This window comes from Shewanella abyssi (genome assembly GCF_023284025.1).
Lineage (GTDB): Bacteria > Pseudomonadota > Gammaproteobacteria > Enterobacterales > Shewanellaceae > Shewanella > Shewanella abyssi.
In genome coordinates this window covers 1-57,083 of the sequence record NZ_JAKIKR010000031.1, presented here as the reverse complement: position 1 = coordinate 57,083, position 57,083 = coordinate 1, and the positions used below count along the sequence as shown (strand labels likewise).

53 protein-coding genes are annotated in these 57,083 nt (G+C 46.3%); 50 read left to right on the top strand and 3 right to left on the bottom strand.

The window, feature by feature from the left end:
- Window positions 1–525 precede the first annotated feature (525 nt).
- The 3 genes from L2755_RS14000 to flgA all read right to left on the bottom strand — a co-directional run bounded on the left by L2755_RS14000 (window position 526) and on the right by flgA (window position 2,109).
- Entirely contained in the window at window positions 526–951 is a 426-nt protein-coding gene (locus L2755_RS14000) for a flagella synthesis protein FlgN (RefSeq protein WP_248981303.1), read from the bottom strand.
- A 50-nt stretch (window positions 952–1,001) separates the two neighbouring features.
- Window positions 1,002–1,319, bottom strand: a complete 318-nt coding sequence (gene flgM, locus L2755_RS13995; protein ID WP_248981302.1) for a flagellar biosynthesis anti-sigma factor FlgM — start codon at window positions 1,317–1,319, stop codon at window positions 1,002–1,004.
- 76 nt (window positions 1,320–1,395) lie between these two features.
- Window positions 1,396–2,109 (bottom strand): flagellar basal body P-ring formation chaperone FlgA, encoded by a 714-nt coding sequence (gene flgA / locus L2755_RS13990; RefSeq protein ID WP_248981301.1) that lies wholly within the window; start codon window positions 2,107–2,109, stop codon window positions 1,396–1,398.
- A gap of 285 nt (window positions 2,110–2,394) precedes the next feature.
- Between flgA and L2755_RS13985 the strand changes: the two genes are divergently transcribed.
- The 50 genes from L2755_RS13985 (at window position 2,395) to L2755_RS13740 (ending at window position 56,555) form a co-directional block, all read left to right on the top strand.
- Window positions 2,395–3,315, top strand: coding sequence for a chemotaxis protein CheV (locus L2755_RS13985; RefSeq protein WP_248981300.1), 921 nt, complete (start codon window positions 2,395–2,397; stop codon window positions 3,313–3,315).
- 142 nt (window positions 3,316–3,457) lie between these two features.
- Window positions 3,458–4,291, top strand: a complete 834-nt coding sequence (locus L2755_RS13980) for a CheR family methyltransferase (RefSeq protein WP_248981299.1) — start codon at window positions 3,458–3,460, stop codon at window positions 4,289–4,291.
- 176 nt (window positions 4,292–4,467) lie between these two features.
- Window positions 4,468–4,866: a flagellar basal body rod protein FlgB gene (gene flgB, locus L2755_RS13975; RefSeq protein ID WP_248981298.1), complete on the top strand. Its 399-nt coding sequence runs from the start codon at window positions 4,468–4,470 to the stop codon at window positions 4,864–4,866.
- A gap of 2 nt (window positions 4,867–4,868) precedes the next feature.
- A complete protein-coding gene (gene flgC / locus L2755_RS13970) occupies window positions 4,869–5,285 on the top strand; it encodes a flagellar basal body rod protein FlgC (protein WP_248981297.1) in 417 nt (138 codons plus the stop codon).
- A gap of 25 nt (window positions 5,286–5,310) precedes the next feature.
- Window positions 5,311–6,105 carry a flagellar hook assembly protein FlgD gene (gene flgD, locus L2755_RS13965; protein WP_248981296.1) on the top strand — a complete coding sequence of 265 codons (795 nt, stop codon included), beginning with the start codon at window positions 5,311–5,313 and terminating at the stop codon, window positions 6,103–6,105.
- 75 nt (window positions 6,106–6,180) lie between these two features.
- Window positions 6,181–7,545 (top strand): flagellar hook protein FlgE, encoded by a 1,365-nt coding sequence (flgE, locus tag L2755_RS13960; RefSeq protein WP_248981295.1) that lies wholly within the window; start codon window positions 6,181–6,183, stop codon window positions 7,543–7,545.
- A 741-nt stretch (window positions 7,546–8,286) separates the two neighbouring features.
- Window positions 8,287–9,030, top strand: a complete 744-nt coding sequence (gene flgF / locus L2755_RS13955) for a flagellar basal-body rod protein FlgF (RefSeq protein ID WP_248981294.1) — start codon at window positions 8,287–8,289, stop codon at window positions 9,028–9,030.
- Window positions 9,031–9,040: 10 nt separating this feature from the next.
- The gene (flgG, locus tag L2755_RS13950; protein ID WP_248981293.1) at window positions 9,041–9,829 is read left to right on the top strand and encodes a flagellar basal-body rod protein FlgG; all 789 of its coding nucleotides are present in this window, start codon (window positions 9,041–9,043) and stop codon (window positions 9,827–9,829) included.
- A 99-nt stretch (window positions 9,830–9,928) separates the two neighbouring features.
- Window positions 9,929–10,603 carry a flagellar basal body L-ring protein FlgH gene (gene flgH / locus L2755_RS13945; protein ID WP_248981292.1) on the top strand — a complete coding sequence of 225 codons (675 nt, stop codon included), beginning with the start codon at window positions 9,929–9,931 and terminating at the stop codon, window positions 10,601–10,603.
- A 140-nt stretch (window positions 10,604–10,743) separates the two neighbouring features.
- Window positions 10,744–11,835 (top strand): flagellar basal body P-ring protein FlgI, encoded by a 1,092-nt coding sequence (locus tag L2755_RS13940; protein WP_248981307.1) that lies wholly within the window; start codon window positions 10,744–10,746, stop codon window positions 11,833–11,835.
- Between the two features lie 28 nt (window positions 11,836–11,863).
- Complete coding sequence (flgJ, locus tag L2755_RS13935) at window positions 11,864–12,898, top strand: flagellar assembly peptidoglycan hydrolase FlgJ (RefSeq protein ID WP_248981291.1); 1,035 nt, start codon at window positions 11,864–11,866, stop codon at window positions 12,896–12,898.
- Between the two features lie 43 nt (window positions 12,899–12,941).
- Window positions 12,942–14,864, top strand: coding sequence for a flagellar hook-associated protein FlgK (gene flgK / locus L2755_RS13930; protein ID WP_248981290.1), 1,923 nt, complete (start codon window positions 12,942–12,944; stop codon window positions 14,862–14,864).
- A gap of 33 nt (window positions 14,865–14,897) precedes the next feature.
- Window positions 14,898–16,100 carry a flagellar hook-associated protein FlgL gene (gene flgL, locus L2755_RS13925; RefSeq protein WP_248981289.1) on the top strand — a complete coding sequence of 401 codons (1,203 nt, stop codon included), beginning with the start codon at window positions 14,898–14,900 and terminating at the stop codon, window positions 16,098–16,100.
- Window positions 16,101–16,434: 334 nt separating this feature from the next.
- Window positions 16,435–17,847 carry a flagellin gene (locus L2755_RS13920; RefSeq protein ID WP_248981288.1) on the top strand — a complete coding sequence of 471 codons (1,413 nt, stop codon included), beginning with the start codon at window positions 16,435–16,437 and terminating at the stop codon, window positions 17,845–17,847.
- A gap of 416 nt (window positions 17,848–18,263) precedes the next feature.
- The gene (locus tag L2755_RS13915; protein ID WP_248981287.1) at window positions 18,264–19,673 is read left to right on the top strand and encodes a flagellin; all 1,410 of its coding nucleotides are present in this window, start codon (window positions 18,264–18,266) and stop codon (window positions 19,671–19,673) included.
- Window positions 19,674–19,940: 267 nt separating this feature from the next.
- On the top strand, window positions 19,941–20,396 hold the full coding sequence (locus tag L2755_RS13910; protein ID WP_248981286.1) for a flagellar protein FlaG: 456 nt from the start codon (window positions 19,941–19,943) through the stop codon (window positions 20,394–20,396).
- Window positions 20,397–20,464: 68 nt separating this feature from the next.
- Window positions 20,465–21,826 (top strand): flagellar filament capping protein FliD, encoded by a 1,362-nt coding sequence (gene fliD, locus L2755_RS13905; protein ID WP_248981285.1) that lies wholly within the window; start codon window positions 20,465–20,467, stop codon window positions 21,824–21,826.
- A 141-nt stretch (window positions 21,827–21,967) separates the two neighbouring features.
- On the top strand, window positions 21,968–22,321 hold the full coding sequence (locus L2755_RS13900; protein WP_248981284.1) for a flagella biosynthesis chaperone for FliD, FliT: 354 nt from the start codon (window positions 21,968–21,970) through the stop codon (window positions 22,319–22,321).
- A gap of 6 nt (window positions 22,322–22,327) precedes the next feature.
- A complete protein-coding gene (gene fliS, locus L2755_RS13895) occupies window positions 22,328–22,729 on the top strand; it encodes a flagellar export chaperone FliS (protein WP_248981283.1) in 402 nt (133 codons plus the stop codon).
- A 293-nt stretch (window positions 22,730–23,022) separates the two neighbouring features.
- Window positions 23,023–24,456 carry a sigma-54 dependent transcriptional regulator gene (locus L2755_RS13890; protein ID WP_283102835.1) on the top strand — a complete coding sequence of 478 codons (1,434 nt, stop codon included), beginning with the start codon at window positions 23,023–23,025 and terminating at the stop codon, window positions 24,454–24,456.
- Between the two features lie 918 nt (window positions 24,457–25,374).
- Window positions 25,375–26,454, top strand: coding sequence for a sensor histidine kinase (locus L2755_RS13885; protein WP_248981282.1), 1,080 nt, complete (start codon window positions 25,375–25,377; stop codon window positions 26,452–26,454).
- A 4-nt stretch (window positions 26,455–26,458) separates the two neighbouring features.
- On the top strand, window positions 26,459–27,811 hold the full coding sequence (locus L2755_RS13880; RefSeq protein WP_248981281.1) for a sigma-54-dependent transcriptional regulator: 1,353 nt from the start codon (window positions 26,459–26,461) through the stop codon (window positions 27,809–27,811).
- A 1,437-nt stretch (window positions 27,812–29,248) separates the two neighbouring features.
- Entirely contained in the window at window positions 29,249–29,581 is a 333-nt protein-coding gene (gene fliE / locus L2755_RS13875) for a flagellar hook-basal body complex protein FliE (RefSeq protein ID WP_248981280.1), read from the top strand.
- 41 nt (window positions 29,582–29,622) lie between these two features.
- Window positions 29,623–31,320, top strand: a complete 1,698-nt coding sequence (gene fliF, locus L2755_RS13870; RefSeq protein WP_248981305.1) for a flagellar basal-body MS-ring/collar protein FliF — start codon at window positions 29,623–29,625, stop codon at window positions 31,318–31,320.
- Entirely contained in the window at window positions 31,310–32,365 is a 1,056-nt protein-coding gene (fliG, locus tag L2755_RS13865; protein ID WP_248981279.1) for a flagellar motor switch protein FliG, read from the top strand. The genes fliF and fliG overlap by 11 nt, the downstream gene beginning before the upstream one ends.
- Complete coding sequence (gene fliH / locus L2755_RS13860) at window positions 32,365–33,321, top strand: flagellar assembly protein FliH (protein ID WP_248981278.1); 957 nt, start codon at window positions 32,365–32,367, stop codon at window positions 33,319–33,321. Before fliG ends, fliH begins: the two co-directional genes overlap by 1 nt.
- Window positions 33,293–34,633 carry a flagellar protein export ATPase FliI gene (gene fliI / locus L2755_RS13855; RefSeq protein ID WP_248981277.1) on the top strand — a complete coding sequence of 447 codons (1,341 nt, stop codon included), beginning with the start codon at window positions 33,293–33,295 and terminating at the stop codon, window positions 34,631–34,633. Before fliH ends, fliI begins: the two co-directional genes overlap by 29 nt.
- A 21-nt stretch (window positions 34,634–34,654) precedes the next feature.
- The gene (fliJ, locus tag L2755_RS13850) at window positions 34,655–35,101 is read left to right on the top strand and encodes a flagellar export protein FliJ (protein WP_248981276.1); all 447 of its coding nucleotides are present in this window, start codon (window positions 34,655–34,657) and stop codon (window positions 35,099–35,101) included.
- 162 nt (window positions 35,102–35,263) lie between these two features.
- Window positions 35,264–36,835 carry a flagellar hook-length control protein FliK gene (locus L2755_RS13845; RefSeq protein WP_248981275.1) on the top strand — a complete coding sequence of 524 codons (1,572 nt, stop codon included), beginning with the start codon at window positions 35,264–35,266 and terminating at the stop codon, window positions 36,833–36,835.
- A 94-nt stretch (window positions 36,836–36,929) separates the two neighbouring features.
- A complete protein-coding gene (fliL, locus tag L2755_RS13840) occupies window positions 36,930–37,445 on the top strand; it encodes a flagellar basal body-associated protein FliL (RefSeq protein WP_248981274.1) in 516 nt (171 codons plus the stop codon).
- Between the two features lie 53 nt (window positions 37,446–37,498).
- On the top strand, window positions 37,499–38,527 hold the full coding sequence (fliM, locus tag L2755_RS13835) for a flagellar motor switch protein FliM (RefSeq protein ID WP_248981273.1): 1,029 nt from the start codon (window positions 37,499–37,501) through the stop codon (window positions 38,525–38,527).
- 12 nt (window positions 38,528–38,539) lie between these two features.
- Window positions 38,540–38,920, top strand: a complete 381-nt coding sequence (gene fliN, locus L2755_RS13830; protein ID WP_248981272.1) for a flagellar motor switch protein FliN — start codon at window positions 38,540–38,542, stop codon at window positions 38,918–38,920.
- An 11-nt stretch (window positions 38,921–38,931) separates the two neighbouring features.
- On the top strand, window positions 38,932–39,306 hold the full coding sequence (gene fliO, locus L2755_RS13825; RefSeq protein ID WP_248981271.1) for a flagellar biosynthetic protein FliO: 375 nt from the start codon (window positions 38,932–38,934) through the stop codon (window positions 39,304–39,306).
- Window positions 39,303–40,052, top strand: a complete 750-nt coding sequence (fliP, locus tag L2755_RS13820) for a flagellar type III secretion system pore protein FliP (protein ID WP_248981270.1) — start codon at window positions 39,303–39,305, stop codon at window positions 40,050–40,052. The genes fliO and fliP overlap by 4 nt, the downstream gene beginning before the upstream one ends.
- Before the next feature lie 63 nt (window positions 40,053–40,115).
- A complete protein-coding gene (gene fliQ / locus L2755_RS13815; RefSeq protein ID WP_248981269.1) occupies window positions 40,116–40,385 on the top strand; it encodes a flagellar biosynthesis protein FliQ in 270 nt (89 codons plus the stop codon).
- A gap of 67 nt (window positions 40,386–40,452) precedes the next feature.
- The gene (fliR, locus tag L2755_RS13810) at window positions 40,453–41,253 is read left to right on the top strand and encodes a flagellar biosynthetic protein FliR (RefSeq protein WP_248981268.1); all 801 of its coding nucleotides are present in this window, start codon (window positions 40,453–40,455) and stop codon (window positions 41,251–41,253) included.
- Entirely contained in the window at window positions 41,253–42,386 is a 1,134-nt protein-coding gene (gene flhB, locus L2755_RS13805) for a flagellar biosynthesis protein FlhB (RefSeq protein WP_248981267.1), read from the top strand. Before fliR ends, flhB begins: the two co-directional genes overlap by 1 nt.
- 271 nt (window positions 42,387–42,657) lie before the next feature.
- Window positions 42,658–44,757: a flagellar biosynthesis protein FlhA gene (flhA, locus tag L2755_RS13800; protein WP_248981266.1), complete on the top strand. Its 2,100-nt coding sequence runs from the start codon at window positions 42,658–42,660 to the stop codon at window positions 44,755–44,757.
- 11 nt (window positions 44,758–44,768) lie between these two features.
- Window positions 44,769–46,169, top strand: a complete 1,401-nt coding sequence (gene flhF / locus L2755_RS13795; RefSeq protein ID WP_248981265.1) for a flagellar biosynthesis GTPase FlhF — start codon at window positions 44,769–44,771, stop codon at window positions 46,167–46,169.
- A gap of 4 nt (window positions 46,170–46,173) precedes the next feature.
- A complete protein-coding gene (locus L2755_RS13790; protein ID WP_248981264.1) occupies window positions 46,174–47,055 on the top strand; it encodes a MinD/ParA family protein in 882 nt (293 codons plus the stop codon).
- The gene (locus L2755_RS13785) at window positions 47,048–47,767 is read left to right on the top strand and encodes an RNA polymerase sigma factor FliA (protein ID WP_248981263.1); all 720 of its coding nucleotides are present in this window, start codon (window positions 47,048–47,050) and stop codon (window positions 47,765–47,767) included. The genes L2755_RS13790 and L2755_RS13785 overlap by 8 nt, the downstream gene beginning before the upstream one ends.
- 41 nt (window positions 47,768–47,808) lie before the next feature.
- The gene (gene cheY / locus L2755_RS13780) at window positions 47,809–48,192 is read left to right on the top strand and encodes a chemotaxis response regulator CheY (RefSeq protein WP_248981262.1); all 384 of its coding nucleotides are present in this window, start codon (window positions 47,809–47,811) and stop codon (window positions 48,190–48,192) included.
- Window positions 48,193–48,205: 13 nt separating this feature from the next.
- The gene (locus L2755_RS13775; RefSeq protein WP_248981261.1) at window positions 48,206–48,943 is read left to right on the top strand and encodes a protein phosphatase CheZ; all 738 of its coding nucleotides are present in this window, start codon (window positions 48,206–48,208) and stop codon (window positions 48,941–48,943) included.
- A gap of 13 nt (window positions 48,944–48,956) precedes the next feature.
- On the top strand, window positions 48,957–51,110 hold the full coding sequence (locus L2755_RS13770; protein ID WP_248981260.1) for a chemotaxis protein CheA: 2,154 nt from the start codon (window positions 48,957–48,959) through the stop codon (window positions 51,108–51,110).
- A 95-nt stretch (window positions 51,111–51,205) separates the two neighbouring features.
- The gene (locus L2755_RS13765; RefSeq protein WP_248981259.1) at window positions 51,206–52,348 is read left to right on the top strand and encodes a protein-glutamate methylesterase/protein-glutamine glutaminase; all 1,143 of its coding nucleotides are present in this window, start codon (window positions 51,206–51,208) and stop codon (window positions 52,346–52,348) included.
- The gene (locus L2755_RS13760; RefSeq protein WP_248981258.1) at window positions 52,341–53,222 is read left to right on the top strand and encodes a hypothetical protein; all 882 of its coding nucleotides are present in this window, start codon (window positions 52,341–52,343) and stop codon (window positions 53,220–53,222) included. Before L2755_RS13765 ends, L2755_RS13760 begins: the two co-directional genes overlap by 8 nt.
- Before the next feature lie 63 nt (window positions 53,223–53,285).
- A complete protein-coding gene (locus L2755_RS13755) occupies window positions 53,286–54,077 on the top strand; it encodes a ParA family protein (protein ID WP_248981257.1) in 792 nt (263 codons plus the stop codon).
- Entirely contained in the window at window positions 54,061–54,939 is an 879-nt protein-coding gene (locus L2755_RS13750; protein ID WP_248981256.1) for a chemotaxis protein CheW, read from the top strand. The genes L2755_RS13755 and L2755_RS13750 overlap by 17 nt, the downstream gene beginning before the upstream one ends.
- Window positions 54,940–55,124: 185 nt before the next feature.
- Window positions 55,125–55,616 (top strand): chemotaxis protein CheW, encoded by a 492-nt coding sequence (locus tag L2755_RS13745; RefSeq protein WP_248981255.1) that lies wholly within the window; start codon window positions 55,125–55,127, stop codon window positions 55,614–55,616.
- A gap of 531 nt (window positions 55,617–56,147) precedes the next feature.
- On the top strand, window positions 56,148–56,555 hold the full coding sequence (locus L2755_RS13740) for a DUF2802 domain-containing protein (protein WP_283102834.1): 408 nt from the start codon (window positions 56,148–56,150) through the stop codon (window positions 56,553–56,555).
- Window positions 56,556–57,083: the final 528 nt, after the last annotated feature.

Sequence of the window (57,083 nt, the reverse complement as noted above, 5' to 3'; positions counted from 1 at the left end):
GGTACTAGGACGTTCGCCAGCTCACTGCTAGGACAGACTACGTCCTGCTAGGAAATCAACAGAAAACACCCTTTGGCTTTTGATGTTGATTTTATGCTTTGCTAGAACCTATCTGAAAGCTGAGAAGGTCCTAGGTACTAGGACGTTCGCCAGCTCACTGCTAGGACGGACTACGTCCTGCTAGGAAATCAACAGCAAACACCCTTTAGCTTTTGATGTTGATTTTCTGCTTTGCTAGAACCTATCTGAAAGCTGAGAAGGTACTAGGTACTAGGACGTTCGCCAGCTCACTGCTAGGACAGACTACGTCCTGCTAGGAAATCAACAGAAAACACCCTTTGGCTTTTGATGTTGATTTTATGCTTTGCTAGAACCTAGAACCTTCTTTTAAAGTAGGTCGGCGTTTATGCCGTCGCTTTGCTCTTTTCTAGTTTTTACCGTAAGCGAAGCGTTCCGTAAGGCCGTTCGTCTATGATTTTACCGTCTTAGCTCCTCTCGGCTTAAGCATCTCAGCTCGAACCGTTCTTAAGCTCTTAAATTATTCCCTAAGCTTGAGATACTGGAGGTACGGCCTTTACCATCATAGGTGAGGCTGGCGGAATTACGACTGGCCTGCAGTGCCTGAGAGAAGCGATTTAAGCTGGCTAAGCTCAATTCTATTAAAGACTCGTTCTCAGCATTGAGCTGTTGGCACTCCGCTAGCAAGGCTTTTGCTGCGCTAACTTGCTGAGATAATGTGGCGTCGGTCTCTAATATACTTTTATCAGGCTGTGTGGCTATCATCTCATCGTTATGTTTTAAGCTATCAAGTAAGGTCGCTTTAGTACTGGCAAGTGACAGCAGAGTGTCTGCATCTTGCGACTGTAGCGCCTGTTTCTCTTGGCTAATAACGGCTTTAAGCTCAGTCAACACGGTATGTTGTGAGCTCAATAGATGAGATAAATTTGTCATAATGGCCTTATCTTTTATGCCTTAATCCGCTAATTGCGGCGACATTTATATTAATCGCTAAGTTCATTCTCGAAGTTTGCGATATTAGTTGCAAGCTTTTCTGGATCGATTTTGTAACGACCTTCAGCAATTGCGGCTTTAATTTCATCAACTTTCTTTTGGTCAATATCTGGCATGTCGGCCATCTTAGTTTGCACGTTTTGCAGCTGTTGAGCCTGTGGCGTAATCGACACAGAGTCGGCTTTTTGTGCAACCGCTGTTTGCACTGGGGCCGCTGGAGCGCTTTGCGTTGCAGCACCTTTACCGGTGTTACTGCTGTTTATGCGCGCTGTGGCAGCACTATTTACTTGTTTAATATCCATAGCCATTTTGGTATCCAACATTGAATAAAGAGACTTTCTTATACACGCTATCGGCGCGATAGCGGTTAACTTTAATCTTATTTTACATTCTTACTTCAACTTGGCCAACCGCGGTGACTTTCGCGTTTAAGGTTTTCTGTGAATAGCTGTTTTTAACCCGTATCTTATCGCCTAAATTACCATCGTGTAGGGCTTCACCAACGGTTTTTATCTCGAAGTTTTCAGACTTGGCAAATATCGACACTGTGTCTCCCTTACAAACAATACACAGATGATTATTAAAAATGGGTTGCTGTGGTGCGACTCGACGCTTAAGCCTTGCGCCGACCACTTCGTTTAGTTGGTCAAATTGTTGACCTCTGAGCGTCGTTTGCTCGACGTAATCAATGGCAACATCGCTACGTGAGATCAGATCTCCAGGACCTAATGTTGCTTTAGCGACCACCACAGGGTAAAGAATGTCGACTCTCACCGATAAAAATATCTGCCATGGATAGCTTAAGTCGGGGCTGTCACAGCTTATTTTGACTGTATTGTTGCGCCTTATTGCACGATCGCTGGCGATCTCTGCCTTTATCGGAAGAAAGCAATTAGGTATTCTGACACGGGTATCTAAGCTTTGGGGAGTGATATTAATCTTAGCTTTTTCAGGAGCTTCTATTTTTTCTTCAACTGCCGCTATAGCTAATCGAGAAATGGTCGATAAAGAGGGTACACTCGCAACTTGATCCGTATTGGCGCTAGTGGTAACGGGGAAACAAAGTACGGTAAAAAGTAGCCAAAAATTTATTTTCATAATGAATACACCAGCTTGATTCGCTAGAATGCACCTAAGTCGTGTTAATTGGAGAATGTTAATAGCGAACTCATTAAATCGTTGGACGTCATAAAGTTGACTGATATCGCAACGTTAGAATCAGATAGTGCTAACTAAGCAAGTAACATGCCTAAATGTAGAGGTAACATTATATTGTTCTGTATTGACAGCATTGATGCGCAAAATCAACGTAATCAGCGTTAACTAAAATTACATTTAATCTATTAGATTTAACCGATAAAAATAAGTACAAGGCAAATTTTCATGTCGAACATTCTTGAATCAGTAAATAAGCGCACCCAGTTGGTTGGACAAAACCGACTCGAGTTATTGTTATTTAAACTTAATGGACGTCAACGATTCGGCATTAACGTATTTAAGGTCAAGGAGGTGCTGCAATGCCCTCCGTTAACCAGATTGCCTAGGCTCAACTCTAGTGTGCGTGGCATAGTGCATGTGCGCGGCATGACCATTTCAGTGATCGATTTGAGCGCAGCAACCGGCGGTCGCCCAATTGAGGACTTAGCGAGCAGCTTTATTATCATTTCTGAGTACAACCGCAGTGTGCAAGGTTTCTTGGTGAGTTCAGTTGAGCGTATTATCAATATGAACTGGGAAGCCATCATGCCACCGCCACAAGGTTCGGGTCGTGGCTCATATTTAACGGCTGTCACAGAGATAGAAAATGAGTTAGTGGAGATTTTGGATGTTGAGAAGATCCTCGATGAGATCTCACCCGTCAATACCAACATTAGTAAAGAGCTTGATGACAAGCTGACAATTGATAGAGATAAGCACTATCACATTATGGTCATCGACGACTCATCAGTTGCCCGCAAACAGATTATTCGTGCGTTATCCTCTCTTGATCTGCAAATCGATACCGCCAAAGACGGTAAAGAGGCGTTAAATAAATTACGGGCAATGGCGACTGAGCTTGACGACGTGGCGACTGAAATCCCATTGATTATTTCAGACATTGAGATGCCTGAAATGGATGGTTATACCTTAACGGCTGAAATACGTGATGATCCAAAACTTAGGAACATAAAAGTGGTATTACATACCTCGCTCAGTGGTGTATTTAACCAAGCGATGGTGCAGAAGGTTGGCGCAAATGATTTTATTGCTAAATTTAATCCTGATGAGTTAGCAGCCGCTGTAAACAAGCACTTAAGTCTATAAAAGCAGGTTTATGTTGCAATGCCCAAGCCAGAGGGAACCAAGTCTAACTTGTGTTTCCTAGGTGGCTAATGTATAACCCAGCGATTGTGGTAAAGTCGCGCCTTTTATGCGGCTTGTTTTATAGATATTTAGGATATTAAGAGTGCCAAATAAATCACTTGCTGAAAACGAGTACCATCAGTTCAGGCTCTTTCTAGAGCAGCACAGCGGTATTGTGCTAGGTGAGAACAAACAATATCTGGTGCGTAGTAGATTAGCGCCGCTGATGGGGAAATATAATCTTCCCTCTTTATCGGATGTGGTAAAGCATTCAATGAAGCCCACAGAGCGTCAACTTCGCACTGAAGTCATCGATGCCATGACGACTAACGAAACACTGTGGTTTCGTGATCGTTATCCTTTCGAGTTGCTGTTTAATGCTATTTTGCCTAATTACAGTCGACTGGGTCGGCCGCTAAAAATATGGTCAGCAGCATGTTCATCTGGGCAAGAGCCATACTCTTTAGGCATGACACTTCTTGAGTATCAACAGCGAAAACCCGGGACACTGCCCAGTGGTGCAAATATATTGGCGACGGATCTGTCGCCGTCGATGCTTGAGCGCTGTAAAAAAGCGGAGTATGACAACCTAGCGTTAGGTCGTGGTTTATCTGATGAACGCAAACGTCAGTTTTTTGATGCCTTGCCCTCCGGCAATATGGTGGTTAAAAATAATGTAAAGCAACTGGTTAATTTTAGAGCACATAACTTGCTTGAAAGTTATACCTTGCTCGGTAAGTTCGATATTATTTTTTGCCGCAATGTATTGATCTATTTCTCGCCAGAGGCAAAGCGGAAAATATTGCGGCAATTTGCTGCCGCACTGAACCCTAAAGGGATCCTTTTTCTTGGCGCGTCAGAGTCTATCGCCGGTTTGTCTGCTGAGTTTGATATGGTGCGTTGTAATCCAGGGATCTATTACCAGAAGAAAGTCTAAGCCTATTACATAGTGGGTGTTGAAGTGCCGTTAACGCAATTTTGACACCCCGTTTTCCCATCTAAACCCGCCCTCTATAGCGCCATTTCCCCGCTAAAGCGCCTATTTTCATTCTTTTAGACTAATTTGGCACACCAATTGCTTTATCTCAGATACCAAGCTGAGGAGGCAATTTTATGGCGATTAGTTTTGATAAAGCATTAGGGGTTCATCAATACACTTTGGGCGTACGCTCTCAACGTGCAGAAGTCCTATCTTCAAATATTGCCAATGCCGACACACCAAACTACAAATCACGTGATGTAGATTTTGCCAAAGCGATGAATTCAGCGCAGTCACGTCAGTCGGGTTTAGCCATGGTAAAGAGTGATGTTAAACACTTCGATTTGGCTGCCTTATCGCAGCAACATGTGGGTTATCGTGTGCCGAATCAGCCCGACACCGGTGACGGTAACACGGTCGACATCCAGCAGGAGCAGTCTGCGTTCATGCAAAATGCCCTCGAGTATCAAATGTCGCTCGGTTTTCTCGACAGTAAGTTTTCCGGCATGAAAAAAGCGATTAGAGGCGATTAATTATGAGTTTATTCAATATCTTTAACGTCGCAGGTTCGGGTATGTCTGCGCAATCGGTCAGACTGAATACCACGGCCAGTAATATTGCCAACGCAGATTCCGTATCAAGCAGTGTTGGTGAGACTTATCGTGCTCGTCATCCTATTTTCGAAGCTGCAATGAGCAAAGCACAACAGCATCAAAGCGCCTCTCAAGGCGTTGCAGTTAAGGGCATCGTTGAAAGTGACTTACCGTTAAATAAAGAATACTCGCCAGGTCATCCAATGGCAGACACTGAGGGTTTTATTTATAAACCTAATGTCAATGTGATGGAGGAGATGGCCAATATGATCTCTGCCTCTCGCTCATATCAGATGAATGTACAAGTGGCTGAAGCTGCAAAATCGATGCTTCAGCAAACCCTTAGAATTGGTAAATAAACTCAGTGAAAGCTGGAGGTAAATTTTGAGCCTAATTAACTCGCTCAATAACACGCAATCGACAACGGCCCAGTCACAGCAGGCTGGCACTGTTACGCCGCAAGCTTCGACGCAAAGTAGTGCGTCAACAACCCAGACGCTAACAACGGGTAATCCGTTTCTAGACAGTTTGCGCTTGCCGGTAGCGGATTCAATACCTGAAGCAAATAGTCAGGATCTATCCCAAGAAGATTTCTTCTCCTTATTGAGTCAACAGTTATCGATGCAAGATCCGTTTAAACCGGTCGACAATGATCAAATGATCCAGCAGATGGCATCGTTCTCAACCGTTGATGGTATTAGCAAGCTTAACGAAGAGATTATTAACCTCAATGCGCTAACAACATCGAGCCAAGCGCTGCAGGCATCAGGTCTGGTTGGCCAGAAAGTGCTTATTCCATCCGATACCGGTTATATATCAGCTGAAGAGCCGACCATGAAAGGCATCGTCAGTACGCCTGAAACGATTCAAGATTTAACCGTGCGAGTGGAAGATGAAACCGGCCAGCTGATATCGACTTTTCAAGTGGATGGCAGTGCCGGTGGTAACGTTGATATCACCTGGGATGGTCTGGGTAAAAATGGCGAGCCCGTTGCAGAAGGGAGTTACATCCTTAAAGTGAGCGGTAAAGTCGATGGCAAGAGCGAAGAGTTACCCGTTTCAACCTATGCCCACGTGACAAGTGTGTCGTTAGGCACCGCCGCGACCGGCGCCATTTTGAACTTGCGCGGTGTTGGCGGCATTAAGATTAGTGACGTGTTAGCAGTTTCAGAATCGTAAACCCACGACAGATATTAATGAGAGAGGCGGATAAAGCCTCTTCTAAAACGAATTGAACAAGGATTGAGGTGAATTATGTCATTTAACATTGCTCTGAGCGGTATATCGTCTGCGCAAAAAGATCTAAATACAACCGCAAACAATATCGCTAACGTCAACACCACGGGTTTTAAAGAATCACGTGCCGAGTTTGCCGATGTTTACGCCAGCTCGATTTTTGCCAACAGCAAAACTACAGTCGGTGGCGGCGTGGCAACAAGCCAAGTAGCGCAGCAGTTCCATCAAGGCAGCTTGCAGTTCACCAATAACTCACTTGATATGGCGATTAACGGTGGCGGCTTCTTCGTCACTTCATCCGAAGTGGGTTCACAAGATCACTCCTTCACCCGTGCGGGTGCGTTTAAGTTTGACTCGAATAACTACATGGTCGATTCAGCCGGTAATTTCCTGCAAACTTTTCCAGTAGACAAAGACGGTAACTCAACCTCAGTGAGCTTGACCACGACTCAGCCAGTGCAAATACCCGATACGGCAGGTAGCCCGGTAAAGACCGATAATATTGGCATGCAGATGAACCTAAATGCCGGCGATAAAACATTCGATCCAGCAAGTTTTGATCCCGATGACCCTGATACATTCAACAATTCAACCTCAGTGACCATGTACGACTCATTAGGTGAGCCGCATATCATGACCACTTACTTTGTGCGTCCACCCGATGCTGCCCATACCGGTGAAAGCAACTGGGTTGCGTTTTACGCGGTTGATGGCAAAAAAGTGAACGTCGATCCCGCTTCAGGGACCTACGATGTCGATACTGATGGTGATGGTATCGTAGATGGAAGCAGAAACGCTGAAACAACGGGTGGTGCTTGGAAAGGCGCTTCAGTCTCTTTTAACGATACCGGTGCTTATACCGGCAGTAATCCAGCGACTATTCAAACTGAAGCGCTTGGCGTTGGCGGCGCCAATGTACTCGGCGCTGGCGCCGATGGTACACAAACATTAAACCTTACCTTTAATAACCCGACTCAGTACGCATCACCCTTTGAAGTGACTGAATTGACACAAGATGGTACCACTGTCGGTCGCTTAACTAACGTTGAAGTAGGTGCCGATGGCCTTATCAATGCCAGTTATAGTAACGGCTCAACAGTGCCTTTAGCCCGGGTTGCATTAGTACGCTTTGCCAACGAACAAGGTTTGTCGCAGGCGGGTAATACCTCTTGGAGAGCCAGTATTGATTCAGGTCCAGCATTAGCCGGTGAGGCTAATAGCGGTACTTTTGGTAGTATTCGTTCGTCAGCACTAGAGCAATCAAACGTGGATTTGACCACCGAGTTGGTTGACCTTATCTCTGCTCAACGTAACTTCCAAGCTAACTCTAGAACGCTGGAAGTCAACAATACCCTACAACAAACGATACTGCAGATCCGTTAATTGACAGGCTAAGAAGGGCGCTTCACTTCGAGGTTGCCCTTTGGGCTGTTAGGTCGTTCGCAGGCTCACTGCGAGGAAGACCATAGGCAACAAATGTCCCCATAAGCGGTACTTTGTTGCCTTTATTTTGCTAGCACCTTCTTTTAAAGTAGGTCGGCATTTATGCCGTCGCTTTGCTCTTTTCTAGTTTTCACCGTAAGAGAAGGTCCTAGGTACTAGGGCGTTCGCCAGCTCACTGCTAGGACGGACTACGTCCTGCTAGGAAATCAACAGCAAACACCCATTGGCTTTTGATGTTGATTTTATGCTTTGCTAGCACCTAGAACCTAGAACCTAGAACCTAGAACCTAGCACCTTCTTATAAAGTAGGTCGGCATTTATGCCGTCGGTTAGCATGGTCGATTGCAATGATTGATGGGCTAAAGCCCAACCTACAGCGGTGTTGTAATGTTTATGTTGGTGTTTACGATTATCTTTTGTAGGTCGGCATTTATGCCGTCGCTTTGTTCTTTTCGAGTTTTTACCGTAAGCGAAGATCCTAGGTACTAGGGCGTTCGCCAGCTCACTGCTAGGACGGACTCCGTCCTGCTAGGAAATCAACAGCAAACACCCTTTGGCTTTTGATGTTGATTTTCTGCTTTGCTAGAACCTGCTCTTCCTCGAACCTAGGACCTTTTTTCGCTTATCTTGGCACGATGCTTGCTAATTAATACGTTAGACGGAAGTTTGACGGAGCGTTAAGTGGACAAGTTACTCTATGTCGCCATGAGCGGCGCGAAACAGAATATGAATGCGTTGGCGATTAGCGCCAACAATTTGGCAAACGCTAGTACAGATGGTTTTAAATCGGATTTCGCTCAGGCGCGTTCGATGCAAGCCTTTGGTGATGGTTTGCCAACGCGTGTGTTCGCCATGACAGAGAACCCGTCAGCTAACTTTGCAAGTGGCCCAATAAAGACCACGGGTCGAGATCTTGATATTGCCGTCAAAGGCGATGGCTGGATTGCGGTTCAAACGCAAGACGGCGGCGAAGCTTACACTCGCTCAGGCAGCTTAAGCTTCGATAGCACCGGCGTATTACGCAATGATAGAGGCGCCGCGGTGATGGGCGACAATGGCCCCATCGTGTTGCCATTGCCGATCGAAAAAATTGAAATATCTCAAGATGGCATCATCTCCGTCCGTCCATCGGGTGCCACCGCTGAGGTTATTGAAGAGGTGGGCCGCATTAAGCTGGTCAACCCAGGTAATGAAAATTTAATGCGTGGCCAAGATGGTTTATTCCGTCAAATGTCAGGCGAAATAGCCGCCGCGGATCCAAGCGTCGGCCTACTTAGCGGCGCTGTTGAAGGCAGTAACGTTAATGCAGTACATGAAATGGTATCGATGATTGGCATACAGCGTCAGTTTGAGATGCAGGTCAAAATGATGAAAACAGCTGAAGAAATTGATAAAGCTTCCGCTTCATTAATGCGCATAAGCTAGGAGATATAATATGCATCCCGCTTTATGGATAAGTAAAACTGGTTTAGACGCTCAGCAAACAGACATCTCTGTTATTTCAAATAACGTGGCCAACGCCAGCACCATTGGTTTTAAAAAGAGCCGTGCCGTTTTTGAAGACTTGCTCTATCAAAATGTCAATCAAGCTGGCGGTGTGAGTGCGTCAGATACCAAATTGCCTAACGGCTTGAATATTGGTGCCGGTACCAAGGTGGTGGCGACGCAAAAAGTCTTTACCCAAGGCAACATGTTGACCACCGATAACTCATTAGACTTGATGATCGAAGGCCCTGGATTTTTCGAAGTGCAGATGCCAGACGGCACTGCCGCTTATACCCGTACCGGTCAATTTAGCTTGGACGAGACGGGGCAGATCGTCACGCCAGGTTCTGGTTATGTGGTGCAACCGGCAATAACCATCCCAGATGACGCCAGCAGTATTACCGTATCGGCTGAAGGCGAAGTGTCGGTCAAAACCGCAGGAAATGCTGAAAACCAAGTGGTGGGTCAGCTGTCAATGTCTGACTTTATTAACCCTGCAGGCCTAGATCCTATGGGGCAAAACCTCTATATGGAAACCGGCGCCAGCGGCACCCCTATCCAAGGCACTGCATCACTCGACGGCATGGGCGCAATCCGCCAAGGGGCATTAGAAACCTCCAACGTTAACGTGACAGAGGAGCTCGTGAACCTGATTGAAAGCCAGCGTATTTATGAGATGAACTCCAAGGTTATCTCTGCTGTTGATCAGATGCTGTCCTACGTGAACCAGAATTTATAAGTGTAAGGTCAATTTTGCTGGTATAGGCGTGTTACTCGCCATTGTCAATTTTATCGTATATGGCACTTAATATGCCTTTCAATGTGAAGAGAGTTTTGTATGAGTCGTTACTGGATATTAATCGTTATTGCTGCGCTATCAGGTTGTACTTCAACCAATAAAAAGCCGATTGCTGACGATCCGTATTACGCCCCAGTGTACCCGGAAGCGCCGCCAACAAAAATTGCTGCTACAGGATCTCTGTATCAAGACAGTCAAGCTGCAAGCCTTTACTCCGATATTAAAGCATTGAAAGTGGGCGATATTATTACTGTCATTCTGATGGAATCGACCCAAGCGAAAAAGAGCGCTAATAACGAGATTTCACGGGGGACTGACCTGTCTCTTGACCCTATCTACGCTGGCGGCGGTAACGTCACCATTGGCGGTAACCCAATTGATCTGCGTTACAAAGACAGCATGAACACTAAGCGTGAGTCTGATGCTGACCAAAGCAACAGTTTGTCCGGCAGCATTTCTGCCAACGTGATGAAAGTGCTTAATAACGGCAACTTAGTTATTCGTGGTGAGAAATGGATAAGCATCAATAACGGCGATGAGTTTGTGCGTATTACCGGTATTGTGCGCGCTCAGGATATTCGCCCTGATAACACCATCGACTCGCCGCGAGTCGCTAATGCGCGTATTCAGTACAGTGGTACCGGGACTTTTGCTGAAGTACAAAAAGTGGGCTGGCTCAGCTCATTCTTTTTGGGCAGTTGGTGGCCGTTTTAGTTCATGGCCCTGATTAACCAATAAAAAATAGCAAAAATAACAATAAGCCAATGTGTCGCGCGGACTGCGACACCTAACCGCCTGCTAGGGCAGCTTTTTAGCGGCGATAAGCTCGTCGACTAAGCTAAGGACTTTTCATGATGAAAATAAAACTGGCAATACTTTGCGCGATAATGGTAATCGCTGCGCCGGTAAATGCACAGCGCATTAAAGATATTGCCAATGTCCAAGGGGTGCGCAGTAACCAATTGATTGGTTATGGCTTAGTGGTGGGTCTGCCAGGCACCGGTGAAAAAACCCGTTATACCGAACAAACATTCAAAACCATGTTGAAGAACTTTGGCATTAATTTGCCAGATAACTTCAGACCGAAAATTAAAAACATCGCTGTGGTCGCTGTTAGCGCCATTATGCCCCCCTTTATTAAACCCGGTCAGACATTAGACATTACCGTGTCAAGTCTAGGTGAAGCTAAAAGTTTACGTGGCGGCATGCTACTACAGACCTTCCTTAAAGGTGTCGATGGTAATGTGTACGCGATTGCACAGGGCAGTATGGTCGTCAGTGGTTTTAGCGCTGAAGGGCTAGATGGCTCTAAAGTGATTCAAAATACGCCCACAGTGGGTCGTATTCCCAATGGCGCGATTATCGAACGCACCGTCGCTACGCCATTTTCAACCGGTGATTACCTTACCTTTAACCTGCGCCGGGCTGACTTTTCAACGGCCAAAAGGTTGTCTGATGCTATCAATGAGTTATTAGGCCCTGGAATGGCAAGACCGCTAGATGCTGCATCGGTGCAGGTGAGTGCGCCGCGTGACGTATCCCAGCGAGTGTCATTTTTAGCCACGCTTGAAAATATCGAAATTGAACCTGCAACAGAATCAGCCAAAGTGATTGTTAATTCGCGCACCGGCACCATTGTCGTCGGTCAAAACGTCAAATTATTGCCAGCGGCAGTCACTCATGGCGGCTTAACGGTGACGATTGCTGAAGCAACCCGAGTATCTCAACCTAACCCCTTCGGCAATGGTCAAACCGTCGTCACTTCTGATAGCACCATTGATGTATCTGAAGACGATAGTCGCATGTTTATGTTTAACCCTGGCACCACGCTAGATGAGCTAGTACGGGCGGTTAACCTTGTTGGAGCAGCCCCTTCAGATGTACTCGCGATACTTGAAGCGTTAAAGATGGCAGGCGCTTTGCATGGTGAACTGATAATAATATAAAATTTGTCGGTCTGAGTGGGAAGAAGTCATGGATAAGCTGTCGAATGCATCGCAATTTTTGGATATTGGGGGATTAGATTCACTCAGATCCAAAGCCCAGAAAGGTGAAAGCGGTGCGCTAAAAGAAGTGGCGCAGCAGTTTGAAGGTATTTTCGTACAGATGCTAATGACTAGCATGCGAGACGCCAACGCAGTGTTTGAATCCGACAGCCCAATGAACAGCCAATACACCAAATTTTACGAGCAGATGCACGACCAGCAGATGTCTTTGAACCTCTCTGGCGAAGGTATGCTCGGGCTAGCCGATTTGATGGTGCAGCAATTAGACCCAGCCAATAGCCCAATGACCCCCGCGTCGGTACTCAGAGGCGACAGTAACACTTCAGCCAGAGCCAACAGTTTTACACTTGGCGATGCACATTCAATGCAGATGCCAACCGCGCGTGCAACGGCGTCGACTCCTGTTGATATAGCCACTAGCGCTGGCGTTGCGCCGCAAACATTAGATTCTCTGTTAAGTGGCAAGGTTTTGCCGTCGGCGGCGCTCAATGCGGACAAGTCACAAGCAGACTTTACCAGCCAAGATGAATTTGTCAGTCGTCTATACCCTCATGCCGAAAAGGCCGCCAAAGAGTTAGGTACCACCGCTGAAGTGTTAATCGCACAGTCGGCACTTGAAACCGGTTGGGGCCAAAAAATGGTCAAGGGCGTTGCTGGACAGCAAAGTAATAATTTATTCAATATTAAAGCGGATAACCGCTGGCAGGGCGACAAAGCCCAAGTAAATACCCTTGAATACGAGCAAGGCATAGCGGTAAAGCAAAAAGCAGATTTTAGAGTATATGACGACATTGGCCAGAGTTTTAACGATTTCGTGTCGTTTGTCTCTAATAGCGAACGTTACCAAGAAGCGATGAAAAAGGCCGCCAATCCACAAGCCTTTGTGCAGTCACTGCAAGATGCGGGGTACGCCACGGATCCAAAGTATACCGACAAAGTCATGCAGGTAATGAAAACCATCACTAGAGATTTTAAAGATGTTTTACAAGGGGCGAAGCAATGATAAATCCAGTTGTGCAACCGTTTGTAATGGGGAGTGGTAACTAATGTCAATGGACTTGCTCAGTATTGCTCGCACCGGAGTGCTAGCGTCACAATCTCAGCTGGCGATCACCAGTAACAACATCGCCAATGCCAATACCGAAGGCTATAACCGTCAGGTTGTTTCACAATCGAGTCTCGAGTCACAGAAGTTAGGCAGCAGCTTTTACGGTACGGGGACTTATGTCTCAGACGTAAAACGGGTGTATAACGATTACGCTGCACGTGAGTTACGCATCGGTCAAACTGCAGTAAGCGAAGCGCAAACGACCTACAGCAAAATGTCTGAACTCGACCAACTATTTTCGCAGATAGGCTCGGCAGTTCCCGCATCACTCAACAGTTTCTTTGCCGGTATCAACAGTCTGGCTGATATTCCTGACGATTTGGGGCTGCGCGATTCTTTACTGTCTAACGCTGAGCAGCTGGCCAACAACGTTAATCAGCTGCAACTGCAACTTGATGGGCAGATGGGTCAAACTAACGACCAGATCTCGGCTGTCACCGATCGCATCAATGAGATCAGTAACGAGCTTGGCAACATCAACCGTGAGCTAATGAAGTCTCAGGGGCAAGATATGCAGTTGCTTGATAAGCAAGATGCACTGATCCTTGAGCTAAGTGAATATGCCGAAGTCAATGTGGTGCCACTGGAATCTGGCTCCAAAAGTATCATGCTCGGTGGCTCAATCATGCTGGTGTCTGGTGAAGTATCAATGCAAATTGGCACTAAACCGGGTGATCCTCACGCCAATGAACTGCAAATAACCGCGTCTTCAGGCGGCAAAAGTCTAGTGGTTGATGCCTCTAAAGTCGGCGGTCAGCTCGGTGCATTGGTCGATTATCGTGATGACACCTTAATTCCTGCACAACTTGAGCTGGGTCAATTTGCTCTCGGTGTGGCGGATGCATTTAATCAGGCCCAGTCACAAGGTTTTGATCTCAATGGGCAGGTGGGCGCCAATATCTTTACCGATATTAACGACCCTTCAATGCAGCTGGGCCGCGTCGGTGCGTTTTCAAGCAATAGCGGCAATGCCAATCTAGGCGTCAACATCGATGATGTTAGTTCACTGACGGGCAGCAGCTATGAACTTAGCTTTACCGCGCCATCGAGCTACCAGTTAAAAGACAGCAGCAGCGGCAATATCACGCCACTGACGCTTAATGGTAATACGCTAGAGGGAGCGGATGGTTTTAGCATCGACATCGCAAGCGGCGTATTAGCCTCCGGTGATAAATTCGAGATCCGTCCCACTTCAAGTGCAGCCACCGCGTTATCGGTCACCATGACCGACGGCAAGGGTATTGCTGCCGCCGGGACCAGTATTACCAGCGATGCGGCAAACTCTGGCAATAGTAATATTAATTTAATCAGTATTGATAACCGCAACGCCCCAGGCTTTCCGACCACGGGCGCCGAGCTGACCTTCGAGATTGACCCATCTGCATTGCCACCGACCTTTGAAGTCTTCGACGCTCAAGGCAATTCTATGGGGCCAGCGGCAGCTTATACTCCACCGAGCATCAGTGCCAATGGCTTTACCTTTGAAATTAACTCCACTGCAGTCACCAAAGATAAGTTTACTTTCGATCTGTCTTTCGCCGAGGGTGACAACAGTAATCTGGTTAATATGGCGCAGTTAAACGAAACCAAAATGATGAACGGCGGTAGCACCACCCTGACGGATGTTTTTGAAAACACCAAGCTCGATGTTGGCGGTAAAACCAAGTCAGCTGAAATATCAATGGGCTCTGCGGGGGCTATTTATAACCAAGCTTATACCCGAGTTCAAAGTGTATCAGGAGTCAATCTTGATGAAGAAGCGGCCAATTTAATGCGCTTTCAGCAATCCTATCAAGCGTCGGCGCGGATCATGACCACCGCGACGGAAATATTTAATACCCTGTTTAGCTCACTGCGCTAACTCGGCATTAAAGAATAGAGCAAGGAAAACAGCATGAGAATCTCAACGGCGCAAATGTTTACCCAAACCACGACCAACATGATGAAAGGCCAGTCAGCGACGAGCAAAATCATGGAGCAGTTGGCGACGGGTAAAAAGGTCAGTACGGCAGGTGATGATCCCGTTGCCGCTATCGGCATCGATAATCTTAAGCAGCAGGGCGCAGTGGTCGATCAATTTCTAAAGAACATTGATTACGCCTCAAATCGTTTGGCTGTTAGCGAAAGTAAAATTGGTAATGCAGAAACGGTCGTCTCTAGCATGCGCGAGCAGATGCTTCGTTCAGTCAACGGCACACTAAGTGATGCCGATCGGCAAACAATTGCCGATGATATGCGTGGCAGCCTAGAAGAGCTGCTTTCCATTGCCAACAGTAAAGATGAATCCGGTAACAGTTTATTCGCTGGCTTCAAAACCAATTCAGAACCGTTTGCTTTTGATAATAATGGCAAGGTGATTTACCGCGGCGACTCAGGTGTTAGGGATTCAGTGGTCGCGTCTGGTGTCACTGTTGGCAGTAATCTCCCTGGCGACAGCGTGTTCTTGAATGCCGCGAATGCCACGGGCGATTACAGCGTCAATTATTCGTCGACACAGCAAGGCAGCTTTAGTGTTGAAGGTGCCACCATCACAGATCCAACCCTGCCAGTGGCGGGTAACTATACTTTTGACTTTGCAGATAATGGTGCTGGTGGACTCGATCTCAACGTGACCGATTCTGCAGGGACTGTGACTACCATCCCCAATTTTGATGCCGCCAACCCTGTAACCGTTGATGGTATTGAGCTGCAACTTAAAGGTACACCTGTAGCAGGTGATACATTTGAGTTGGCGCCTGAACAAAATTCCAACATATTCGATACCCTAAACAGCGCCATAGCACTGCTTGAAGATGGTAGTAAGTTAAATACACCCCAAGGTCAGTCAGAAATGGCACAGTTATTGAATAATGTTAGCAGTGGCCAAGAACAGATGGGGACCAGCCGCAGTGTGGCAGGCAATAGTTTAAAGAGCTTAGAAAACTATACCAGCACACATAAAGAGGAGCAGTTGGTTAACCAGTCGGCACTGTCTTTGCTTGAAGACTTAGATTACGCCGAAGCGATAACAGAGTTTGAAAAGCAACAGATGTCGCTCAACGCGGTATCGAGTGTGTTTAGTAAAGTTGGCTCTATGTCGCTGTTTGATTACTTATAGAAATTGGCGACTTAAAAAGTCTTTATTGCGGCGCTATGGAAGCATTTAGTTTGCAGAATGTAGAAAAATTTCAGTTTTACAAACATTGGCACAAAAAAAGCATTATAAATTTTAGTTTTAAAGCATTAACGACACAAGACAAAAAATTGACAGTTAAGCTCTTGGTAATGTTAATTGAAAGTAATTAGCAGTGACATAGCTACAGAGTCAAATAAAAAACACTTTGCCGTTATCAACGGTATTAAATGATATGAATTCAGTTTGAATATTGAAATATTAACAATTTTAGCCGAGTAACCAATCTTGGCAAACCCACTAAGAAGAGGATTACACCATGGCTATTAGCGTTAATACTAATGTCACATCAATGAAAGCCCAAACCAACATGAACCGAGCTAGCACTGATCAGCAGACATCAATGGAGCGTTTGTCTTCAGGTCTACGCATTAACAGTGCCAAAGATGATGCTGCCGGTCTACAAATTTCTAACCGTATGACCAGCCAGATCAACGGTATAGGTGTGGCCATGCGTAACGCCAATGACGGTATCTCTATTGCACAAACAGCTGAAGGCGCAATGCAGGAGTCGACAAACATCCTCCAGCGTATGCGTGACTTGTCACTGCAATCGGCTAACGGTTCAAACTCAGTTGAAGATCGCGGCGCAATGCAAAAAGAGATGTCATCACTACAATCTGAATTAACCCGTATTGCTGACACAACCTCTTTTGGTGGCCAAAAACTAATAGATGGTAGCTATGGTACTCAGAATTTCCAAGTAGGCTCTGAAGCGAATCAAACAATTTCCTTATCACTTAATGACGTGTCGTCTAATGCTATTGGGCAGAATCAAAAAACCGGTGCAGGTTCTGTATTTGGTGCTGCAGCGGCTGCTGGTACAGCATATGGCACCGCGACGGCTGCAACGGATATTATTTTAAGTGGCCCGACAGGCACATCGGTAGCGACCGATATCTCCGCTATGGATGCAAAAGCGGCTTCTGAAGCACTAAATGCACTGGGTACCGGTGTTGAAGTTTCAACAAAGACAACGGTTGAGATTGCTGGTATGACTGCGGCCGACAACGGTACGCTTGAAATTGGCACCGATTCATACGACTTAAGCAAATTCAACGGTAGCATGGAAGATTTAGCCACTGCGATCGGGAAAGATGGTCACTCAGCTAGCTTTGATTCAGGCACTGGTAAGCTAAGTATTTCTGCAGATGATGTTGCTGGGATAAAAGCCGTTGGCCCTGCCGGTGGTACAATGACCATTGCGACTGTGACTAATGGTACGGCAGGCGTTGCAGACACCGTTGACGTGGGTGGTGTAGTTGTCAATGCAGAGCTTAAGTTCTCATCAACCGACGCATTTACAGTAGCTGGTACCAGCGGTGCAATTACTGGGGCGGGAACGACATCTAGCTTATCAACAATACGTGATGTTGATATCACTAGTGAGCAAGGTGCACAAGATGCGCTAGCTGTTATCGACTCTGCAATTGCAAGCATCGATAGTAATCGTGCCGATCTAGGTGCAGTTCAAAACCGGATGAACTTTACCATCAACAACTTGAGCAACGTACAAACCAACGTGTCTGATGCGCGTAGCCGTATTCAAGATGTGGATTTTGCCAAGGAAACTGCCGAGCTAACTAAGCAGCAAATTCTATCGCAAACCTCTTCAGCAATGCTTGCACAGGCTAACCAGTTACCACAAGCTGCGCTATCGCTATTGGGTTAATTGTTGGCGGGTTGAGTTAGTGGTGGTTTTTGCATGGCCTTAATAGATGCAGGTAAAACTAAAAAGCTTCGATGATCTCATCGAAGCTTTTTTTGTTGTAGGAAAACCGAAGGTTGTCTTGATTGACTGTGTTTATTTCTGCTTATTATCCTATTTCTCCTTCTGATTTGTGCTATCTCAAGTTCAACAGCTTAGGTCAAAGCGTGATCATCATAATATCTAATATTAGTTATATCGTTGTTTTATATCGTTTTAAATATTTTTTTTGTAAAATTCAAAATAAAGGCTAAAGGTTAAAAAGAAGGTGCCGTTATAGATACTGTAACCAACATGATTCGCCTGGCTTTAGATAGACAGGCACTAATATAAGTACTGTTGTTTAGTACAGTCTAAAGCAAGGTAAGAGGGAATTAATAATGGCTATTTCAGTAAACACTAACGTTACGTCAATGAAAGCGCAAAGTAACTTAAACAGCGCGGGAAGCAATCAAAAAACCTCTATGGAGCGTTTGGCATCAGGTCTACGCATTAACAGTGCAAAAGATGATGCAGCGGGCCTACAAATTTCTAACCGTATGACTAGCCAAATCAACGGTATTGGTGTCGCTATGCGTAACGCCAATGACGGTATCTCTATCGCACAAACAGCTGAAGGCGCGATGCAGGAGTCGACTAACATCCTCCAGCGTATGCGTGACCTTTCACTACAATCAGCTAACGGTTCAAACTCAACTGAAGATCGTGGCGCAATGCAAAAAGAGATGTCTTCTTTACAAAGTGAGTTGACGCGTATTGCTGACCAAACATCATTTGGTGGCCAAAAATTACTAGACGGTAGCTACGGTACGCAAAATTTCCAAGTGGGTTCAGAAGCTAACCAAACTATCTCGCTGTCACTTAGCGATGTATCAGCTAACGCCATTGGGCAAAATCAGAAAACAGGTGCTGGTTCTGTATTCGGTAGCGCTGCAGCAGCAGGTCTTGCATTTGGCGCGGCTACAGGTGCTTCTGACGTCGTAGTGAGCGGCCCAAGTGGTACATCTGTTGCGACTGATATTTCGGGTATGGATGCTAAAGCAGCATCTGAAGCTCTTAATGCGCTGGGTACAGGGGTTGAAGTCTCAACTAAAGCTTCTGTTGAAATTGCAGGTATGACTGCTGCGGATAATGGCACACTTGAAATTGGCACTGATTCATACGACTTAAGCAAGTTCAACGGTAGCATGGAAGATCTAGCCACGGCGATTGGTAAAGATGGTCACTCTGCTAGCTTTGATTCAGGTACTGGTAAGCTAAGTATTACCGCTGATGATGTTGCTGGTATTAAAGCGGTTGGTCCAGCAGGTGGCACTATGACTATGGCTACCGTGACTAACGGTACAGCTGGTGCAGCTGCTACTGTTGACGCTGCTGGTGTCGTAGTTAACTCTGAGCTTGAATTTTCATCAACTGATGCATTCACTGTCAGTGGTACAACAGGTGCGATAACTGCTGCAGGTACAAATTCTGCATTATCTACTATACGTGATGTTGATATCACTAGTGAGCAAGGTGCACAAGATGCGCTAGCAGTCATTGACTCCGCTATTGCAAGTATCGATAGTAACCGTGCTGACTTAGGTGCGGTACAAAACCGAATGAACTTTACCATTAATAACTTGAATAACGTACAAACTAACGTGTCAGATGCCCGTAGCCGTATTCAAGATGTGGACTTTGCTAAAGAGACTGCTGAGCTAACTAAGCAGCAAATTCTATCGCAAACATCTTCAGCAATGCTTGCACAGGCTAACCAGTTACCACAAGCTGCATTGTCACTGCTGTAAACCTTAAGTCACTAACTTAAGTAAAGCTAAGGTTTGACCTTATGTTAATAAACAAAGCTGAACATTAGCTAATTGATTAAAGGGAGGGTCGGCAACGACTCTCCCTTTAATGTTTTAAATTGCTAGAAAGGCCGTTCTAATGAGTCCTTTAAGAGAGTTCAAAGGGCTGGTTTAACAAGGTGTGATGTCAGCGGAGCTTTCAGGCAATATAGTGGTTCTCGCAACTATCTAGCCGACTTATAATAATGAAAGACAGGAGTGGTGAAAATGGAACTTAACTTATCCAGCAGCTCTGCAGCGCAGATAGCAATTGAGATAACTAAAACTCAGAGCCAGTTACCAAGTCAGAAACAAGAGTCGAGTCATGCATTATCCAGGGCTGAGACCGTCAATAAACTGCAAGATGGCAATACCGTTAATGTCATTGAGCAATCCGTAAAAGCGCAGGAGTTAGCGAAGCTTGAAGAGGCAGAGCAAGCGACTGAGTCACTTGAAGAGATGGAAGAGGTTGCAGCCAAACTTTCTGATATGATGGCCATGTTACGCAAAGGCCTCACTTTTAAGGTCGATGACTCACTGGGGACTCAGGTCGTTAGTGTACTGGATATAGACACGGGTGAGCTCATCAGACAGATCCCCAACGAAGAAGCATTAGAGTTGGCCATTAAATTGCATGAAAAAATGGCTGAGATGGATGGCTTACTGATGTCTACCCAAGTGTAGGTAGAGTTGCTGTTGTCTATTTTTTTCATATTTGTTCATGTTTTTTGTATTAGCGTATTGAGGTTGTCATGGGATTAACATCGGTTGGTATAGGCTCGGGAATGGACATTAATGGCATTGTGTCGGCATTGGTACAAGCCGAAAGTGCGCCCAAGGTGGCTAAATTTGATGCTGATGAGGGCAAGCTTAGTACGGAAATATCAGCAATGGGTACACTTAAAAGTGCTCTAACAGCATTTCAAGACAGCCTAGAAAAATTAACCGACCCAGATACCTTTATCGCTCGAAAAGTCAAACTGTCGAACAATGATTTTATCAGTGCTACCGCGGATGCAAATGCAGTCGCCGGTAGTTACAAAGTTGAAGTAGAGCAGTTAGCTGAGAGTCAAAAACTTGGCTCTGCGCCTGTTGCCGATGCGACCGCTGCGTTGGGTGAAGGCTCATTAACCTTTGGGGTTGATGGTGCTGACTTTAGTATTGATGTCGTTGCGGGCGACTCCCTTGAAACCGTGATGCAAAAAATCAACGATGCTGAAGATAATGTTGGCGTAACTGCCACCATCATTAACGGTGACAATGGTCCACAACTGGTGATGACATCAGACAAAACCGGAACGGATAAGCTGATTACAGTGACCGCAGCAGACACTGATGGCGGCACTGGCCTAGTTGATACCTTTACCATGACAGAATTAAGTGCAGCCAAAGATGCGGTACTTTATGTCGATGGCCTTAAAGTGACCTCTAGCAGTAATACGGTAGAAGATGTCATTACCGGTGTCAGCATCACAATATCAGATGCAGATCTGAGTAAAAGTACCCAATTAACTGTGTCTGCAGACACCGCATCTGTCGAGAAAAGCGTTGAAGCATTTGTCGAGTCATACAATGCTTTGATGGAGACAGTGTCGAATCTATCGGGTTATGATGCGGATACAAAAAAGGCGGGTGTTTTACAGGGCGACTCGATGATCCGCAGTATTCAGAGTCAGCTTCGTGGTGTTTTATCGAGTAGTTTTGATTCTGAAGATGGTGCCACCATGTTAGCCAATATTGGTGTTAAAACTACTCAACAGGGCACATTGGAGATTGATGATGAAATCCTTAAAACTGCGTTAGAGAACGACATGACACAGATTAAGGATATGTTTAGCGCCGAGGATACCGGGCTAGCAGCAAGGCTTGATGGTTTAGTCGAAACCTACGTGCAAACAGGTGGCACCATCGACAGTCGTGACGAGACCTTAGATAATCAGATATTACGTATTACCGAAAGCCGTGAGCAGCTTGCACGCAAAATGGGTTCTTATGAAGCAAGACTGCTAAAGCAGTTTAATGCAATGGACTTAATCGTGGCTAACTTGAGTGCACAGTCTGCCGACTTAGCTACTCGCTTAGCGTCACTGCCTGGTGTGGTTCCACAAAAGTAGCTGTGCATTAACCATTAAGAGTTGATTCAATTTTCGATGATCCTAACGGCAATAATCTTTTGCTGCAAAAGAGCTATGTAAAATAGTGTGCCGTTATTATTTGATAATGCTAAAAAAAGAAACCGATGAAGTGAATGCCTTATGATTACCCCAACTATCCCCGCGACTGAAATTAATCCTCAACTAGCTACAGTCGATACCGCCATGACTGAATTACTCGAAAAACTAGAGAATATTCAGTTCGAAGATGATATTAGTGACACTTTGGTACTTAAATTGCAGGAGGTCATTAGTGCGCGTCAAATTTTGATAGGTCAAATAGTGGCCGATAGTCAGTTCGAAGACCGAACTTACCTGCAAGCACTGGTGGACAAAACGTTGGAATTTGAACGTCGGGCAGAAAAAGTCTTAGCCGATCGCGAAGCCTTATTACGAGGCATGCGTAAAGGTAAACACCAAACTAACTTATATAAAACAATAGATTCAAATAGGTAGGTAGTTATGAGAGGTTCGCTTCAATCATATAGAAAGGTTTCGCTAGATAGCAGTATTGCAGTTGCTTCACCCCATAAAGTGATCCAAATGATGTTTGCAGGTGCATTAGAGCGCCTAGCACAGGGACGTTATGCCATAGAGCAAAACAACTTGGAGTTTAAAGGCGTGAGTCTAGGCAAAGCCGTTAGCATAGTTGCTGGGCTTAACAGCAGTCTTAATATGGAAGCTGAAGGTGATGTTGCCAATAACCTAAACTCGCTCTATGACTTTATGCTGCAGAGAATATCTGATGCAAACATCAATAACGATGTACAAGCCATTGATGATGCAGCAGGTATTTTACGCACGATTAAGGAAGCTTGGGATGCAATCCCAATTGAACTACATGAGTTATCTTCTGAAAGCTAATGATTGTCGTGAGGTTTATTTGGGGCTAAAAGAGGGGGGGTGGTTGGTCACTCCTTTTTGACATTTGTCAAAAACTTGTCACCGCTAAATTAGCTGTTGCTGAGTTTTTAATCAAAATGGATCCAGTTTCTCATAAAGTTCATCGGAGGCTTGCTTATGGCGAGCCGATAATACACTATTCAATTTGGTAGTGAATTTGATAAGATTTCTTTGAAAGAAGCTATCGGCTTGAAATAAGCAACGAACACTAATAATTAATGCGCTGATACATATACGCCTTAACGGCCTTCGGAATGATGCAAACAGATCAACGAATTTTACTTGTGGGTAACCAGTCAGAGCGAATTAATCGCTTGTCATGTGTCTTTGAGTTTTTAGGTGAGCAAGTCGAGTTGATCGGTTTCGATAAACTTGAACTGCATACTAAACATACGCGTTTTCGCGCGATTGTTTTACCTGCTGAGAACCAATCAAAAGAACTTATCCAGTCTTTGGCCGGAGCACTTCCGTGGCAGCCATTTTTGCAGTTGGGTGAAGTCGATGGCTTGAAAGCCTCGAATATTCTTGGCTGTATCGAAGAACCACTAAATTATCCTCAGCTCACTGAGTTACTTCACTTCTGCCAAGTCTATGGCCAAGTGAAGCGTCCCGAAGTGCCCACCAGTGCCAATCAAACTAAACTGTTTCGTAGCCTCGTCGGCCGCAGTGAAGGTATTGCCAGTGTGCGTCACCTCATAAGCCAAGTTGCCAGTTCTGAAGCCACAGTGTTAATCCTTGGACAATCAGGTACCGGCAAAGAGGTTGTTGCACGAAATATTCATTATATTTCAGATCGCCGTGATGGTCCTTTTATTCCCGTTAACTGTGGTGCAATACCTGCCGAGTTATTAGAAAGCGAACTGTTTGGCCACGAAAAAGGTTCATTTACCGGCGCGATAAGTGCCCGTAAAGGTCGATTCGAATTAGCAGAAAAAGGCACGTTGTTTCTTGATGAAATAGGCGATATGCCACTGCAAATGCAGGTTAAGCTGCTGCGTGTATTGCAAGAACGAATGTTCGAACGTGTTGGTGGTAGCAAGTCTATTGCAGCTGACGTGAGAGTCGTTGCGGCGACACACAGAAATCTTGAAACCATGATTGTAGAGGGCAGCTTTAGAGAAGATCTCTATTACCGCTTGAATGTTTTTCCAATAGAGATGCCAGCTTTGTGTGAACGCAAAGAAGATATCCCATTATTATTGCAAGAACTGATTAGCCGAGTTTATAACGAAGGCCGCGGCCGAGTTCGTTTTACACAGCGTGCGATAGAGTCGCTTAAAGAGCATGCTTGGGCTGGTAATGTTCGTGAGTTATCTAACTTAGTCGAGCGCTTAACGATCTTATATCCTGGTGGCTTGGTTGATGTTAATGACTTGCCGGTTAAGTATCGTCATATCGATGTGCCAGAATATTGTATAGAAGTCAGTGAAGAGGAGCTTGAGCGTGATGCGCTAGCCTCTATCTTTAATGATGACGAGCCAATCGATATCCCAGAGTCTCGCTTCCCAAGTGAGTTACCTCCAGAAGGGGTAAACCTAAAAGATTTGTTAGCTGAACTTGAAATCGACATGATTAGACAAGCATTAGATCAACAAGACAGTGTGGTTGCTCGCGCAGCAGAAATGCTGGGTATTCGTCGTACCACTCTGGTCGAGAAAATGCGTAAATATGGTTTAGGGAAAGACTAGTTTTAGACTAATGCTTTCTGGAGAAACAATGCGACACTTCTGGTGTCGCATTTTTTTTGCGCTATTTTTGTGTAGTTCTAAAGGAACGTAGGTATTAGGTTCTAGCAAAGCATAAAATCAACATCAACATCAACATCAACATCAAAAGCCAAAGGGTGTTTTCTGTTGATTTCCTAGCAGGACGTAGTCCGTCCTAGTACCTAGGACCTTCTCAGCTTTCAGATACGGTAAAATCTTAGACGAACGGCCTAGGGCCTTACGGCACGCTTCGCTTACGGTAAAACTAGAAAAGAGCAAAGCGACGGCATAAATGCCGACCTACAAAAGATAATCGTGAACACCAACATAAGCATTACAACACCGCTGTAGGTTGGGCTTTAGCCCATCAATCATTGCAATCGACCATGCTAACCGACGGCATAAATGCCGACCTACTTTAAAAGAAGGTTCTAGCAAAGCATAAAATCAACATCAACATAAAAGCCAAAGAGTGTTTTCTGTTGATTTCCTAGCAGGACGTAGTCCGTCCTAGCAGTGAGCTGGCGAACGCCCTAGTACCTTCTCAGCTTTCAGATACGGTAAAATCTTAGACGAACGGCCTAGGGCCTTACGGCGCGCGACTTCGTCACTACGGAACGCTTCGCTTACGGTGAAAAATAGAAAAGAGCAAAGCGACGGCATAAATGCCGACCTACTTTAAAAGAAGGTTCTAACAAAGCATAAAATCAACATCAAAAGCCAAAGGGTGTTTTCTGTTGATTTCCTAGCAGGACGTAGTCCGTCCTAGCAGTGAGCTGGCGAACGTCCTAGTAGCGAAGCGTCCTCGCAATGGCGCAGCCATGATCTAGGGCCTATGTTCTTATTGTGGCACGAAACCTGCTTTATCCCGTCAAATGCAGTTTTTTTGACGGAGTCATTATGTCCGCAGTCCCCCAGCCACAATTTGATGCGCTAACAGCCAGTCGTCCGCAATTGGTCGATGTTCAGCAAGCGGCAAATATGTCCAACCGTATGGAGCATATTCTGCAGGCGATGCCGTCGGGAGTGGTGATCATTAATGGCGACGGTATAGTGACCGACGCAAATCCGGTCGCGATAGAGTTGCTTGGCGGACCGCTTGAAGGGCTGCGCTGGTTTAAAGTGATCAATCAAGCATTCTCACCAAAAGATGATGATGGTCATGAGGTGTCACTGCGTAATGGCCGCCGCGTTAAGTTGGCGATTACGCCATTAACCCCAGAGCCGGGACAGTTAATTGTATTAACTGATTTGACTGAAACGCGTTTACTGCAAAAGAACTTATCACACCTGCAAAGGTTGTCAGCGTTAGGCAAAATGGTGGCGACATTGGCACATCAAGTACGTACGCCACTGAGTGCCGCCTTGTTGTATGCCTCAAACCTTGCCAGCCCAAAAATATCAGATACGGCTAGAAAACGTTTTCAAGGCAAGTTGGTCGATAGACTCAACGAGCTGGAACATCAAGTAAATGACATGCTGCTAATGGCAAAAGGTCGTCAGCAGGAGCTGGATGTTATCGTCTCGATTGAAGAGGTGATTGATAGTGTGCTCAATAACTGTGAACCCATTTCGGCGCAAAAAGGCTGCCAACTTAGTTTTGATAATCAGTCAACTCAGCGCATTCGAGCCAATGACTCTGCGTTAAGTTCCGCGATAAATAATCTAGTGGTTAATAGTATTGAAGCTGGCGCGACACAGATAGAGATAAAGGCCTTTGATACGGCCACCGCGCTGCATGTGGATGTGATCGATAACGGTAAAGGGTTAGATGCTGATATGCAGCAACAAGTGCTTGAACCTTTTTTTACGACTAAGCCCCAAGGCACAGGACTCGGGCTCGCAGTCGTGCAATCGGTGGTAAACAATCATGGTGGTCTTATGCAGTTTAGTTGTCATGGTGGCGAAGGTTGTACCGCCTCGCTTAAATTCCCTTTAGTGACTGCGCAAGAGTTCACTGACACTGTTGGCGGAGCATAAGCGCATGTCTGAAGGTAAATTACTGTTAGTTGAAGATGATGCATCATTACGTGAAGCATTGTTGGACACGCTTATGCTAGCGCAATATGAGTGCGTCGATGTCGGCTCGGCTGAAGCGGGCATTTTAGCGTTAAAAAGTGACACATTTGATATGGTTATAAGCGATGTGCAAATGGAGGGGATTGGTGGTTTAGGCTTGCTCAATTACCTACAACAGCATCACCCGAAAGTGCCTATGTTATTAATGACGGCCTATGCGACTATCGACAATGCGGTTAACGCGATGAAGCTAGGAGCTGTCGATTACTTAGCAAAACCATTTTCGCCAGAAGTGCTTCTTAATCAGGTATCACGATACCTGCCTGCAAAATCTACGACAGGCAACCCTGTCGTCGCGGATGAAAAGAGTTTAGCGTTATTGGCGTTGGCGCAGCGAGTGGCGGTATCTGATGCATCGGTTATGATCATGGGCCCTAGTGGCAGCGGTAAAGAGGTGCTAGCGCGCTATATTCATCAACACAGTCGTCGTGCTACAGAGCCCTTTGTCGCGATAAACTGCGCCGCCATTCCTGAAAACATGCTCGAAGCCACGCTATTTGGTTATGAGAAAGGCGCTTTTACTGGCGCTTATCAAGCTTGCCCTGGTAAATTTGAACAGGCCCAAGGCGGTACGTTACTGCTTGATGAAATTTCAGAGATGGAAGTAGGCTTACAAGCCAAGCTACTGCGGGTACTGCAAGAGCGCGAAGTGGAGCGATTAGGTGGCCGTAAAACCATCAAACTTAATGTACGGGTATTAGCTACTTCAAATCGCGACTTAAAAGCGTTGGCGGCATCGGGAGAGTTTAGAGAAGACCTTTATTATCGCATCAACGTATTTCCATTAACTTGGCCAGCGCTAAATCAGCGTCCAGCAGACATTTTACCTTTAGCGAGACACTTGATTCATCGTCACTCTTTAGCGATGAATAAACCAGAAGTCCCGGTACTGGCTGAGTGTGCTACGCGGCGCTTATTAACTCATCGTTGGCCGGGCAATGTACGTGAACTGGACAACGTGGTGCAGCGAGCGCTTATTCTAAGTGTTTCAAACGAAATAACGGTTGCTGACATTATTATCGATTCTTGTGACATTCAGCTGACAGCGGAAGCGGTAGCGGTTGAAGAGGTTAAGTCTGTAGAGCTTGATGGATTAGGCGATGAGCTTAAAGCACAGGAACATGTGATTATTTTGGAAACCTTGACTCAGTGTAATGGCAGTCGCAAAGCGGTCGCCGAAAAGTTGGGGATCAGCGCCCGCACCTTACGTTATAAGATGGCAAAAATGCGCGACTCAGGAATTCAAATACCGGCTTAAAACAGGGCGCTTCGCTTCGAGACCTTCTTTTACAGTAGGTCGGCATTTATGCCGTCGCTTTGCTCTTTTCTAGTGTTCACCGTAAGCGAAGCGTTCCGTAGTGACGCAGTCGCGTGCCGTAAGGCCGCAGGCAGTTCGTCTAAGATTTTACCTTATCTAAAAGCTGAGAAGGTCCTAGGTACAAGGACGTTCGCCAGCTCACTGCTAGGACGGACTCCGTCCTGCTAGGAAATCAACAGAAAACACCCTTTGGCTTTGATGTTGATTTTATGTTTTGCTAGCACCTTCTTTTAAAGTAGGTCGGCATTTATGCCGTTGGTTAGCATGGTCGATTGCAATGATTGATGGGCTAAAGCCCAACCTACAGCGGTGTTGTAATGCTTATGTTGGTGTTTACGATTATCTTTTGTAGGTCGGCATTTATGCCGTCGCTTTGCTCTTTTCTAGTTTTTACCGTCAGCGAAGCGTTCCGTAGTGACGCAGTCGCGTGCCGTAAGGCCGCAGGCAGTTCGTCTAAGATTTTACCTTATCTAAAAGCTGAGAAGGTCCTAGGTACAAGGACGTTCGCCAGCTCACTGCTAGGACGGACTCCGTCCTGCTAGGAAATCAACAGAAAACACCCTTTGGCTTTGATGTTGATTTTAGGCTTTGCTAGAACCTTCTTTTAAAGTAGGTCGGCATTTATGCCGTTGGTTAGCATGGTCGATTGCAATGATTGATGGGCTAAAGCCCAACCTACAGCAGTGTTGTAATGCTTATGTTGGTGTTTACGATTATCTTTTGTAGGTCGGCATTTATGCCGTCGCTTTGCTCTTTTCTAGTTTTTACCGTCAGCGAAGCGTTCCGTAGTGACGCAGTCGCGTGCCGTAAGGCCGCAGGCAGTTCGTCTAAGATTTTACCTTATCTAAAAGCTGAGAAGGTCCTAGGTACAAGGACGTTCGCCAGCTCACTGCTAGGACGGACTCCGTCCTGCTAGGAAATCAACAGCAAACACCCTTTGGCTTTTGATGTTGATTTTAGGCTTTGCTAGCACCTTCTTTTAAAGTAGGTCGGCATTTATGCCGTCGGTTAGCATGGTCGATTGCAATGATTGATGGGCTAAAGCCCAACCTACAGCGGTGTTGTAATGCTTATGTTGGTGTTTACGATTATCTTTTGTAGGTCGGCATTTATGCCGTCGCTTTGCTCTTTTCTAGTGTTCACCGTAAGCGAAGCATTCCGTAGTGACGCAGTCGCGTGCCGTAAGGCCCTAGGCCGTTCGTCTAAGATGTTACCGTCTTTGCTAGAACCTAGAACCTAGAACCTAGAACCTAGAACCTAGAACCTAATACCTAATACCTAATACCTTTCTCCTACCTTCCCACAATCTGGCACGATTTCTGCTTTAGCTAGTTCAATATAAGTTTTTCGTCAAGAAAACGACATTGGGAGATAGTTATGCAAATCGGCGCTAATTCTTTACTGCAAGAGATGCAGTCACTTAACGGCCAAATTGGTACTCAAGGGATCCAAACAGGTATTGCTCGCCAAGTGAATAACACTTCCGGTGCTGATTTTGGACAACTTCTCTCTCAAGCTGTTGGAAATGTGAGCGAACTTCAATCAAGTGCAGCTAATTTGGCCACTCGCCTAGATATGGGCGACACCACAGTGACATTATCTGATACCGTGATTGCACGTGAGAAGTCTAGCGTTGCTTTTGAAGCAACAGTGCAAGTGCGCAATAAGCTGGTAGAGGCTTATAAAGACATTATGAGTATGCCTGTTTAGGCCTTAATCACTAACAACAGGTAGCAATTGTGAGTACAGAAATGGTCGTAGGAACAGGTTCAAGTGTCGCTGCTGGTGGGCAGTCCGGTGGTGTTCAAGAGGAACATAAACCGGGTGTGATGGGATCTATCGGTAATATTGATATGTTACGTCAAGTGACAATGATATTGGCGTTAGCTATCTGCTTGGCATTGGCTGTTTTTGTGATGATATGGGCGCAAGAGCCTGAATATCGGCCTTTGGGTCAGATGAGTACCCAAGAGATGGTACAAGTACTCGACGAACTTGATAAGAATAATATCAAATACCAGATCCAAGGCGATGTGGTTAAAGTCGCTGAAGACAAATACCAAGATGTAAAAATGATGCTAAGCCGAGCGGGTTTAGATCAGACGACTGCAAACGACGACTATTTGAGTAAAGACAGCGGTTTTGGTGTTAGCCAGCGAATGGAACAAGCTCGCCTTAAACATAGCCAAGAGCAAAACCTGGCAAGAACTATCGAAGAGTTAAAAAGTGTTAGCCGCGCCAAAGTTATCTTAGCGTTACCAAAAGAGAATGTTTTTGCGCGCAATCGCTCAAAGCCGAGTGCAACAGTGGTCGTCAATGTAAGACGTGGCGGTCTTGGCCAAGAAGAGGTCGATTCGATTGTTGATATTGTGGCCTCTGCAGTGCATAACTTAGCACCCAATAAAGTCACCGTGACTGACTCAAACGGCCGTCTACTTAACTCTGGCAGCCAAGATGGTGTCTCCGCTATCGCCCGTCGCGAGCTTGAAATCGTGCAGCAAAAAGAGTCTGAATATCGTAACAAGGTTGAGTCTATTTTGATGCCTATCTTAGGGCCTGAGAATTTCACCTCTCAAGTTGACGTTAGCATGGACTTTACTGCAGTAGAGCAAACAGCCAAGCGTTATAACCCCGACCTGCCCGCACTTCGCAGCGAGATGATCGTTGAAAACAATTCAAACGGCGGCACTAGCGGCGGCATTCCTGGGGCGTTATCGAACCAGCCACCAATGAATGCAGATATTCCACAAGAGGTGGGTACTGAATCGACAACCGTTCGCTCTGGCAATAGTCATAAAGAAGCGACCCGAAACTATGAACTCAATGAAACCATAAGTCATACCCGCCAGCAAGTTGGCACCCTAAAACGCGTGAGTGTGTCCGTCGCCATTGATTTCAAAAATGCCCCGGTTGCTGAAGATGGTAGTGTGACTAGAGTGCCTCGAACCGAACTGGAACTGGCTAATATTCGCCGGCTGATCGAAGGCGCTGTAGGTTTTAATACTCAACGTGGTGACATGATTGAAGTCGTCACGGTACCGTTTATGGATCAGCTCATTGAAGAGGCTCCAGCACCTGAAGTATGGGAGCAACCTTGGTTCTGGCGTGGGATTAAGTTAGGGCTTGGTACGTTAGTTGCGTTAGTGATAGTGATTTTTGTTATCAGCCCAATGCTGAAACGTATCGTTTACCCTGATAGCACAAAAATGCCTGACGAGCCAAAAATGGGTGATGAACTCGCTGAGATTGAAGACCAATATGCTGCTGATACATTAGGCATGCTCGAGCGGCCCGAAGCTGAATATAGTTATGCAGATGATGGGTCTATTTTAATTCCCGATCTGCATAAAGATGATGACATGATTAAAGCCATCCGCGCTATTGTCGCGAATGAACCTGAACTATCGACTCAAGTCGTGAAAAATTGGTTACTAGACGATGAAAAATAATGTTAGCCCTGAGGTGCAAGCCGTTGCACCTGCTGCAGGCTTTAAAGTTGAAGATTTAAGCGGTACTGATAAAACGGCTATTTTGCTGCTGAGTCTAAGCGAAAGTGATGCCGCCTCTATCTTGAAACACCTTGAGCCGAAGCAGGTGCAAAAGGTGGGCATGGCCATGGCTGCGATGCAAGATTTTGGTCAAGAGAAGGTCATCGGTGTACATAAGATGTTTTTAGATGATATCCAAAAGTACTCCTCTATTGGCTTTAACAGTGAAGAGTTTGTTCGCAAAGCGCTAACCGCGGCCTTGGGTGAAGACAAAGCTGGCAATCTTATCGAACAGATTATTATGGGCAGCGGAGCTAAGGGGCTAGATTCCCTTAAGTGGATGGACGCGCGCCAGGTGGCGACCATTATCCAAAACGAACACCCTCAAATTCAAACCATAGTGTTGTCTTATCTTGAACCCGACCAAGCGGCAGAGATCTTTGCCCAGTTCCCAGAAAATACTCGTTTGGACTTAATGATGCGAATTGCCAACCTTGAAGAGGTGCAACCTGCAGCGCTGCAAGAGCTTAACGATATTATGGAGAAACAGTTTGCCGGCCAAGGTGGCGCACAAGCCGCTAAGATGGGTGGTCTCAAAGCTGCCGCTAACATCATGAATTACCTCGATACTGGCGTTGAAAGTCACCTGATGGAAACCATGCGCGAATCTGACGAAGAGATGGCGCAACAGATCCAAGACTTAATGTTTGTCTTCGAAAACCTCAGTGATGTTGACGATATGGGTATTCAGGTCCTACTGAGAGAAGTCCAGCAAGATGTGTTGATGAAGGCGCTAAAAGGTGCTGACGACCAACTCAAAGAGAAGTTACTGAGCAATATGTCTAAACGCGCAGCTGAACTACTACGTGATGATCTAGAGGCAATGGGACCGATTCGAATTAGTGAAGTGGAAGTGGCCCAAAAAGAGATCCTCTCTATTGCACGTCGCCTTAGTGAAAGTGGTGAGCTGATACTCGGCGGCGGCAGCGGTGAAGAGTTCTTATAATGGCAGATCCAAAAGAGCCCAAAGGGGTAACGGTAAATACCACTGATGAATTTGATCATTGGGAACTTCCTGATATTACAGAAGAGATTGATAGTTCATCGTTGAATATGTTTGGCCGTCATGGCTTGCATGTTGACGTTAAAGATGAGAGCGAAGCGGAAGCTATTTTGCCGCCGACGCTGACAGAGATTGAAGATATTCGCGCTCATGCTGAGCAAGAAGGTTTTGTACAGGGGCAAGAGAGCGGCCATGCCGAAGGACTGGAAAAAGGTCGTTTGCAGGGGCTGGAACAAGGCCATACAGAGGGATTTGAGCAGGGAAAAGAACAAGGGGTTGAAGCGGGACTACAAGCATCCGCTGAGATGCTGCAACGGTTCGAAACACTGCTGAGCCAATTTGAGCAACCGCTGAGTATCTTAGATACCGAAATCGAAAAAGAGCTGTTGTCGACAGCAATGAGTCTGGCCAAAGCCGTGATTGGTCATGAGCTTAAGACCCACCCTGAACATATTTTAAGCGCACTGCGTCAAGGTGTTGACTCTCTACCGATAAAAGAACAAAAAGTGAATATTAGACTGTCACCAGATGACGAATCCTTAGTTAGCAATTTATACACTGCGGCTCAGTTGGAGCGTAATCGCTGGGATATTGAAGCCGACCCAAGCTTGTCGGCGGGTGACTGCATCATCACTAGTGGCCGCAGTCATATTGATATGACTGTCGATACACGTATCCAACATGTCTTTTTTGAGTTGGAGAAAAGCCAGCAAGATCTGCTGCAGCTCAAAGAGCAGCAGGAGGCGCTACTCAATCAAAGTGAAAGTAATCAACGCCAGAGCAATCAATCTACTGCAGATGAAGTGGCTACTGCTAATGCCGCGGCGGTGGAACCTTCACCCGTAAAGCCTCCAATAACCGAAGGTGAACATGCCGACACGCCAACACCGACTGCGTAGCAAACTGGCGCAGCATCATAAAAAGGTAAACCCTTTTGTGGCCGAAGCTAGCGGGCAATTAGTCCGAGTGGTGGGCCTCACGCTCGAAGCTACAGGTTGTCGAGCCTCGGTTGGCAGTCTTTGCTCCATCGAAACCATGTCAGGTGATCTAGTTGCCGAAGTGATAGGTTTTGATGATGAACTACTTTACTTGATGCCAATCGAAGAGTTAAACGGTGTATTGCCTGGCGCTAAAGTGACGCCACTCGGGCAACAGTCTGGACTGAGTGTGGGTTTAGCATTGTTAGGCCGAGTACTCGATGGTAGCGGTCTGCCAATCGATGGCTTAGGTAATTTACAAACGGATCAAAAAGCGCCCACCCACACAACCGCAATCAACCCGCTAGCCAGACGCGCAATTAGCGAGCCGCTAGATGTTGGCGTGCGCGCGATTAACGCGATGTTGACCGTGGGCAAAGGTCAACGAATGGGCTTGTTCGCAGGCTCTGGAGTGGGTAAGAGTGTGCTGCTGGGCATGATGACTCGCGGCACGACCGCCGACATTATTGTGGTGGGATTAGTCGGTGAACGTGGCCGAGAAGTCAAAGAGTTTATTGAAGAGATTTTAGGTCCAGAAGGACGAGCGCGCTCGGTTGTCGTGGCTGCGCCGGCAGATACTTCCCCCTTGATGCGACTTCGTGCTTGTGAAACCTCGACTCGAATTGCCGAGTACTTTCGTGATCTGGGCTATAGCGTTCTATTACTCATGGATAGCTTAACCCGCTACGCACAAGCGCAGCGAGAGATCGCGCTGGCTGTGGGGGAACCGCCGGCCACTAAAGGTTATCCGCCTTCAGTATTCGCTAAACTGCCGAAACTGGTGGAACGTGCCGGCAACGGTAGCGGCAAGCAGGGCTCTATTACCGCATTTTACACCGTGCTGACAGAGGGCGATGATCTACAAGATCCTATCGCCGATGCATCCCGGGCAATTCTTGATGGCCATATTGTATTATCACGATCACTGGCGGATTCTGGGCATTACCCAGCGATTGATATTGAAGCATCAATTAGCCGTGTCGCGCCGATGGTGATTAGCACTGAGCATTTAGAAGCCATGCGCCGGGTCAAGCAGATCTACTCGCTTTATCAACAGAATAAAGATCTGATTTCAATTGGGGCTTATACCCAAGGAAGCGATCCTAAAGTCGATAATGCCATCCGTTTACAACCTGCCATGAATGCGTTTTTACGCCAAACGATGAAAGATACCATTACCTTCGACAGCAGTGCGTTAATGTTGAGTCAATTAGGTGCGCAATGCCATGTTTAGCGCTGAAGAGTAAATCGTAAAATGGCTAAAACAGATCCTTTAATTACCGTGCTTAAACTCAGCAAAGATGCGGAAGAGCAGGCATCGCTGCAACTGCGTAGCGCTCAGTTAGAGCTGCAGCGTAGGCAATCGCAGTTAAAAGCGTTGCAGGACTATCGTTTGGATTACATGAAGCAGATGGAGCAGCAGCAGGGTCAACAAATTAGCGCTAGCTATTACCATCAATTTCACCAGTTTGTACGTCAAGTTGATAACGCGATTGTACAGCAGGTTAACACAGTGCAGGAAGCGCTGACTCAACAGCTACACCGACAAAACCATTGGCAAGAGAAGCAACAAAAGCGAAAAGCAGTAGAGTTACTGCTGGCTAAAAAAGCGGAAGCAGCTCAACTTGCAGAGCAACGCAAAGAGCAAAAAATGGTCGATGAATTTGCATCGCAACAGTTTTACCGAAAATCCCGCCGATAGTTTTTTCTCTGTCACATTTATTGGCATCATAATTGCTTTGAATGGCTATAGGTGTCAGCTATCAAGCCGATATTTTGACGCCCAATACCGGACCAATACCCGGCTAATACCAGATTTTGATAGCCATTTTGTGCTTGTTTAGGCAACGCTGACGGAGAAGTTATGCAGCAGATGACCCATGTTTTACTCAGTAATGCTGATGCAGTCGCCGCAAAAAAGGCAACGACTAACAGTAAGCCAGAAGCGACAGCTAACGGCGACAATTTCTCTGCTGCCCTAGAAAAAGCCCGCAACAGCGATTCAGCGCTAAAAACTGAGCAAACTAATCAACAAGCCATTAAGCAAGCGAATAAGCAGAGCAGTGCTGGCACTACGGCAAACCATTTTAATACTCAAAACACCGCAGCTGCACGGTCAAGCGGCAAGACAGCAACGGCTGATGCTAAAGGATCCGTTAGCAGTGATGACGTAAGCCAAGTCCTAGCACAAATTAATCTCGCCAATAACTTCCCTACCGATGCAGAGAGTGGATCTACCATTGCCGCTGACGGCGAAAGCTTGCCGTTAGACGATGATATGGCTTTAGAGCAAAGTGATGCAAAGCGGGTTAAAGAGGGCGAACTATCGACCGATGCCGCCAACACTGAGTTGTCAGATGAAATCTTACAAGCATTAAGCTTTCAAAGCGGTATTGCAGAACAAGCCCTTAGCAATATGCCAGCAGATGAACTCAAGACCCTGTTAGCACAAAGTAAAATACTGGATGCTAATGGTGAGCTTCTAACTCAATATGCCATTACATCGGCCCCACAGGCGGCCAGCGCTGAGTCATTAGTCAAAACCAATGCCGCAGCATCACCGCTAAATGGCAGCATCAATGATCCCAAGGTCCAACATACTGCGGTTGCAGGCAATGAACCAACCGATACAAACAGTAAACTTGATAGCCGTGATATTTTAGGCAAAGAAGCGGCGATGCAAGCAGGCGCTTCTCAAACTAAAGCTCAAGCACAAGCTCAAGCTCAAGCAAACGACATCGAAAACGGTGCTAGTGCGACTAAATCTGTAGCCGTTAATGCTAACCAGATGGCAGCAGAGCAGTTAAAAGGCGCAGAACTGTCGGTACGGCTAACCCCAATTCAGATGGGACTAGAGGCCAATCTAGCCAGTGGTAATCAAGAGTTATCGACGCAAGAGATTAAGACTGTTGCAGGCTTACAAGCCCATAATTTACAAATTCAGCAGAGTTTAACCCGCACAGAGCCTCAGCAAATACAACTGTCACTCAAGCAATATGCCGACCAAGCGACGCAGATGCAGGAGATGATCCAGCGCTTCTCTCCGTTGATGAAACAACAGTTAATGACCATGGTGAGCCAAGGCGTTCAACACGCTGAAATTCGCTTAGACCCGGCTGAACTCGGCAGTATGGTGGTGCGTATTCAGGTGCAAGGTGATTCCACACAAGTGCAGTTCCAAGTCTCACAGCATCAAACCCGCGATCTCGTTGAGCAAGCAATGCCAAGGTTACGGGAAATGCTGGCTGAACAGGGACTGCAATTAACCGATGGCCAAGTGTCCCAAGGTAATGGTGGCAATGAGCAGTCTTTTAACGGTGATGGAGACGGCCAGGGCCAAAGTCACGCTGAAATGGACGAAATTCCAGCAGAAGAGCTGGTTGTAGGCGCAAATCTGGCAACAAGTCGCGCTTCAGGTATAGATTATTATGCATAAGCAGGTAACCTATAGTGCAATAGGCAATTTGGCTTGATGGGTTGCTCAATAATCGGTTAAGCAACAGCATTGGTGCTCCAGTTAGGGAAAGCAGATGGCAGAAGAACAATCATTAGAGCTCGAGGTCAGTAACGAGCCAAAAAGTAACAAAAAGTTAATCATGTTTGGCAGTATCGCAGCCGTGCTTATCATCATCATCCTTGTGACGTTATGGATGTTATTCAGTGGTGATGACGCCTCTGATCAGGCCGATGGTCAATCTACGGTTGCGACAGAGACTGCAAATCAGGGAGAAGCCTTTTACGCTGCTATGCCGCGGCCTTTTCTGTTTAACTTGCCAAGTAATGGCCGCACTCGACTCGTTGAAATAAAAGTGCAGCTAATGGTGCGTGGCAAGGACGATGACATATTGATTAAAAAGCATATACCCCTGCTTGAAGATGCGCTATTGACCACATTTAGTGGCTCAGATGTGCAAAAACTCAGCACACTAGCAGGCAAGGATGAGGTGCGTCTTTTAGCGCTGCTGAATGTGCAAAACACCTTACAGCCTATTATTGGTCGTAAAGTGGTTGAAAAAGTATTATTTACCGGCTTTGTGATGCAGTAAGTGTGCACGGCTTTTTGTAAACCAAACGTTTTTATATAGGCAAAGGCAATATCGTGAGTGATTTATTAAGCCAAGACGAAATTGATGCGCTACTACACGGTGTAGATGACGTTGAAGAGGATATGATTGAGGACGACGAACTTGACGCTCGTTCTTATGATTTCTCTTCCCAAGACCGTATTGTACGTGGCCGAATGCCAACGCTTGAGATTGTTAACGAGCGCTTTGCTCGCCACTTGCGTATTAGCATGTTTAACATGATGCGCCGCGCGGCTGAAGTGTCAATCAACGGCGTACAAATGCTCAAGTTTGGTGAATACGTTCATACCCTGTTCGTCCCAACCAGCTTAAACATGGTGCGCTTTAGTCCTTTAAAAGGCACGGCGCTGATCACCATGGAAGCGAGACTGGTGTTTATCTTGGTCGATAACTTTTTTGGTGGTGATGGGCGTTTCCACGCCAAAATTGAAGGCCGAGAATTTACCCCTACTGAGCGCCGTATTGTTCAACTGCTACTAAAAATCATTTTTGAAGATTATAAAGAAGCTTGGGCACCGGTGATGGATGTTGAGTTTGATTATCTCGACTCTGAAGTTAACCCAGCGATGGCGAACATTGTTAGCCCGACCGAAGTGGTGGTGGTAAGTTCATTCCATATCGAAGTCGACGGTGGTGGCGGCGATTTCCATATCACCATGCCGTACTCGATGATTGAGCCTATCCGCGAGTTACTCGATGCGGGTGTACAAAGTGATACCCAAGATACGGATATGCGTTGGTCACTGGCATTACGAGACGAGATCATGGATGTCGATGTTGGTATTGATGCCACGGTCGTTGAACATAAACTGACCTTGCGTGAAGTGCTTGCGTTTAAAGCGGGCGATGTTATTCCCGTTGAACTGCCCGAACATATTATTCTTAAAGTAGAAGATCTTCCCACTTATCGTTGTAAGATGGGGAAAACAAAAGAGAATCTTGCATTAAAAATTTGTGAAAAAATTCCTCGACCGGAGACGGTTAAGTCAGAGTTGCAGTTGGTTACGCACAAAGGCAAGCCACGCGAACGTTCTGAGATATAAGGTGATAAGTTAATGAGTACAGATACAGGTGATGATTGGGCTGCAGCAATGGCTGAACAAGCAATTGAAGAAGCACAAGCGGTAGAACTCGATGAGTTTAGTAGTGATCCTTCTCCGTTCAGCGAATCGGAAGCGTCAAAACTGGATGCGATAATGGATATTCCAGTGACCATCTCGATGGAAGTGGGCCGTAGTTTTATCAATATTCGAAACTTACTGCAGTTGAATCAAGGCTCAGTGGTTGAGTTAGATCGCGTCGCTGGCGAGCCACTTGATGTTATGGTCAATGGCACCTTAATCGCCCATGGTGAGGTGGTGGTGGTTAATGACAAGTTTGGTATTCGTTTAACCGACGTTATCAGTCAAACCGAGCGTATTAAAAAGCTTAAATAAAAGGATTAGCAATGAGTTTTCAGCTGGTATTCGCTAGCCTTAGCACTGTTGCCGCCACTGCAGAAAAGTCGGCGGCACCCTCGAGTATTGCCACTCTTGCCAGTATGGTCGGAGGGCTAATCGTCGTTTTGCTACTCATTTTTGCCTTAGCTTATATGGTTAAGCGACTTAATTTAGTGCCAAGCAGTCAAGGGGTGCTCAAAACACTCGCCGTAACCCCACTCGGGCAGAAAGAAAAGCTGGTATTAGTCGAAGTCGACGGCCAGCAATATCTGCTTGGCGTCACGCCACATCAAGTCAATGTGGTCGATAAACTCACCACACCGGTACAATTATCTAAAGACTCTTTTGCGAGTCGTTTACGTCAAGCGAAGACGTCACAATGATAAAATGGATTATGTTATTTGCTGGACTTACGCTGTCTTTGCTCTCTCCGACGGCCCTCGCTGCAACGGGTATTTTACCCGCGGTGACGGTATCGACCGGGGCTGATGGCTCAACGCAGTATTCAGTAACCATGCAGATTTTGCTGTTGATGACGGCGCTGAGCTTTATTCCCGCCGCCGTCATTATGTTGACCTCATTCACCCGAATTATCGTGGTACTGTCTATTTTGCGACAAGCGATTGGACTGCAGCAGGCACCGTCTAACCAAATTTTAATCGGCATCAGCATGTTTATGACGTTTTTTATCATGTCGCCGGTGTTTGACAAAATCTATGAGCAAGCGGTTAAACCCTATATTGAACAGGGAATGCCGATCGAACAGGCGTTCAATACCGGTAAAGGCCCGTTGAAAGCATTTATGCTGTCACAAACCCGCTTGACTGATTTAGATACCTTTATCGAAATCTCTGGCTATCAGAACATTAATGAGCCTGAAGATGCGCCGATGAGCGTGATCATTCCCGCTTTTATCACCAGTGAGCTTAAGACGGCATTCCAAATTGGCTTTATGTTGTTCGTGCCATTTTTGGTATTAGATCTCGTGGTGGCCAGTATTTTGATGGCGATGGGTATGATGATGCTGTCGCCGATGATTGTCTCCTTGCCGTTTAAGATAATGCTGTTCGTACTGGTTGATGGCTGGAGCTTAGTCATGGGCACCTTAGCCAATAGCTTCGGATTATAGGTAGGCTATGACTCCTGAAAGGTTAGCAGCCACAGTTTCTCGCTTGTTTATTGGAGATAGGCTATGACTCCAGAAGCCCTCATTGATATTTTTCGTGAAGCGCTAGCCGTTATTGTCACCATGGTCTCGATGATTATTGTGCCAGGTTTGATAGTCGGTTTGGTTGTGGCAGTTTTTCAGGCGGCGACTTCAATTAACGAGCAAACATTGAGTTTCTTACCGCGACTACTGACGACGTTATTGGGCTTGATGTTCATGGGCCATTTACTGGTGCAAACCATGATGGAGTTTTTTCTACAGATGGTAAATATGATCCCGCAGGTTATCGGCTAGTGATGCACTGCATGGGGCTACCGCTCCAAGAGCCATTCTATTCGTGCAAAGATGCGGCGCTGTAACGATGGATATCTTACTGGATACTATCATGAGCGGAATTGCTGGCTACATGTGGCCACTAACACGCATATCGAGCATGTTTATGGTGATGGCTGTTTTTGGTGCCAATACCACACCATCTCGAGTCAGATTAATGTTATCACTGGCGGTTACCGCCGCCATAGTGCCTGTTTTACCGCCAATGCCTAATATTGAATTGTTCTCCTTAAGTGCCGTTTTTGTGACGTTTCAGCAGATCATTATTGGCGTGTCGATGGGCTTTGCCACTCTATTGTTAATGCAAACCTTTGTATTAACAGGGCAGATCATTGGTATGCAAACAAGTTTGGGTTTTGCCTCTATGATCGATCCCAGCTCCGGTCAACAAACCCCGGTAGTCGCCAACTTTTTCTTACTACTGACGACATTGATATTTCTCGCCGTAGATGGGCACCTAGTGCTGATAAAAATGGTGGTGGCCAGTTTTGACTCCATTCCGGTGTCGATGGAGGGCCTTAGCCTATCCAGTTACCGCTTGTTCAGCGAATTTGTTGGCTACATGTTTGGCGCAGCGTTAACCATGTCGTTGTCGGCGATTGTGGCACTGCTAACCATTAACCTCTCATTTGGGGTAATGACACGCGCCTCCCCCCAGTTGAACATCTTCTCCATTGGTTTCCCTGTCACCATGGTCAGTGGCCTGTTTATTCTATGGCTTACGTTGACGCCGATCATGGCTCATTTCGGTGAGGTATGGCGTGAAACGCAGATCTTGCTGTGTAACGTACTCGAGCTACAGTGTACTTTGGATGGCGGGCTTTATTAATGGCTGAGAATGACAGCAGTCAAGAAAAAACCGAGCAAGCAACCTCCAGAAAGTTGCAACAGGCCAAAGACAAAGGGCAGGTTGCACGCTCCAAAGATTTAGGCACCTCCGCGGTGCTTATTGCGGCTTCGGTAGGGTTAGTCATGACTGGCCCCAGCATTGCCAAGGCGTTGCACACTATTATGATCAACTTGTTTGTCATGACCCGCGAGGAGATTTTTGACACCCGGCAGATGATGAATATTTGGAGCATGGTCGGTAACGAGTTAGCGGCACCGCTGTTGGGGTTTATCGCCTTTCTCGCTCTCATTGCTTTCGTGGGTAACATCGCGCTCGGGGGCATGTCTTTTTCTGGCAAAGCCTGCATGCCAAAATCCAGTAAAATGAACCCAGCTAAAGGCTTAAAACGCATGTTCGGTGTGCAAGCTGTGGTGGAACTGACCAAAGGTATTGCTAAGTTCTCTGTGGTGGCGATAACGGCTTATTCAGTGCTTAACATCTATCTCGATGATATTTTGATGCTGTCGCAGGATCACCTGCCCGGTAATATCTATCATGCTCTTGATCTCGTCTCGTGGATTTTCATCTTACTGTGCGCATCAACATTCTTAATCGTTGCCATCGATGTTCCCTATCAAATTTGGAATCACAGCAAAGAGTTGAAGATGACCAAGCAAGAGGTGAAAGACGAATATAAGGATACCGAAGGTAAACCAGAGGTTAAGGGCCGTATCCGTCAGTTGCAGCAAGAGATGGCTCAGCGACGCATGATGGGGGAGGTGCCCAATGCCGATGTCATTGTGGTTAACCCCGAACATTACGCCGTAGCCGTTAAATATGATGCGGCTAAATCTACCGCGCCTTTTGTGGTGGCTAAAGGGGTCGATGAGGTGGCATTTAAGATCCGTGAAATAGCCCGCGAGCATGATGTAGCGATTGTGACTGCCGCGCCGTTAGCCCGTGCTATTTACCATACTACGAAAATCGACCAAGAGATCCCCGAAGGGCTATTTACCGCCGTCGCTCAGGTGCTTGCCTATGTATTTCAGCTGCGACAATTCCAAAAAGGTAAAGGGCGACGCCCCAATGCCGTCCCGACAAAACAGCCCATTCCCGATGAGTTAAAACACTAAGCTAGCGTATCGACTCAGTGTCTAAAAATATTTGCCTAGTCTTGATTAGGGGATTGTGGCGTACCGTTTGTCGCTAGTTCGCATTTATTGCATTATACAGTATGAAAAACAGTCAGTTGTTTAGCTATCCATTCTTTGGTTATTGGTTTCAGGTTATAGTGTCCGACGCTCTACGATGTGAGCAGATTGAGCTTGTTTATTTTATTTTTTCTACTATTGGTACTGATTTTGCAGTACAGCTAACAAGCGTCAAAGATTGGACTCAGGGTGAATGGAACTTAAAGCAAGTTTAGGGCAATTAAAACAATTAAAGCCCGCACAATTTAAAGGATTGGGTACTCCCATATTGGTTTTAGCCGCCCTGGCTATGATCACTTTGCCCATGCCTGCCTTTCTGCTGGATATTCTGTTTGCCTTTAACATTGCACTCGCCTTAGTGGTGTTACTTGTGGCTATTTATAGTGACCGGCCACTGGATTTTGCTGCCTTCCCTACCGTCCTCCTCATCGCCACACTGCTGCGACTGGCACTTAACGTAGCCTCTACTCGAGTGGTGTTACTCGAGGGCCACAATGGTGGTGATGCCGCGGGTAAAGTGATTGAAGCCTTTGGCTCGGTGGTGATCGGTGGCAACTATGCCGTCGGTCTAGTGGTGTTTTTAATTCTAATTATCATTAACTTCGCGGTTGTGACCAAGGGTGCTGGTCGTATCTCTGAAGTTAGTGCTCGCTTTACGCTTGATGCGATGCCAGGTAAGCAGATGGCGATTGATGCCGACCTCAATGCCGGCCTGTTAAGCCAAGAAGAAGCACGTACAAGACGCGCCGAAGTGACCCGTGAAGCCGATTTTTATGGTGCGATGGATGGTGCGTCAAAATTTGTAAAGGGTGATGCGATTGCCGGCATATTGATTCTGGTGATCAATATCCTCGGCGGTTTTGTTATCGGTATGGCTCAGCACGGCCTCAGTTTTTCAGATGCCATCGAAATTTATACACTGCTGACCATTGGTGACGGCCTCGTTGCGCAAATCCCTGGTCTTTTGTTGTCAATTGCCGCTGCCTTAATGGTGACTCGCCAGAATGAATCGGGCGATATGGGCGATATGATGATGAGCCAGATGTTTGACAGCCCCAAAGCACTGGCCATTGCCGCCGCGGTTATGTTTGTGATGGGTATCGTGCCTGGAATGCCACATTTTGTCTTTATATCGCTTGCCGCTATTGCTGGCGGTTCTGCTTATTTGATTAACAAAAAGAAAGCGACAGACCGCGAACGGGCATTGGAACTGGCAAAATCAGGCCCGGTTGAGAAGCGTGATACTCAACCTAAAGAGTTAAGTTGGGATGATGTTCAACATGTTGACACCATAGGTCTTGAAGTGGGTTATCGGTTAATCCCCTTGGTGGACAAAGGTCAGGGCGGCGAGCTACTGGGCAGAATTAAAGGCGTGCGCAAAAAATTATCGCAAGAGTTAGGTTTCTTAGTCCCTGCTGTGCATATTCGCGACAACTTGGATTTATCACCCAATGCTTATCGGATCTCGTTAATGGGGGTGTCTTCGGGTGAAGGCGAAATTCGCCACGATTGCGAGCTGGCGATTAACCCCGGACAGGTGTTTGGCAAGCTTGATGGTATTGAAACCACCGATCCTGCCTTTGGTTTAGAAGCGGTATGGATTGCACCTGAGCTTAGAGAACATGCGCAGACCTTAGGCTATACCGTTGTCGACTCTGCCACGGTAGTGGCCACTCACATCAGCCAACTGCTCACCAATAACGCGTCTAAATTACTGGGCTATGAAGAGGTTCAGCAGTTACTGGATATGTTAGCTAAAAATGCGCCCAAGTTGGTTGATGGCTTTATTCCCGATGTTATGCCGCTGGGTACCGTGGTTAAGGTGATGCAAAACTTACTTAACGAAGGTGTGTCGATTCGAGACATGAAGACCATAGTACAAACATTATTAGAGTACGGACCAAAGAGTGCTGATACCGAAGTGCTTACCGCCGCCGTGCGAATAGCGTTAAAGAGAATGATCATACAAGAGATCAGCGGACCTGAATTAGAGATCCCTGTCATTACTTTGGCGCCAGAGTTGGAACAGATGTTGCATCAGTCTATGCAAGCGACGGGAGGCGACGGTCCTAATATAGAACCAAGCCTCGCAGAGCGTATGCAGAAGTCATTGGTTGATGCCACACAGCGGCAAGAAATGGTCGGCCAACCAGCAATATTACTCACATCCGGCATGCTACGTTCAACGTTGTCGAGATTTGTTAAGCATACGATTCCAAATCTGAGGGTGATCTCCTACCAAGAGGTTCCTGATGAAAAACAGATACGCATCGTATCCGCTGTTGGGCAGTAGAGGGCGAATAATTGAAGATTAAGAGATTTTTAGCAAAAGATATGCGCTCGGCCCTAGCCCAAGTCAAAGAAACTTTGGGCTCAGACGCTGTCATCATGTCGAATAAGAAAGTGACTGGCGGGATTGAAATTGTTGCGGCGGTGGATTATGACGATCCAAAACCACAGATCCCAGCTGCAGCGCCGTCACCAGCAGCCTTTACTGACCTTAGCGATGAAAAAGTCACCCTAGGGTCGCGTGCCAATGTGAAGACAGAAACTCGCGCTAAAACAACGCCAGCACCTGATTCACTACAAGCATTACTTGAGCGCCAACAAAGCCGCCTCAGCCAGCACACATCGGCAACGCGCAGCGACGAGCTCGATATGCCTCAATGGGCTAAGGGCTTGCAAGCACAGGTACCACAAACCAAGCAAGCGGCTAAAGCTGAATTTACGCCTAACAGAGCGCCAGACAGTTTTAGCCCACACAAGCAAAATAACAGTGCTGAAATGGAGGCGATGAAGGAGGAGTTGGCGTCAATCCGTAGTTTATTGACTCATCAAGTCAGCACCTTGATGTCTGAACAAAAGAAACGTATCGACCCCGTGGGTGCGATGTTAGAAAGCAAACTGCTTGAGGCTGAGTTTTCGCCAGCCATCGCCAAAAAGTTGTCGAGTTTGAGTGAACATTATGGCCCGGCAGAACTGGTTGCTTCCTTGCCACGCAGTTTAGCCAATTTACTCGACAATCAAGGTGACGATATTGTGCGTCAAGGTGGTGTGGTCGCCTTTGTGGGTCCAACAGGGGTGGGAAAAACCACCACGGTTGCCAAATTAGCGGCCAGATTTGCTGCGCATCATGGCTCAGATCAAGTCGCATTGATAACAACCGACCATTATCGCATTGGAGCCTTTGAGCAATTGGCAACTTATGGCAAAATAATGGGGTGCCCCGTTAAGCAGGCTCATGATTTTAATGAGTTAGAACAGATTTTGTATCAGTTTAGGAATCGTAAGTTGGTTTTGATTGATACAGCAGGCATGGGGCAGCGAGATCTACGCTTGTTCCAACAACTTGATAATTTAACTGCAAATAGCAGAATACCTATTCGTAGTTATCTGGTAATGTCTGCTACAGGTCAGCGTCGAGTACTAGAAGAGGCTGTAAAACAGTTTACTCGTATCCCGCTTTCAGGCGCGGTACTGACGAAGTTAGATGAATCAGTGTCATTGGCGCCAGCGCTAAGTGTATTGATTCAAAGTGGGTTACCTTTAAGTTATGTGACGGATGGACAACGCGTTCCTGAAGATATCCAAGTGGCTGACACGTTAGCTTTAGCCAATCGAGCATTAGCGGTGTTAGATAACGAACAATTAGAACCATTACAGAATAGTGAACGGTCACACGAGATGACCTATGCATTTGAGTGAAAACATGACTCCCGATCAAGCAAGCGGTTTACGTATGATGAATCAGCCAAATAATGAAAAAGTAAAAGTTATCGCCGTATCAGGTGGTAAAGGTGGCGTTGGTAAAACCAGCGTGTCTATTAACACTGCTGTCGCGTTAGCCGAGAAAGGCAAACGGGTACTGGTTTTGGACGCGGATCTGGGCCTAGCGAACGTCGATGTGATGCTAGGATTGCGCGCCGATAAAAATTTATCTCATGTTTTGTCTGGAGATGCCGAATTAGATGATGTCATCTTAAGAGGACCAAAGGGCATTGGGATCATTCCAGCGACGTCTGGCACGCAATCGATGGTCGAGCTGACTCAGGCACAACATGCAGGTCTTATTCGTGCATTTAGTGAAATGAGAACCCAGTTTGACATCTTAATCGTGGATACAGCAGCCGGTATTTCGGATATGGTGCTGAGTTTTTCTCGTGCATCACAAGATGTATTAATTGTGGTTTGTGATGAACCTACGTCGATTACCGATGCTTACGCATTGATTAAAATTTTGAGCCGTGAACATGGTGTGTTCCGTTTTAAGATTGTCGCCAATATGGTGCGTAGTTTACGGGAAGGGATGGAGCTATTCGCCAAGCTGAGTAAAGTAACGGATAGATTTCTTGATGTTGCATTAGAGCTGGTTGCAACCGTACCTTTCGATGAGAATTTACGTAAGTCTGTTAGAAAGCAAAAGTTGATTGTAGAGATGTTTCCTAAGTCTCCAGCGGCCATTGCTTACCATGGACTGGCGAATAAAATACTCAGCTGGCCTATCCCCTCTCAACCAGGTGGACACTTGGAGTTCTTTGTTGAACGATTAGTGCAACGTCCTAGTTATCAAGAGGATAATTCTGGTGAATAAAGCGGCCGCGTATACTCGTTTTGATAATAAGACCTCTATCGTTGAACAGTATGCACCGCTAGTTAAAAGAATTGCCCATCACTTATTGGCGCGCTTACCGGCGTCAGTGCAGCTAGATGATTTGCTGCAAGCGGGTATGATGGGGCTGTTAGAGGCGTCATCGAAGTTTGATGGTACTAAAGGCGCGAAATTTGAAACCTTTGCTGGGATCAGAATTCGTGGCTCTATGTTAGATGAGATAAGACGTGGCGATTGGGTACCCAGATCGGTACATCGTAATCAACGCCGCGTTGCACAAGTGATTGATGAACTTGGGCAAGAGCTTGGTCGTGATGCACGGGATCCAGAGATTGCTGAGCGACTAGAGATGTCGCTCGACGACTACTACAGCATTTTAAATGATGTGTCTGTGGGTAAAGTTGTTGGGATAGAAGACCTAGGGGTTGCTGTTGATGTGGTTAATCACGACGGTAACCATGATGACGTTGCTTATGAATCGTTAGCTAAAGTCGAATTTCATTCAGCATTAGTGGCGGGAATAAAGCTATTACCAGAGCGAGATGCTCTGGTATTGTCACTGTATTACGATGAAGCGCTAAATTTAAAAGAGATTGGGGCCATTCTTGAGGTCAGTGAGTCTAGAGTCAGCCAGATCCATAGTCAGGCGATGCTAAGACTCAAAGGTAAACTCAAGCACTGGACGCAAACATAACAATAAACGAACACTAAAAATTAAGCTCCGTGGAGGAAACCTTGGACAAGAATATGAAGATTCTTGTTGTTGATGACTTTTCAACAATGAGACGTATCATCAAGAACTTGTTGCGAGACTTGGGATTCAACAACACTCAAGAAGCAGACGATGGTTCGACAGCTTTACCTATGTTACAGAAGGGCGATTTTGATTTTGTCGTCACCGACTGGAACATGCCTGGAATGCAAGGTATTGATTTATTAAAGGCGATTCGTGCCGATGATAATCTAAAGCATCTGCCTGTGCTGATGGTAACAGCGGAAGCTAAACGTGAGCAGATTATTGCTGCCGCGCAAGCTGGCGTTAATGGTTACGTAGTCAAACCGTTTACCGCAGCAACGCTAAAAGAAAAGTTAGAGAAAATTTTCGAGCGATTAGGCTAAGCAGGGATGAGCAATGCAGCAAGATACTTCAGGGCTCATTACTCTCGAGCAAGCTGAGAGCCTCGTCGCGTTACTTCGCGATGGCGAGCAAGCACAAGCCGATGAATTGGTGAGAGAAATTGCTTCACCTATTCAAAAAGAACTCTTTGATGAAGTGGGTCGTTTAACGCGCCAGCTTCACAGTGCAATAGTTGACTTTCAAGTGGATAACCGCTTGGTAGAGCTAGCCAATACCGAAATTCCAGATGCCGAAGAGCGCTTAACCTACGTTATTGATATGACGGAGCAAGCGGCTAATAAGACTATGGATGCGGTTGAAGAGTGTTTACCTTTAGCAAATGCACTAAGCGATAATATTCAAGCGGTGAAACCAGCATGGGGTAAACTCATGCGCCGTGAACTGCCTTTAACTGAATTTAAAGCACTGTGCCATAATATTCAGCAATTTGTAGAAAGAAGCGAATCGGACGCAAACCGAGTTAAAGAACTTCTTAATCAAATATTGCTAGCACAAGACTTCCAAGACCTAACGGGGCAAATGATCCGTCGAGTGATTGAACTCGTCAGAGAAGTTGAGACCAGTTTAGTGTCTATGTTGACGGTCTTTGGTGAGCAGCCTGCATCCATTGCAGCAAGCACACCCTTGCTAGATGTTGAAGCCGAAGGTCCTATTATGAATGCAGAAAAACGTCATGATGTTGTGACGGGTCAAGATGAAGTTGACGATCTGCTTTCGAGTTTAGGTTTTTAAGGGAGTCAAGAGAATGTCCTTTGATGTTGATGAAGAGATACTGCAGGACTTTTTGATCGAAGCTGGTGAGATTATCGAGCTTCTACAAGAACAACTAGTAACGTTAGAGAATAACCCTGACGATAGCGAACTGCTCAATGCCATTTTTAGAGGGTTCCACACTGTAAAAGGTGGTGCGGGTTTCCTCAGTTTGACTCCAATGGTAGATGTCTGCCATGAAGCCGAAAATACCTTCGATCTTTTACGTACCGGTAAGCGGCAAGTCAATGCCAATCTTATGGATGTCATTTTACAAGCTGTCGACGCCATCAATTTTATGTTTACCGAAACTCAGGCGGGACAAACCCAGTCTGCAGCCGATGGGAACTTGTTAGCGCAGCTTAAAACCTTGAGTGCAGGGCAATTGTTACCTTCAGAGATAACGGATGCCCAAGCGAGTCAACAAAGTGACGCGATCATAGAAGCTGCGAGGATTGAACCCGCTAGCGTCGACATAATCACTGGCGGCAGTATTGACGACATCAACGACGCTGAGTTCGAAGCCTTGCTTGATGCTTTACATGGCAATGGTAACAGCCCAGGTGCTGCAGCTGATAATGCAAATGTAGTGACGACCAGCTCCAACGATATTACCGACGATGAATTTGAATCGTTACTTGATGAACTTCATGGTTCCGGTCAGTTTAAAGCACCAGCACCAGCAGCCGCTGTTGTAACGGCAGCTACGCACGTCGTCGATTCCGATGAAATCACTGATGCTGAGTTTGAGCGTTTACTCGATGAACTCCATGGTTCAGGCAGTAGCCCAAGCGCATCGGCTGCAGCGGAAACGACACCAACTAATGTCAGCGCAGCCCCGGTTGTACAAGCCATCATTACATCACAGCAAGCGCCAGTAGCAAAGCCTGAGATCAAGCCAGAGTTAAAACCAGTCGCCCCTGTGCAAGCCAAGCCAAAGCCTAAAGCGGCTGCTAATAATATGCCCCAGGCGGAAACAACAGTTCGAGTCGATACCTCAAGGCTTGATCAGATCATGAACATGGTCGGAGAGTTGGTGCTGGTACGTAATCGCTTGTTGAGTCTTGGGGTATCCCGAGATGACGAAGAGATGTCAAAGGCACTGGCAAACTTAGATTTGGTTACCGCTGATCTGCAAGGTGCGGTAATGAAAACGCGCATGCAGCCGATTAAGAAAGTCTTTGGCCGTTTTCCGCGAGTGGTGAGAGATTTAGCCCGTAGCCTAAATAAAGAGATTGACCTTATTATGGTGGGTGAAGACACCGACCTTGATAAGAACTTAGTGGAAGCATTAGCCGATCCGTTGGTGCATTTGGTCAGAAACTCGGTTGATCATGGTATTGAAATGCCTGATGAACGTGAAGCAAGCGGCAAGGCTCGTTCTGGTACGATTACCCTTTCTGCAAGTCAAGAAGGCGACCATATCCTGCTTAAAATCGAGGATGATGGTGCCGGGATGGATCCTGGCAAGCTGAAAGATATTGCCATCAGCCGCGGTGTGCTTGATGAAGAAGCTGCTGCGAGAATGAGTGATGAAGAAGCCTATAATCTGATTTTTGCCCCAGGTTTCTCTACCAAAGTAGAGGTCTCGGACATATCAGGGCGTGGTGTTGGCATGGACGTTGTCAAAACCCGTATTGCCCAGTTGAACGGCACGGTTTTCATCGACTCCCATAAAGGCAAAGGGACACGTTTAGAAATTAAAGTACCGCTAACCTTAGCCATTATGCCGACGCTCATGGTCGAAGTGGCCGAACAAGTATTTGCATTACCATTGTCTAGTGTGAATGAAATATTCCACTTAGACCTGACTAAAACCCATGTGGTTGATGGTCAACTAACGGTCATAGTGCGTGATAAAGCGGTACCACTGTTTTATTTAGAGCATTGGCTGGCACGCAGTCGCTCGACGTTGACCCATGGTGACAAACAGCACGGACATGTGGTGATAGTGCAGCTGGGAACAATGCAAATAGGATTTGTGGTTGATTCATTAATAGGACAGGAAGAGGTGGTCATTAAGCCACTAGGCACCCTGTTACATGGTACGCCGGGAATGGCGGGGGCAACAATTACCTCCGACGGCGGTATCGCGCTGATTTTGGACGTTCCAGGTCTACTAAAGCACTACGCTCGCAATAAAAGTTAGCGTTTCAATAAGGGAGTAAGGAGAAAGTATACTTTCAACTTATTCCTTTTTGCGTAGTGGCAAAAGCAGGAACCCCATGCGTTATAGGAATTTAAATGGGTATTAAAGTACTAGTTGTCGATGATTCGAGTTTTTTTCGGCGACGTGTTAGCGAAATAGTCAGCCAAGATCCAGAGCTGGAAGTGGTGGGAACCGCAGTTAATGGTGCCGAGGCCGTTAAGCTCGCTGCAGAGTTAAATCCGCAAGTGATCACCATGGATATTGAGATGCCCGTCATGGATGGGATCACTGCGGTTAAGCAGATCATGGCCAGTCGGCCAGTGCCCATTTTGATGTTTTCATCATTAACTCACGACGGCGCAAAAGCGACATTAGATGCGCTTGAAGCGGGGGCACTTGATTTTCTTCCCAAACGTTTTGAAGACATCGCCACCAATAAAGATGATGCGATTGCGTTATTACAGCAACGGATCAAAACCTTAGGGCGTCGACGTTTATTTAGACCCGCCGTGCGGCCACAAGCTGCTGCCACAAGAGCGCGCACTAGCATAGCGCAACCCTCAGCGCCTGCACGTACTGGCATTGCAGCAAGTGCCTCATCGCAAGCGCTAGCAGAGCGACCATGCAGCCGTGCAACGGTTGTAGCGCGTGCGAGTGGTAAGAGATACAAAGCCTTGCTTATCGGCACCTCAACCGGTGGACCGGTAGCGCTGCAGAAAGTGCTAACGCAACTGCCAGCAAATTATCCACACCCAATCATCCTTATTCAGCATATGCCAGCGGCGTTTACACCGACGTTTGCAACCCGACTCAATAGCTTGTGTAAGATAGAGGTTAAAGAGGCGCAAAGTGGCGATCAGTTGCGAGCAGGTTGTGCCTATTTGGCTCCCGGCGGTATGCAGATGATGCTGGAACGTGGTGGCAGTTTCGGTCGAATTAAAGTGCTAGCAGGTAAACCTGAGATGAATTACAAGCCAAGCGTCGATATTACCTTCGCCTCAGCGTCTAAGGTCTTTGGCGGCGATGTATTAGCAGTGGTATTAACCGGTATGGGCGCCGATGGCCGAGAAGGTGCGCGCATGCTCAAAACGGCGGGCGCCAATATTTGGGCACAGGATGAAGCGAGTTGTGTGGTTTACGGCATGCCTCAGGCTGTGACCAATGCTGGTATCTCGAGTAAATCCATAGGTATAGAGCAAATGGCCGAGTCCATTCTTAAAGAGACCTTACATGGCTAGTCATATGCAGCAACGAGCGGGTAAAACAAGCATCAAAGGCGCAGTCAATACTGTGTCACTGTTGCTGATATTTTTACTGAGCATTGCTGCATTTAGCTTAGGCTCGCTCTATTTTGAACTCAGGTATAAGCATCAGCTGCTAGTTGCAGAAGTTGCCCAGCTAAAAGACAGCCAAATTTTGTTTATGGTGCCTGATGAACAAGCTGAGGTTATGGCTAATTGGATGGCAGAGAACCCGGTATTTGTACAGTCCTTTATAGCGCGAGCCCGCAAAGGCGAGATAACGACCATGCCAATCGGCGATGGCAGTGTTGAACAAAATATCGCTAAGCAAGCAGTTCAAACGGTCATCAATGCCGCAGTCAATATGGATAGCACGCCCCCCACGTCAGCCTCAAATGAAGTCAGTAATGAAGTCAGTAATGAAACTGCAACAGTGGTGTTGGACGCCGCAGCAGTTGTTATCCCGGCAAAAGTGCAGATGGTCACCGTCGCCGCAAATGACGTCAATAATGAAACTAATATTGAAACTGCAACAGTGGTGTTGGACGCTGCAGCAGTTGTTATCCCGGTAAAAGCACAGATGGTCACCGTCGCCGCAAATGACGTCAATAATGACGTTAATAATGAAACTGCAACAGTGGTATTGGACGCAGCAGCAGTTGTTATCCCGGTAAAAGCGCAGATGGTCGCCGTCGCCGCAAATGAAGTCAGTAATGACGTTAATAATGAAACTGCAACAGTGGTATTGGACGCAGCAGCCGTTGTTATCCCGGTAAAAGCACAGATGCTCACCGTCGCTGCAGATGGAGTGAACTTGATAAGTCTCCCCCATGGTGGGATCAGGATCACAACTCGAACGTTAGAAGAGTAACAGCCGGCTAAGCGCGAGTTAAAGTACCTCTAAGGCGATGGCTAACCCATCATAAGGATCATTTTGAAAATTTGGACCATAGCAAACCAGAAAGGCGGTGTTGGTAAAACAACCACGGTCGCGAGTTTAGCTGGCGCGTTTACCAAGCGAGGTAAACGCGTGTTGATGGTTGATACCGATCCACATGCTTCTTTGGGTTATTATTTGGGGATCGATAGCGAAGAGCTACCTAGCTCTCTATATGATCTGTTCTTAGCAAACAAAAGCTTAAGTAAAGAAAGTATTGGCAATTATATTGTGCCAACCAATGTCCCTGGGCTCGACTTAATACCGTCAACAATGGCATTAGCGACCCTAGACCGCAGTTTGGGTCATCAAGAGGGGATGGGGTTGATTTTAACCAAGGCACTGGCACTGCTAGAAGCGCAATACGATGTGGTATTAATCGATTGCCCACCGGTATTGGGCGTATTAATGGTCAATGCCTTAGCCGCGAGTCAACATATCATTGTGCCAGTACAAACCGAATTTCTAGCGATTAAAGGGCTAGATCGCATGGTGAAAACCATGATCCTTATGGGGCGATCTAAAAAAGTCCACTATAGCTACTCAATTGTGCCAACCATGTTTGATAAACGTACCCGTGCCAGCAATGCCGCGTTGTTACAATTGAATCAAGACTACCAAGACAACTTGTGGTCAGACGTTATTCCCGTAGACACCAAATTCAGAGATGCAAGTTTGAGCCATTTACCCGCTTCACATTACGCGCCGCGCAGCCGCGGCGTAAAAGCTTACGAGCGATTGCTTGATTATTTGCTCGCCAAGGATCTATCTCATGTCAAAATTGGTTGATGACGCGGTATGTGATTATTTCTCTTCGCTGCTTAATGAAACGCCGGTAGCTCAGCGCGTTAACACTGATGAAGCAACAGGATTAAACCATGGCACCTTGAGTGCAGAACTCCGTCCGCAGCAAGGTAACAGTGCTGTGCAGGTTAAAGAGTTTGCCACGGCAGAGGTCGAGGAGCGGATTAATCCCCAGGCGCTAGCTCAGCTATTAGCGCCGGTGTCGGCGCCAGTAGAGCCCAAGCCGGCAGTGACTGCGGTTGCAGAAAAACAGCTAGCAGCAGTAGCGCAAAAACCAGCGTTAATAGCAGCAACGGATCTCAATTCAACGCCAGAAAGTGTCAATAGTGAGCAAATTAATGTTGTGGCGGCGCAGTCATCAGCGACAGCGAAAAGTATGACTAAAGACTTGATTGAGCAGCTAGACGAGGAGTTTCAGGTACTGTTTTTTAAAGTCGCCGGGCTGACGTTAGCGGTACCGTTAGTGAGTTTAGGCGGCATTGTCAATCTTGAACGCATTAGTCATTTGATGGGTCGGCCGAGCTGGTATTTAGGTGTGCAGCAACATCGACAGTCTCAACTTAATGTGGTGGATACTTGCGCTTGGGTAATGCCTGAAAAATATGACCAAACCTTAGCGCAAAATGTGTCCTATAAATACATTGTGCTACTACAAGACAGCAATTGGGGCTTAACCTGTGAATCATTGGTCAACACCTTTAAAATTCATAAGTCTCAAGTTAATTGGCGCAGCCAAGCAGGAAAAAGACCGTGGTTAGCGGGCGTGGTAAAAGAGCAAATGTGCGGCATTTTAAATGTCGATGCATTAATCGCGATGCTAGATTCAGGTCTTGGCAGCCAAGGCTAGGCAGCGGCTAAAACGGTTGGACTGGCATTATTTTGAAATGCCAGTTTAGAAATAGTACAAATAGCCGATAAAAGGCTTAGGTTTGTATTATTTCGATATTAAATTGATTGGTTTGAAGCGCATAGAAAGATATGCTTATTGTGAAATTTAAATAGATAGTCATAGAACTATTGATTGAGGCGATTATGACAAGTTCAAATAGTGTAGCCGTACCGGGCAGTAATGACGATGCGGTATTACAATGGGTGACTTTTAAGTTAGATAATGAAACTTATGGCATCAATGTAATGCAGGTACAAGAAGTGCTGCGTTATACCGATATCGCTCCAGTGCCTGGTGCACCGCACTATGTCCTCGGGATCATTAATCTACGTGGTAATGTGGTTACTGTTATCGATACCCGCTCACGTTTTGGTCTAGCATCGGCAGACGTAAACGACTCTACCCGTATTGTGATTATCGAAGCTGAAAAGCAAGTGATTGGCATCTTGGTCGATAGCGTTGCTGAAGTTGTTTATCTACGCCGTTCAGAGATTGATAATGCACCGAACGTGGGTACTGAAGAGAGTGCTAAGTTTATCCAAGGTGTCAGCAACCGCGATGGCGAGCTATTGATCTTAGTAGATCTTGATAAGCTACTGTCTGATGAAGAGTGGATGGAACTGACACAGATTTAGTCGCGATGGTTTAGAGCCGGCTAAGAGCCGAATAAGCTGAGTCGGTTAAGAGCCGGTTAAGGGCCGAATAAGCTAAGACGGTTTAAGCCGAGAGTAGCTGAGAAGATCCTAGGTACTAGGACGTTCGCCAGCTCACTGCTAGGATGGACTGCGTCCTGCTAGGAAATCAACAGAAAACACCCTTTGGCTTTTGATGTTGATGTTATGCTTTGCTAGCACCTTCTTTTAAAGTAGGTCGGCATTTATGCCGTCGGTTAGCATGGTCGATTGCAATGATTGATGGGCTAAAGCCCAACCTACAGCAGTGTTGTAATGCTTATGTTGGTGTTTACGATTATCTTTTGTAGGTCGGCATTTATGCCGTCGCTTTGCTCTTTTCTAGTTTTCACCGTAAGCGAAGCGTTCCGTAGTGACGAAGTCGCGTGCCGTAAGGCCGCAGACCGTTCGTCTAAGATTTTATACTTTGCTAGAACCTAGAACCTAGAACCTAGAACCTCTAATACTTAATCCCTTTTATTAAAAGAGCCATAAATGATTACTGATGAAGTGTTTATTGTAGCAGCGCTGTTGTTTGTCGTTGCCTTTATCGGCTTGGTTTGGTTTTTACAAAAACAAGCGGAAAAGCTACGCACAAAAGTGGAAGCCTTGACCTTATTGGTTAAAGAGGGCGATAAGCAAAGAGAAGCGGTTAAGCGAGAGCTACAAGAGCTGAGAAGTGGCACTATTGGTGTCGGTCGTAGAGTACTTGAGCTGGAAAAGAAACTACAGCAGCAAGATGCAAAACTGGACGAAGCCAACCAGCAAGATCCACAAGCGAGATTGTATTCCCGAGCGATGAAAATGGTCGATCTTGGCGCTGGCATCGACGAGCTTATCCAAGAGTGTGAATTACCAAAAGCCGAAGCTGAACTGCTGATCCGTTTGCATAGAAAGGGTTGAGAGCCGGTTCAAGCTGAGAAGATCCTAGGTACTAGGACGTTCGCCAGCTCACTGCTAGGATGGACTAGATCCTGCTAGGAAATCAACAGAAAACACCCTTTGGCTTTTGATGCTGATTTTATACTTTGCTAGAACCTAGAACCTAGAACCTAGAACCTTCTTTTAAAGTAGGTCGGCATTTATGCCGTCGGTTAGCATGGTCAATTGCGATGATTGATGGGCTAAAGCCCAACCTACAGCAGTGTTGTAATGCTTATGTTGGTGTTTACGATTATCTTTTGTAGGTCGGCATTTATGCCGTCGCTTTGCTCTTTTCTAGTTTTCACCGTAAGCGAAGCGTTCCGTAGTGATGAAGTCGCGTACCGTAAGGCCGTAGGCCGTTCGTCTAAGATTTTCTCGTCTTTGCTAGAACCTAGCACCTTCTTTTAAAGTAGGTCGGCATTTATGCCGTTGGTTAGCATGGTCGATTGCAATGATTGATGGGCTAAAGCCCAACCTACAGCGGTGTTGTAATGCTTATGTTGGTGT

Bases quoted from the DNA above. Each gene is read 5' to 3' on its own strand.
- flgC (WP_248981297.1), top strand. From the start codon at position 4,869: ATGAGTTTATTCAATATCTTTAACGTCGCAGGTTCGGGTATGTCTGCG.
- fliS (WP_248981283.1), top strand. From the start codon at position 22,328: ATGAGAGGTTCGCTTCAATCATATAGAAAGGTTTCGCTAGATAGCAGT.
- L2755_RS13885 (WP_248981282.1), top strand. From the start codon at position 25,375: ATGTCCGCAGTCCCCCAGCCACAATTTGATGCGCTAACAGCCAGTCGT.
- L2755_RS13845 (WP_248981275.1), top strand. From the start codon at position 35,264: ATGCAGCAGATGACCCATGTTTTACTCAGTAATGCTGATGCAGTCGCC.
- L2755_RS13915 (WP_248981287.1), top strand. From the start codon at position 18,264: ATGGCTATTTCAGTAAACACTAACGTTACGTCAATGAAAGCGCAAAGT.
- flgM (WP_248981302.1), bottom strand. From the start codon at position 1,319: ATGGCTATGGATATTAAACAAGTAAATAGTGCTGCCACAGCGCGCATA.
- fliR (WP_248981268.1), top strand. From the start codon at position 40,453: ATGGATATCTTACTGGATACTATCATGAGCGGAATTGCTGGCTACATG.
- flgH (WP_248981292.1), top strand. From the start codon at position 9,929: ATGAGTCGTTACTGGATATTAATCGTTATTGCTGCGCTATCAGGTTGT.
- L2755_RS13910 (WP_248981286.1), top strand. From the start codon at position 19,941: ATGGAACTTAACTTATCCAGCAGCTCTGCAGCGCAGATAGCAATTGAG.
- L2755_RS13740 (WP_283102834.1), top strand. From the start codon at position 56,148: ATGATTACTGATGAAGTGTTTATTGTAGCAGCGCTGTTGTTTGTCGTT.
- L2755_RS13745 (WP_248981255.1), top strand. From the start codon at position 55,125: ATGACAAGTTCAAATAGTGTAGCCGTACCGGGCAGTAATGACGATGCG.
- L2755_RS13760 (WP_248981258.1), top strand. From the start codon at position 52,341: ATGGCTAGTCATATGCAGCAACGAGCGGGTAAAACAAGCATCAAAGGC.
- L2755_RS14000 (WP_248981303.1), bottom strand. From the start codon at position 951: ATGACAAATTTATCTCATCTATTGAGCTCACAACATACCGTGTTGACT.
- L2755_RS13770 (WP_248981260.1), top strand. From the start codon at position 48,957: ATGTCCTTTGATGTTGATGAAGAGATACTGCAGGACTTTTTGATCGAA.
- fliH (WP_248981278.1), top strand. From the start codon at position 32,365: ATGGCAGATCCAAAAGAGCCCAAAGGGGTAACGGTAAATACCACTGAT.
- L2755_RS13985 (WP_248981300.1), top strand. From the start codon at position 2,395: ATGTCGAACATTCTTGAATCAGTAAATAAGCGCACCCAGTTGGTTGGA.
- fliJ (WP_248981276.1), top strand. From the start codon at position 34,655: ATGGCTAAAACAGATCCTTTAATTACCGTGCTTAAACTCAGCAAAGAT.
- flgB (WP_248981298.1), top strand. From the start codon at position 4,468: ATGGCGATTAGTTTTGATAAAGCATTAGGGGTTCATCAATACACTTTG.
- flgG (WP_248981293.1), top strand. From the start codon at position 9,041: ATGCATCCCGCTTTATGGATAAGTAAAACTGGTTTAGACGCTCAGCAA.
- fliP (WP_248981270.1), top strand. From the start codon at position 39,303: ATGATAAAATGGATTATGTTATTTGCTGGACTTACGCTGTCTTTGCTC.
- L2755_RS13765 (WP_248981259.1), top strand. From the start codon at position 51,206: ATGGGTATTAAAGTACTAGTTGTCGATGATTCGAGTTTTTTTCGGCGA.
- L2755_RS13920 (WP_248981288.1), top strand. From the start codon at position 16,435: ATGGCTATTAGCGTTAATACTAATGTCACATCAATGAAAGCCCAAACC.
- fliL (WP_248981274.1), top strand. From the start codon at position 36,930: ATGGCAGAAGAACAATCATTAGAGCTCGAGGTCAGTAACGAGCCAAAA.
- flgJ (WP_248981291.1), top strand. From the start codon at position 11,864: ATGGATAAGCTGTCGAATGCATCGCAATTTTTGGATATTGGGGGATTA.
- L2755_RS13775 (WP_248981261.1), top strand. From the start codon at position 48,206: ATGCAGCAAGATACTTCAGGGCTCATTACTCTCGAGCAAGCTGAGAGC.
- L2755_RS13880 (WP_248981281.1), top strand. From the start codon at position 26,459: ATGTCTGAAGGTAAATTACTGTTAGTTGAAGATGATGCATCATTACGT.
- L2755_RS13890 (WP_283102835.1), top strand. From the start codon at position 23,023: ATGATGCAAACAGATCAACGAATTTTACTTGTGGGTAACCAGTCAGAG.
- flhB (WP_248981267.1), top strand. From the start codon at position 41,253: ATGGCTGAGAATGACAGCAGTCAAGAAAAAACCGAGCAAGCAACCTCC.
- fliG (WP_248981279.1), top strand. From the start codon at position 31,310: ATGAAAAATAATGTTAGCCCTGAGGTGCAAGCCGTTGCACCTGCTGCA.
- L2755_RS13900 (WP_248981284.1), top strand. From the start codon at position 21,968: ATGATTACCCCAACTATCCCCGCGACTGAAATTAATCCTCAACTAGCT.
- flgL (WP_248981289.1), top strand. From the start codon at position 14,898: ATGAGAATCTCAACGGCGCAAATGTTTACCCAAACCACGACCAACATG.
- flgK (WP_248981290.1), top strand. From the start codon at position 12,942: ATGTCAATGGACTTGCTCAGTATTGCTCGCACCGGAGTGCTAGCGTCA.
- fliI (WP_248981277.1), top strand. From the start codon at position 33,293: ATGCCGACACGCCAACACCGACTGCGTAGCAAACTGGCGCAGCATCAT.
- fliD (WP_248981285.1), top strand. From the start codon at position 20,465: ATGGGATTAACATCGGTTGGTATAGGCTCGGGAATGGACATTAATGGC.
- fliE (WP_248981280.1), top strand. From the start codon at position 29,249: ATGCAAATCGGCGCTAATTCTTTACTGCAAGAGATGCAGTCACTTAAC.
- L2755_RS13750 (WP_248981256.1), top strand. From the start codon at position 54,061: ATGTCAAAATTGGTTGATGACGCGGTATGTGATTATTTCTCTTCGCTG.
- fliO (WP_248981271.1), top strand. From the start codon at position 38,932: ATGAGTTTTCAGCTGGTATTCGCTAGCCTTAGCACTGTTGCCGCCACT.
- flgA (WP_248981301.1), bottom strand. From the start codon at position 2,109: ATGAAAATAAATTTTTGGCTACTTTTTACCGTACTTTGTTTCCCCGTT.
- L2755_RS13940 (WP_248981307.1), top strand. From the start codon at position 10,744: ATGAAAATAAAACTGGCAATACTTTGCGCGATAATGGTAATCGCTGCG.
- fliF (WP_248981305.1), top strand. From the start codon at position 29,623: ATGGTCGTAGGAACAGGTTCAAGTGTCGCTGCTGGTGGGCAGTCCGGT.
- flgE (WP_248981295.1), top strand. From the start codon at position 6,181: ATGTCATTTAACATTGCTCTGAGCGGTATATCGTCTGCGCAAAAAGAT.
- flhA (WP_248981266.1), top strand. From the start codon at position 42,658: ATGGAACTTAAAGCAAGTTTAGGGCAATTAAAACAATTAAAGCCCGCA.
- fliN (WP_248981272.1), top strand. From the start codon at position 38,540: ATGAGTACAGATACAGGTGATGATTGGGCTGCAGCAATGGCTGAACAA.
- L2755_RS13790 (WP_248981264.1), top strand. From the start codon at position 46,174: ATGACTCCCGATCAAGCAAGCGGTTTACGTATGATGAATCAGCCAAAT.
- fliQ (WP_248981269.1), top strand. From the start codon at position 40,116: ATGACTCCAGAAGCCCTCATTGATATTTTTCGTGAAGCGCTAGCCGTT.